This is a genomic window from Nocardioides sp. (genome assembly GCF_047602075.1).
Lineage (GTDB): Bacteria > Actinomycetota > Actinomycetes > Propionibacteriales > Nocardioidaceae > Nocardioides.
The window spans coordinates 2,155,545-2,212,575 of sequence record NZ_JASGIF010000001.1 but is presented as its reverse complement, the minus strand read 5'-3'; the positions used below and the strand labels follow the sequence as shown (position 1 = coordinate 2,212,575).

The 57,031-nt window shown below is 68.5% G+C and carries 53 protein-coding genes, 4 tRNA genes and 3 pseudogenes (1 of these 60 running past the window's edge); 49 read left to right on the top strand and 11 right to left on the bottom strand.

Annotation, left to right across the window (positions count from 1 at the left end):
- From QM714_RS11175 to QM714_RS11160, 4 genes and pseudogenes are all read left to right on the top strand, one after another.
- Window positions 1-551 carry the 3' portion of a helix-turn-helix domain-containing protein gene (locus QM714_RS11175; protein WP_415100416.1) on the top strand. The gene continues 64 nt to the left of window position 1, outside the view, so only the last 551 of its 615 coding nucleotides appear in the window; its start codon lies off the left edge, out of view; it ends in the stop codon at window positions 549-551.
- 66 nt (window positions 552-617) lie between these two features.
- A pseudogene (locus tag QM714_RS11170) lies at window positions 618-911 on the top strand (sigma factor); the annotation flags it as partial.
- A gap of 31 nt (window positions 912-942) precedes the next feature.
- Window positions 943-1,110 carry a hypothetical protein gene (locus QM714_RS11165; RefSeq protein WP_415101096.1) on the top strand — a complete coding sequence of 56 codons (168 nt, stop codon included), beginning with the start codon at window positions 943-945 and terminating at the stop codon, window positions 1,108-1,110.
- Between the two features lie 71 nt (window positions 1,111-1,181).
- Window positions 1,182-1,541: a sterol carrier family protein gene (locus tag QM714_RS11160; RefSeq protein WP_415101070.1), complete on the top strand. Its 360-nt coding sequence runs from the start codon at window positions 1,182-1,184 to the stop codon at window positions 1,539-1,541.
- A gap of 20 nt (window positions 1,542-1,561) precedes the next feature.
- Here the strand turns inward: QM714_RS11160 and rocD are convergent, their stop codons facing one another.
- A complete protein-coding gene (gene rocD / locus QM714_RS11155; protein WP_415101068.1) occupies window positions 1,562-2,800 on the bottom strand; it encodes an ornithine--oxo-acid transaminase in 1,239 nt (412 codons plus the stop codon).
- A gap of 200 nt (window positions 2,801-3,000) precedes the next feature.
- Here rocD and QM714_RS11150 point away from each other — a divergent pair, with 200 nt between their 5' ends.
- From QM714_RS11150 to QM714_RS11125, 6 genes are all read left to right on the top strand, one after another.
- Entirely contained in the window at window positions 3,001-4,344 is a 1,344-nt protein-coding gene (locus QM714_RS11150; protein ID WP_415100414.1) for a dipeptidase, read from the top strand.
- A gap of 77 nt (window positions 4,345-4,421) precedes the next feature.
- Entirely contained in the window at window positions 4,422-5,957 is a 1,536-nt protein-coding gene (gene purF, locus QM714_RS11145; RefSeq protein ID WP_415100412.1) for an amidophosphoribosyltransferase, read from the top strand.
- A gap of 37 nt (window positions 5,958-5,994) precedes the next feature.
- Window positions 5,995-7,071: a phosphoribosylformylglycinamidine cyclo-ligase gene (gene purM, locus QM714_RS11140; RefSeq protein WP_415100410.1), complete on the top strand. Its 1,077-nt coding sequence runs from the start codon at window positions 5,995-5,997 to the stop codon at window positions 7,069-7,071.
- A gap of 204 nt (window positions 7,072-7,275) precedes the next feature.
- The gene (locus tag QM714_RS11135) at window positions 7,276-7,458 is read left to right on the top strand and encodes a DUF3073 domain-containing protein (RefSeq protein ID WP_415100408.1); all 183 of its coding nucleotides are present in this window, start codon (window positions 7,276-7,278) and stop codon (window positions 7,456-7,458) included.
- A gap of 523 nt (window positions 7,459-7,981) precedes the next feature.
- Window positions 7,982-9,391, top strand: coding sequence for a pyridoxal phosphate-dependent decarboxylase family protein (locus tag QM714_RS11130; protein ID WP_415100406.1), 1,410 nt, complete (start codon window positions 7,982-7,984; stop codon window positions 9,389-9,391).
- Window positions 9,388-10,950: a xylulokinase gene (locus QM714_RS11125; protein ID WP_415100404.1), complete on the top strand. Its 1,563-nt coding sequence runs from the start codon at window positions 9,388-9,390 to the stop codon at window positions 10,948-10,950. Before QM714_RS11130 ends, QM714_RS11125 begins: the two co-directional genes overlap by 4 nt.
- A gap of 180 nt (window positions 10,951-11,130) precedes the next feature.
- Here QM714_RS11125 and QM714_RS11120 read toward each other — a convergent pair.
- Window positions 11,131-11,207 (bottom strand) — tRNA-Phe (locus tag QM714_RS11120).
- A gap of 151 nt (window positions 11,208-11,358) precedes the next feature.
- On the opposite strand from QM714_RS11120, the gene QM714_RS11115 reads away from it, so the two are divergent.
- Window positions 11,359-11,434: transfer RNA gene (locus QM714_RS11115), tRNA-Glu, on the top strand.
- Window positions 11,435-12,080: 646 nt separating this feature from the next.
- Complete coding sequence (locus QM714_RS11110; protein ID WP_415101066.1) at window positions 12,081-12,902, top strand: DNA-processing protein DprA; 822 nt, start codon at window positions 12,081-12,083, stop codon at window positions 12,900-12,902.
- Between the two features lie 74 nt (window positions 12,903-12,976).
- Here QM714_RS11110 and QM714_RS11105 read toward each other — a convergent pair whose 3' ends face one another.
- Entirely contained in the window at window positions 12,977-14,095 is a 1,119-nt protein-coding gene (locus QM714_RS11105; RefSeq protein ID WP_415098348.1) for an ISAs1 family transposase, read from the bottom strand.
- A 508-nt stretch (window positions 14,096-14,603) separates the two neighbouring features.
- Here QM714_RS11105 and QM714_RS11100 point away from each other — a divergent pair.
- The 14 genes and pseudogenes from QM714_RS11100 to QM714_RS11035 all read left to right on the top strand — a co-directional run.
- On the top strand, window positions 14,604-15,407 hold the full coding sequence (locus QM714_RS11100; RefSeq protein ID WP_415100402.1) for a hypothetical protein: 804 nt from the start codon (window positions 14,604-14,606) through the stop codon (window positions 15,405-15,407).
- A 122-nt stretch (window positions 15,408-15,529) separates the two neighbouring features.
- Complete coding sequence (locus QM714_RS11095; protein ID WP_415100400.1) at window positions 15,530-16,075, top strand: hypothetical protein; 546 nt, start codon at window positions 15,530-15,532, stop codon at window positions 16,073-16,075.
- 551 nt (window positions 16,076-16,626) lie between these two features.
- Entirely contained in the window at window positions 16,627-17,355 is a 729-nt protein-coding gene (locus QM714_RS11090; RefSeq protein WP_415100399.1) for a hypothetical protein, read from the top strand.
- A 133-nt stretch (window positions 17,356-17,488) separates the two neighbouring features.
- Window positions 17,489-18,750: pseudogene (locus tag QM714_RS11085) on the top strand (integrase core domain-containing protein).
- A gap of 45 nt (window positions 18,751-18,795) precedes the next feature.
- A complete protein-coding gene (locus QM714_RS11080; protein ID WP_415100397.1) occupies window positions 18,796-19,461 on the top strand; it encodes a hypothetical protein in 666 nt (221 codons plus the stop codon).
- Between the two features lie 248 nt (window positions 19,462-19,709).
- Window positions 19,710-20,159: a hypothetical protein gene (locus QM714_RS11075; protein WP_415100395.1), complete on the top strand. Its 450-nt coding sequence runs from the start codon at window positions 19,710-19,712 to the stop codon at window positions 20,157-20,159.
- Window positions 20,156-20,668 carry a hypothetical protein gene (locus QM714_RS11070; protein ID WP_415100393.1) on the top strand — a complete coding sequence of 171 codons (513 nt, stop codon included), beginning with the start codon at window positions 20,156-20,158 and terminating at the stop codon, window positions 20,666-20,668. Before QM714_RS11075 ends, QM714_RS11070 begins: the two co-directional genes overlap by 4 nt.
- A 692-nt stretch (window positions 20,669-21,360) precedes the next feature.
- Complete coding sequence (locus QM714_RS11065) at window positions 21,361-21,672, top strand: metal-sensitive transcriptional regulator (protein WP_415100391.1); 312 nt, start codon at window positions 21,361-21,363, stop codon at window positions 21,670-21,672.
- Between the two features lie 54 nt (window positions 21,673-21,726).
- Window positions 21,727-21,942 carry a heavy-metal-associated domain-containing protein gene (locus tag QM714_RS11060; protein WP_415100389.1) on the top strand — a complete coding sequence of 72 codons (216 nt, stop codon included), beginning with the start codon at window positions 21,727-21,729 and terminating at the stop codon, window positions 21,940-21,942.
- A complete protein-coding gene (locus QM714_RS11055) occupies window positions 21,939-22,898 on the top strand; it encodes a hypothetical protein (protein ID WP_415100387.1) in 960 nt (319 codons plus the stop codon). Before QM714_RS11060 ends, QM714_RS11055 begins: the two co-directional genes overlap by 4 nt.
- Before the next feature lie 51 nt (window positions 22,899-22,949).
- On the top strand, window positions 22,950-25,256 hold the full coding sequence (locus QM714_RS11050) for a heavy metal translocating P-type ATPase (protein WP_415100385.1): 2,307 nt from the start codon (window positions 22,950-22,952) through the stop codon (window positions 25,254-25,256).
- Window positions 25,257-25,994: 738 nt separating this feature from the next.
- On the top strand, window positions 25,995-26,264 hold the full coding sequence (locus tag QM714_RS11045; protein ID WP_415100383.1) for a hypothetical protein: 270 nt from the start codon (window positions 25,995-25,997) through the stop codon (window positions 26,262-26,264).
- Between the two features lie 83 nt (window positions 26,265-26,347).
- Window positions 26,348-26,421 (top strand) — tRNA-Asp (locus QM714_RS11040).
- A 277-nt stretch (window positions 26,422-26,698) separates the two neighbouring features.
- Window positions 26,699-26,953 (top strand): annotated as a pseudogene (locus QM714_RS11035) (hypothetical protein); the annotation flags it as partial.
- A 250-nt stretch (window positions 26,954-27,203) separates the two neighbouring features.
- Here QM714_RS11035 and QM714_RS11030 read toward each other — a convergent pair.
- Entirely contained in the window at window positions 27,204-27,536 is a 333-nt protein-coding gene (locus QM714_RS11030; protein WP_415100381.1) for a hypothetical protein, read from the bottom strand.
- An 86-nt stretch (window positions 27,537-27,622) separates the two neighbouring features.
- Between QM714_RS11030 and QM714_RS11025 the strand changes: the two genes are divergently transcribed.
- Together QM714_RS11025 and QM714_RS11020 are read left to right on the top strand one after the other, a co-directional pair.
- Entirely contained in the window at window positions 27,623-29,626 is a 2,004-nt protein-coding gene (locus QM714_RS11025) for a histidine kinase (RefSeq protein ID WP_415100379.1), read from the top strand.
- 5 nt (window positions 29,627-29,631) lie between these two features.
- Window positions 29,632-30,273 carry a response regulator transcription factor gene (locus QM714_RS11020; protein ID WP_415100377.1) on the top strand — a complete coding sequence of 214 codons (642 nt, stop codon included), beginning with the start codon at window positions 29,632-29,634 and terminating at the stop codon, window positions 30,271-30,273.
- Between the two features lie 53 nt (window positions 30,274-30,326).
- Here the strand turns inward: QM714_RS11020 and QM714_RS11015 are convergent, their stop codons facing one another.
- The gene (locus QM714_RS11015) at window positions 30,327-30,743 is read right to left on the bottom strand and encodes a hypothetical protein (RefSeq protein WP_415100375.1); all 417 of its coding nucleotides are present in this window, start codon (window positions 30,741-30,743) and stop codon (window positions 30,327-30,329) included.
- A gap of 80 nt (window positions 30,744-30,823) precedes the next feature.
- On the opposite strand from QM714_RS11015, the gene QM714_RS11010 reads away from it, so the two are divergent.
- Window positions 30,824-31,177 carry a metallopeptidase family protein gene (locus tag QM714_RS11010; protein WP_415100373.1) on the top strand — a complete coding sequence of 118 codons (354 nt, stop codon included), beginning with the start codon at window positions 30,824-30,826 and terminating at the stop codon, window positions 31,175-31,177.
- Window positions 31,178-31,200: 23 nt separating this feature from the next.
- Here QM714_RS11010 and QM714_RS11005 read toward each other — a convergent pair whose 3' ends face one another.
- Complete coding sequence (locus QM714_RS11005; protein WP_415100371.1) at window positions 31,201-32,127, bottom strand: ATP-binding protein; 927 nt, start codon at window positions 32,125-32,127, stop codon at window positions 31,201-31,203.
- A gap of 233 nt (window positions 32,128-32,360) precedes the next feature.
- Here QM714_RS11005 and QM714_RS11000 point away from each other — a divergent pair, with 233 nt between their 5' ends.
- Complete coding sequence (locus tag QM714_RS11000; RefSeq protein WP_415100369.1) at window positions 32,361-33,752, top strand: NAD(P)/FAD-dependent oxidoreductase; 1,392 nt, start codon at window positions 32,361-32,363, stop codon at window positions 33,750-33,752.
- A gap of 21 nt (window positions 33,753-33,773) precedes the next feature.
- On the opposite strand, the gene QM714_RS10995 is transcribed toward QM714_RS11000, so the two are convergent.
- Entirely contained in the window at window positions 33,774-34,823 is a 1,050-nt protein-coding gene (locus tag QM714_RS10995) for a hypothetical protein (RefSeq protein WP_415100367.1), read from the bottom strand.
- A gap of 181 nt (window positions 34,824-35,004) precedes the next feature.
- Between QM714_RS10995 and QM714_RS10990 the strand changes: the two genes are divergently transcribed.
- The 9 genes from QM714_RS10990 (at window position 35,005) to QM714_RS10950 (ending at window position 41,713) form a co-directional block, all read left to right on the top strand.
- Window positions 35,005-35,271: a GlsB/YeaQ/YmgE family stress response membrane protein gene (locus tag QM714_RS10990; protein ID WP_415100365.1), complete on the top strand. Its 267-nt coding sequence runs from the start codon at window positions 35,005-35,007 to the stop codon at window positions 35,269-35,271.
- 73 nt (window positions 35,272-35,344) lie between these two features.
- Window positions 35,345-36,988, top strand: a complete 1,644-nt coding sequence (locus QM714_RS10985; protein WP_415100363.1) for a substrate-binding domain-containing protein — start codon at window positions 35,345-35,347, stop codon at window positions 36,986-36,988.
- A gap of 25 nt (window positions 36,989-37,013) precedes the next feature.
- Window positions 37,014-38,294, top strand: coding sequence for a PKD domain-containing protein (locus tag QM714_RS10980; protein WP_415100361.1), 1,281 nt, complete (start codon window positions 37,014-37,016; stop codon window positions 38,292-38,294).
- Between the two features lie 6 nt (window positions 38,295-38,300).
- Window positions 38,301-39,062, top strand: coding sequence for a MotA/TolQ/ExbB proton channel family protein (locus tag QM714_RS10975; protein WP_415100359.1), 762 nt, complete (start codon window positions 38,301-38,303; stop codon window positions 39,060-39,062).
- Window positions 39,028-39,375 (top strand): DUF2149 domain-containing protein, encoded by a 348-nt coding sequence (locus QM714_RS10970; RefSeq protein ID WP_415100357.1) that lies wholly within the window; start codon window positions 39,028-39,030, stop codon window positions 39,373-39,375. The genes QM714_RS10975 and QM714_RS10970 overlap by 35 nt, the downstream gene beginning before the upstream one ends.
- 3 nt (window positions 39,376-39,378) lie before the next feature.
- A complete protein-coding gene (locus QM714_RS10965; RefSeq protein ID WP_415100355.1) occupies window positions 39,379-40,092 on the top strand; it encodes an ABC transporter permease in 714 nt (237 codons plus the stop codon).
- On the top strand, window positions 40,089-41,042 hold the full coding sequence (locus QM714_RS10960; RefSeq protein ID WP_415100353.1) for an ABC transporter ATP-binding protein: 954 nt from the start codon (window positions 40,089-40,091) through the stop codon (window positions 41,040-41,042). Before QM714_RS10965 ends, QM714_RS10960 begins: the two co-directional genes overlap by 4 nt.
- Window positions 41,043-41,099: 57 nt before the next feature.
- Entirely contained in the window at window positions 41,100-41,474 is a 375-nt protein-coding gene (locus QM714_RS10955) for a TOBE domain-containing protein (RefSeq protein WP_415100351.1), read from the top strand.
- A gap of 166 nt (window positions 41,475-41,640) precedes the next feature.
- A tRNA-Lys gene (locus QM714_RS10950) sits at window positions 41,641-41,713 on the top strand.
- Between the two features lie 35 nt (window positions 41,714-41,748).
- Here QM714_RS10950 and QM714_RS10945 read toward each other — a convergent pair.
- Complete coding sequence (locus QM714_RS10945) at window positions 41,749-42,999, bottom strand: low temperature requirement protein A (protein WP_415100349.1); 1,251 nt, start codon at window positions 42,997-42,999, stop codon at window positions 41,749-41,751.
- 314 nt (window positions 43,000-43,313) lie between these two features.
- Between QM714_RS10945 and QM714_RS10940 the strand changes: the two genes are divergently transcribed.
- The 7 genes from QM714_RS10940 to pstB all read left to right on the top strand — a co-directional run bounded on the left by QM714_RS10940 (window position 43,314) and on the right by pstB (window position 49,121).
- The gene (locus QM714_RS10940; protein ID WP_415100347.1) at window positions 43,314-43,517 is read left to right on the top strand and encodes a cold-shock protein; all 204 of its coding nucleotides are present in this window, start codon (window positions 43,314-43,316) and stop codon (window positions 43,515-43,517) included.
- A gap of 310 nt (window positions 43,518-43,827) precedes the next feature.
- Window positions 43,828-43,992: a hypothetical protein gene (locus tag QM714_RS10935; protein ID WP_415100345.1), complete on the top strand. Its 165-nt coding sequence runs from the start codon at window positions 43,828-43,830 to the stop codon at window positions 43,990-43,992.
- A gap of 61 nt (window positions 43,993-44,053) precedes the next feature.
- On the top strand, window positions 44,054-44,911 hold the full coding sequence (locus QM714_RS10930; protein WP_415100343.1) for an NUDIX hydrolase: 858 nt from the start codon (window positions 44,054-44,056) through the stop codon (window positions 44,909-44,911).
- 126 nt (window positions 44,912-45,037) lie between these two features.
- The gene (gene pstS, locus QM714_RS10925) at window positions 45,038-46,150 is read left to right on the top strand and encodes a phosphate ABC transporter substrate-binding protein PstS (RefSeq protein WP_415100341.1); all 1,113 of its coding nucleotides are present in this window, start codon (window positions 45,038-45,040) and stop codon (window positions 46,148-46,150) included.
- An 81-nt stretch (window positions 46,151-46,231) separates the two neighbouring features.
- Window positions 46,232-47,191: a phosphate ABC transporter permease subunit PstC gene (gene pstC / locus QM714_RS10920; RefSeq protein ID WP_415100339.1), complete on the top strand. Its 960-nt coding sequence runs from the start codon at window positions 46,232-46,234 to the stop codon at window positions 47,189-47,191.
- Window positions 47,188-48,279 carry a phosphate ABC transporter permease PstA gene (gene pstA / locus QM714_RS10915; RefSeq protein ID WP_415100337.1) on the top strand — a complete coding sequence of 364 codons (1,092 nt, stop codon included), beginning with the start codon at window positions 47,188-47,190 and terminating at the stop codon, window positions 48,277-48,279. Before pstC ends, pstA begins: the two co-directional genes overlap by 4 nt.
- A 62-nt stretch (window positions 48,280-48,341) precedes the next feature.
- Complete coding sequence (gene pstB / locus QM714_RS10910; protein WP_415100335.1) at window positions 48,342-49,121, top strand: phosphate ABC transporter ATP-binding protein PstB; 780 nt, start codon at window positions 48,342-48,344, stop codon at window positions 49,119-49,121.
- 255 nt (window positions 49,122-49,376) lie between these two features.
- Here the strand turns inward: pstB and QM714_RS10905 are convergent, their stop codons facing one another.
- Both QM714_RS10905 and QM714_RS10900 read right to left on the bottom strand, forming a co-directional pair.
- Complete coding sequence (locus QM714_RS10905; protein ID WP_415100333.1) at window positions 49,377-50,369, bottom strand: inorganic phosphate transporter; 993 nt, start codon at window positions 50,367-50,369, stop codon at window positions 49,377-49,379.
- A 4-nt stretch (window positions 50,370-50,373) separates the two neighbouring features.
- Entirely contained in the window at window positions 50,374-50,991 is a 618-nt protein-coding gene (locus QM714_RS10900; RefSeq protein WP_415100331.1) for a DUF47 domain-containing protein, read from the bottom strand.
- Window positions 50,992-51,219: 228 nt separating this feature from the next.
- Here QM714_RS10900 and QM714_RS10895 point away from each other — a divergent pair, with 228 nt between their 5' ends.
- Genes QM714_RS10895 through QM714_RS10885 form a run of 3 tightly spaced genes read left to right on the top strand, consistent with a single transcriptional unit; the run spans window position 51,220 to window position 54,524 of the window.
- Window positions 51,220-51,924, top strand: coding sequence for a hypothetical protein (locus tag QM714_RS10895; RefSeq protein WP_415100329.1), 705 nt, complete (start codon window positions 51,220-51,222; stop codon window positions 51,922-51,924).
- A 33-nt stretch (window positions 51,925-51,957) separates the two neighbouring features.
- Window positions 51,958-53,877: a sensor histidine kinase gene (locus tag QM714_RS10890; RefSeq protein ID WP_415100327.1), complete on the top strand. Its 1,920-nt coding sequence runs from the start codon at window positions 51,958-51,960 to the stop codon at window positions 53,875-53,877.
- Window positions 53,874-54,524 (top strand): response regulator, encoded by a 651-nt coding sequence (locus tag QM714_RS10885; protein WP_415100325.1) that lies wholly within the window; start codon window positions 53,874-53,876, stop codon window positions 54,522-54,524. Before QM714_RS10890 ends, QM714_RS10885 begins: the two co-directional genes overlap by 4 nt.
- Here QM714_RS10885 and QM714_RS10880 read toward each other — a convergent pair.
- Window positions 54,521-56,701: an RNA degradosome polyphosphate kinase gene (locus QM714_RS10880; RefSeq protein ID WP_415100323.1), complete on the bottom strand. Its 2,181-nt coding sequence runs from the start codon at window positions 56,699-56,701 to the stop codon at window positions 54,521-54,523. The two genes, QM714_RS10885 and QM714_RS10880, sit on opposite strands and share 4 nt — an antisense overlap.
- Window positions 56,702-57,031 lie beyond the last annotated feature (330 nt).

Below are 57,031 nucleotides of genomic sequence, written 5' to 3'. Positions count from 1 at the left end.
CGGGAGCCGACCCCCGAGTGCTCCGAGCGATCGCCCATCCGGTGCGCAACCGGATCATCGGCGAGATGGAGGCGGCCGGGCCGATGCGCGCGGCCGACGTGGCCGCTGTGATGGGGATCCCGGCGAACCAGGCCAGCTTTCACCTGCGCCAGCTCGCGAAGTACGGTCTGGTCGAGGAGGCGCCCGAGGCCGCCCGCGACGGGCGGGACCGGGTGTGGCGGTTGACCTCGGGGGACCAGCTCCGGATCGATGTCAGTCGGATCGAGGAGGCGCCGGGCGGACAGGCTGCGGTGAATGTCTGGCGCCGGCACGCCTCGGCCCGGGCACACGAGCTGGTCGATCGCGCCTACGAGCTGCGCCGCCGAGAAGGCACCAGCTCGGCGATCATCGAGGGCACCATCCGGCTGACCCGCGACGAGGCCGGCGAGTTTGCCACGGCGTTGGACCAGCTCTTCGACGAGTGGGTGGCCCGCACCCGCGGCGCCGCCGACGATGCCCCCCGCGAGACCTACCACCTGTTCGCGCTGCTCCAGCCCTACGACGCCGACTAACGTCCTCGAGGCACCGGCGTTCACGCGGATCATCCCCATCGATGGTGTCGTTGGGATGAGCTGACTATGGGCGGGACCAGCGGGGGTCCGATAGACGCCGACGTGAGCGGCGGGCGTAACGCTGCGATGGCTTCCGGCCAAGTAGGAGTTATGCGGGAGACAGAGAAGAACGAGATTCTCCGGATCGCGAACGATCCGGAGGCATTCGAAGGGTTCTACCGGGAGTACCTCCCGGTCGTCCGCCGGTTCGTTGCTCGGCGCGTGTCCGACCCACACCTCGCCGCGGATCTGATAGCCGACATCTTCTTGGCGGTGATCGACTCCGCGCATTCCTATCGGCCCGAGCGCGGCAACCCCCAGGGGTGGCTCATCGGCGCCTCCCGGAACACGGTTGCGGCGGAGTTCCGCCGACGCGCGAGGGAACAAGGGGCAGTACGTCGCATATCTGGCCGACGTCTGCGACTCCGACGAGGTTCTACAGATCTCGCTGCTCACCATCAAACAAGACAACGCAGATCGGGTCTTCGTCTCCTTCACCGATCTGCCCGACGTCTGCTGAACCAGCCTGGTCGCCGGCGGCCTCGGAACTCGGCGGCGCCCTCGACGGGGATGGGCCGCTACCGTGACCACGTGCCCGCGCCACTCCGTCCAGCCGATCCGGAGGCGGTGGCGAGTGCGCTGGCCGCGAGGGCGGCGGGGGAGGTCACGTCGGCCGAGTTGAGACTGCTCACCAAGCACTTCCTGGCCCTGTTGGCGGCGGTGGCGCCGGGGAAGTCGGTGGAGGTGCGGGTGCCGCCGTACGCCGCGGCGCAGGTCGTGCCGGGCGTGCGGCACACCAGGGGTACGCCGCCAGCGGTGGTCGAGCTCGACGCCGAGACCTGGATCGCGCTGGCCCTCGGTGACCTCACCTGGACCGCCGCCGAGGAGGCGGGGCTGGTTCAGGCCAGCGGGGAGCGGGCCGACCTGGCGCCGTACCTTCCCCTGCGCTGACGACGCCGCGCCGCGAAACCTCAGCCGACGGCGACGATGGCGCGGAAGCCGGCCAGCAGGACGTCGAGATCCTCCTCGGTGGCCACCAGCGGCGGCGCCAGCCGCACGGTCTGGCCGTGAGCCTCCTTGGCCAGCACCTGGTGGTCGACGAGCTGCTCGCAGAAGTGGCGGCCGGTGGTCAGCTCGGGGGAGATGTCGATGCCTGCCCACAGGCCGCGGCAGCGGACCGCGTCGATCCCCTGGCCGACCAGTGCCTGCAGGCCGTCGGCGAGATAGGCCCCCAACACCTCGGCGCGCTTCTGGAACTCGCCCTCGCTCAACATCGCGACGACCTCGCGACCGATGGCGGCCGCGAGCGGGTTGCCGCCGAAGGTGGAGCCGTGCGTGCCCGGCGTGATGACTTCGAGCACGTCACCGTTCGCGGCGATCGCCGACACCGGGTAGAGGCCGCCGCCGAGCGCCTTGCCGAGGATGTAGATGTCGGGCACGACGTCCGCGTGGTCGCAGGCGAACGTCCGCCCGGTCCGGGCCAGCCCGGACTGGATCTCGTCGGCGACCATCAGCACCTGCTTGCGGTTGCACAGTGCGCGGACCTCGGGCAGGAAGCCGTCGGGTGGGATGACCACGCCGGCCTCGCCCTGGATCGGCTCGAGCAGCACGGCCACGGTCGAGTCGTCGATGGCCGCCTCGAGGGCGACGAAGTCGCCGTAGGGCACCAGCCGGAAGCCGGGGGTGTACGGCGCGTAGCCGGTTGTCGCGTCGGAGTCGGTGGAGAAGCTCACGATGGTCGTGGTGCGGCCGTGGAAGTTGCCCTCCATCGCGACGATGTTGGCCTGGTTCTCCGGCACACCCTTGACCAAGTAGCCCCACTTGCGGCTGACCTTGATCGCGGTCTCGACGGCCTCCGCGCCGGAGTTCATCGGCAGGACCATCTCCTTGCCGGTGAGCTCGGCCAGATCGCGAGAGAACGGCCCCAGCTGGTCGTTGTAGAACGCGCGGCTGGTGAGCGTAAGCCGGTCCAGCTGCTCGTGCGCCCGCGCGACCAGTCGCGGGTGCCCGTGGCCGAAGTTCAGCGCCGAGTAGCCGGCCAGACAGTCGAGGTAGCGGTTGCCCTCGACGTCGGTCACCCAGGCGCCGTCGCCCTGCGCCAGCACGACCCGGAGCGGGTGGTAGTTGTGCGCCGCGTAGGTCTCGGTGAGCTCGACATGGGTGTGCGTGTCGCGGTCGGAGACGACGGCGGAGGAGAGGGTCTGGGCCATGTCGGCCATCGTCGCACCTCGGATCGGCGTACGGCAAATATTGTCGGACAATCTTTCGGACGTGTCGTGGTGCCGGCCGACGAAGCCTTCATGAGGTGTGTGACGCTTCGACCACCTACCTTGTGAAAGCGACAGCCCGCACGACCACCAGGCCCGGGCGCGACCCGACGGGGCCGGCCCCCGAGATCGAAGGAGAGCAGATGACCACTGACGACCTGCGAGCCCGCCTGGCCGAGGTGCTTCCGGGCGTACGCCGTGACCTGGACGCCCTGGTCCGGATCGAGTCGGTGAGCGCGGACCCGGAGCGAGCCGGTGAGGTGCAGCGGAGCGCGGAGGCGGTCCGGGCGCTGTTCGAGGCGGAGGGGTTCGATGCGCAGGTGCTGTCGGTCGACAACGGGGCGCCGGCGGTGGTCGCGCGCAAGCCGGCACCGCCCGGGGCCAGGACCGTTCTGCTCTACGCCCACCACGACGTCCAGCCCGAGGGCGACCACGCCGACTGGGACTCGCCGCCCTTCGAGCCGACCGAGCGCGGTGACCGGCTCTACGGTCGCGGGGCGGCCGACGACAAGGCCGGCATCGTCACCCACCTGGGTGCACTCCGAATGCTCGGCGACGAGCTCCCGGTCGGGGTCACGGTCTTCGTCGAGGGCGAGGAGGAGGTTGGCTCGGACAGCCTGCCCGCCTTCCTGCGCGAACACCGGGACCTGCTCCAGGCCGACGTCATCGTGATCGCCGACTCGGGCAACTGGGACATCGGGGTCCCGGCGCTGACCACCTCTCTGCGTGGGCTGGTGCGGGTCGACGTCGAGGTGCGCACGCTGCGCCACGCCGTCCACTCCGGAATGTGGGGCGGCCTGGTGCCCGACGCGCTGATGGCGCTCAACCGACTCCTTGCCAGCCTGCACGACGACGCGGGCAACGTCGCGGTCGAGGGCCTCGTCGCCGGACCGGCCGCTGACGTCGTCTACCCCGAGGAGCGGCTGCGCGCGGAGTCCGGCGCCCTCCCCGGCACGCACTGGATCGGCGACGGCTCCGCGGTCGAGCGACTCTGGACCAAGCCGTCGATCACCGTCACCGGGATCGACGCCCCCAAGGTCGCGGGCGCCTCCAACACGCTCACCGCCGTCGCGCGAGCCAAGATCAGCCTCCGTGTCGCGCCCGGCGACACCACCGCCAACGCGCTCGCCCGCCTCACCGCGCACCTCGAGGCGCACGTCCCCTGGGGCGCGCAGCTCACGGTCACCACCGTCGACACCGGTGAGGCGACCGAGATCGACGCCACCGGCCCGGCGTACGACGTCGCGCGCGCGGCCTTCACCGAGGCCTGGGAGGGCACTGCCCCGATCGACATGGGGGTGGGCGGCTCGATCCCGTTCATCGCGGAGTTCGTCGACACCTTCCCGGGTGCGAGCGTCCTGGTCACCGGGGTGGAGGATCCCGACACCCGCGCCCACGGAGCCAACGAGGGTCTGCACCTGCCCGAGTTCGAGCGGGTGATCCTCGCCCACGCGCTGCTGCTGCAGGGGCTCGGCCCGGACGTCTGAGCCGGCGTCCGCGCTAGGCGCGTGCCACGCTCGTGTGGATGCGGGCGCCCGGCCGCGCACGCCGTACACTCGGGCGAGTGGCGAACCCCCGCACCCCAGGCCGCCGTGGCGGCGACGGGCGGCTGACCGCAGCTCTCGACCCACTCGACCAGGGCCCGCAGGATGCTTGCGGAGTCTTCGGGGTCTGGGCGCCGGGCGAGGACGTCGCCAAGCTGACCTACTTCGGCCTCTACGCGCTCCAGCACCGCGGCCAGGAGTCCGCCGGGATCGCGGTGAGCAACGGCCGCCAGATCCTGGTCTACAAGGACATGGGCCTGGTCTCGCAGGTCTTCGACGAGACCACCCTCGAGTCGCTCAAGGGGCACCTGGCGATCGGGCATGCGCGCTACTCGACGACGGGTGCGTCGACCTGGCACAACGCCCAGCCGACCTTCCACCCGACCCTGGACGGCTCGCTGGCGCTGGCCCACAACGGCAACCTGATCAACACCACCGAGCTCGCCCAGATGGTGGAGGACCTCGGCGAGACCGAGGGCGAGCTCGACCTGCACGTCAAGCTCCCCAACGAGACCACCAACGACACCGCGGTCGTCACCTCGCTGCTCGCGCACCACATCGGCCAGACCGTCGAGGAGCGCGCGACCGAGCTGTTGCCCCAGCTCAAGGGCGCCTACTCGTTCGTCTGGATGAACGAGCACACTCTCTACGCCGCCCGCGATCCGCAAGGCATCAGGCCGCTGGTGCTCGGCCGGCTGGAGCGCGGCTGGGTCGTCGCCAGCGAGGACGCGGCGTTGGTGACGGTCGGCGCGAGCGTGGTCCGCGAGGTCGAGCCGGGCGAGCTGATCGTGATCAACGAGGACGGGCTGCGCTCGCACCGGTTCGCGGATCCCGACCCCAAGGGCTGCGTGTTCGAGTACGTCTACCTCGCCCGCCCCGATGCCACCATCGCCCGTCGCAACGTCCACGAGGCGCGCGTCGAGATGGGCCGTCGACTGGCCCGGGAGTTCCCCATCGACGCCGACCTGGTCATGCCGGTGCCGGAGTCGGGCACCCCGGCTGCCACCGGCTACGCCGAGGAGAGCGGCATCCCCTTCGGCCAGGGCTTCGTCAAGAACTCCTACGTCGGCCGCACCTTCATCCAGCCCAGCCAGACCCTGCGCCAGCTCGGCATCCGGCTCAAGCTCAACGCCCTCGAGCACATGATCCGCGGCAAGCGGCTGGTCGTGGTCGACGACTCGATCGTGCGCGGCAACACCCAGCGCGCCCAGGTGCGGATGCTCCGCGAGGCCGGCGCTGCCGAGGTGCACGTGCGGATCTCCTCGCCGCCGGTGAAGTGGCCGTGCTTCTACGGCATCGACTTCGCCACCCGCGCCGAGCTGATCGCCAACGGCCTGGACATCGAGGAGATCCGCGCCAGCATCGGCGCCGACTCCCTCGGCTACATCTCCTTGGCGGGGATGATCGAGTCGACCGGCCAGCCGGCGAGCCAGCTGTGCGACGCCTGCTTCACCGGCCGCTACCCGATCCCGCTGCCCGACGATTCCCGCCTCGGCAAGCACCTGTTGGAGCAGTCGCTGACCACCGAGGCGCTGCCCATCTTGAACAATCCCTGACCCCGCCACCGACCGGCCGAACGCCCGAGGAGTCACCGTGACCTCATCCGACAACGCGTACGCCGCTGCCGGTGTCTCCATCGAGGCCGGTGACCGCGCCGTCGAGCTGATGAAGGAGTGGGTCGAGAAGGCTCGCCGCCCCGAGATGGTCGGCGGCATCGGCGGCTTCGCCGGTCTCTTCGACGCCTCGGCACTGAAGGCCTTCGACCGGCCGCTGCTCGCGACCTCGGCCGACGGCGTCGGCACCAAGGTCGCCATCGCGCAGGCCCTCGACAAGCACGACACCATCGGCTACGACCTGGTCGGCATGCTCGTCGACGACCTCGTCGTCTGTGGCGCCGAGCCGCTCTTCCTGACCGACTACATCGCCACCGGCCGCGTCGTGCCCGAGCGGATCGCCGCGATCGTGCAGGGCATCGCCGAGGCCTGCGTGGAGGCGGGCTGCGCGCTGATCGGCGGCGAGACTGCGGAGCATCCTGGCCTGCTCGGGCCGGAGGAGTACGACGTCGCAGGGTCGACCACCGGCGTCGTCGAGGCGGACCGGCTCCTCGGCCCGGCCAGAGTGCGGCCGGGCGACGTCGTACTCGCGATGGAGGCCAGCGGCCTGCACTCCAACGGCTTCTCCCTGGTCCGGCACGTGCTGCTCTCCGAGGCGGGCGCCGGCTGGTCGCTCGACCGCGAAATCGCCGAGCTCGGCCGCACCCTCGGCGAGGAGCTGCTCACGCCGACCCGCGTCTACGCCAAGGCCTGCCTGGCGCTGGCCGACCAGACCGAGACCCACGCGATGTCCCATGTCACCGGCGGCGGCCTGGCGGCCAACCTCGAGCGGGTCCTCCCAGCCGAGGTCGCCGTCACCATCGACCGCAACACCTGGACCCCACAGCCGATCTTCGACCTGGTCCGCCAGGTGGGCTCGGTGCCCCAGCCCGACCTCGAGCAGACCCTCAACTGTGGGGTCGGCATGGTCGCGCTGGTCGCCCCCACCGACGCCGACGCCGCCGTCGACCTGCTCGCCGACCGCGGAGTCGCCTCCTGGATCGCCGGTGAGGTCACCCAGGCAACCGCCACCAACGGTGGCCGGGTGAGCCTGGTCGGTCAGCACCCCAGTTGGTAGCCGGCGAGGGACTGTCTCGGCAGGTTGAGAGCCCGTCGCCAGCCGCTCAGCGGATTTTCACGCAGATGGCGAACCCAAAATCGGGGCGCGGCGTGCGGGAACACCCACCGAGCAGGTAGCGTTGTCCCCACGAGAAACTGACCAATCAGACCGGGGACCTCGCATGGCGACGGAAACCCGGCCAAGTGCGAGGGGGTCGACCCTATGGGGCGCGGCCGTGCAAAGGCTAAGCAGACGAAGGTCGCCCGCGACCTGAAGTACCGCACTTACGAGACGGACTTCGGGGCGCTCGCGCGCGAGCTGCATGGCAACACCGACGACGGCGATCAGGCCGAGACCGACCAGCACGACGACTGGTCGGACTACGCCGAGCCTCGTCGCGACTAAGAGGTGCCACCTCTGACCTGGCGCACTGTCCGGACGGCTGAGCCGTCCGTCGGCAACGGACCTGGATCCGCACCCGAGCGGTCACCCCGCTCGGACACCCGAGCGGCTACTGCGCTCGGGTGGTTTGTGTCGCCACGCCCGGTCGTCATGACTCCCGCCCGGAGGCTTCCGCGCCGCGCGCGGAAGGCTCGCAGTTGGGACTCGGGAGACGGCTGTGACGCAGGTCGACAGTTCGTGATCGGATAGTTGTCCAGACCGGGCGTGGGACTGCTCGGATCGTGGGTTAAACGTGGCAGAGTGGTGACACCTGCTCGGCAGGTAGTCGGCTCCAGCTGACGCACTCGGGAACGTTGATTCGGGTCCGGTGCGGTATATGGGGGCCGCACCGGGACCCGATCCGCGAGAGCGGCAAGGCCGCCTCCATTCTCGACAGCCGGGCGGGCACCGCGTGTCGGCGCTGACCGGCGTACTCCCCTTCCCCGGTGGTGTGAGAGTTTGGTCGCAGAGCCCGGAGGGAGACCCTGTGACCGACTATCCGTACGCCGACCGCTATCCGGTCAACCGTGTGCTTCCCGAGCACGGCCGACCGAGGGCGGAGATCCTCGCCGAGCTGACCGCGATGGCCGAGGAGGAGGACGCCTTCTGGGAGACCGGTCGCGTCTCCGGGACGATGTACTGCGGCGACCACGAGCACTACGGCTTCCTCACCGAGGCCTTCGCGAAGTACGCTCACGTCAATGCACTGCAGCGTGACCTGTGCCCGTCCGCGACGCGGTTCGAGGGCGAGATCATCGCGATGGTGCTGGACCTGATGCATGCCGACCAGGTGAGCGACAGTGAGCCGGCGGGGATGGTCACCGCCGGCGGCACCGCCAGCATCTTGCACGCGGTCCTCGCCTACCGCGACCATGCGCGAGCGACCCGAGGGATCACCTCGCCCAATGTGGTCAAACCCGAGACGGCGCACCCGGCGTTCGACAAGGCCTGCCACCTGTTCGGCGTCGAGCTGCGGACCGTCCCGGTCGACCCGGAGACCACGACCGTGCGGCCGGAGGCGATGGCCGAGGCGATCGACGAGAACACCATCGCCCTGATCGGCTCGGCCGGCAACTATCCCTACGGGACCATCGACCCGATCGCGGAGTTGGGTGCACTGGCGCTCGAGCATGGGATCGGCCTGCACGTCGACGGGTGCCTGGGTGGCTTCATCCTGCCGTTCGGCGAGGAGCTCGGCTACGACGTACCTCCGTTCGACTTCCGGGTGCCCGGCGTGACGACCATCTCGGCCGACACCCACAAGTACGGCTACGCCTTCAAGGGCACCTCGGTGCTGGTCTTCGGTGACAAGGCACTGCGCAACGCGCAGTACTTCCACATCGTGGGTTGGTCGGGCGGCAAGTACATGTCGCCCGGGATGGAGGGGTCCCGCTCCGGCGGCCTGCTCGCCTCGACCTGGGCATCGATGGTGCAGCTGGGTCGAGCGGGCTATCGGGAGTATGCCCGAGCGATCTTCGCCACCGCCGAGGCCATGATGGCCACGGTCCGCAGCCATCCGGACCTGCGCATCATGGGCAGCCCGACGTTCTGCTTCTCCTTCACCTCCGACGCGTTCGACATCTACCACGTCGCCGACTTCATGCGCCCGCGCGGCTGGCGCTTCAATGGCCAGCAGTACCCCAACGCGATCCATATGGCGGTCACTCGACCGCAGACCCAGCCGGGTGTGGTCGACGACTTCGCGAAGGACCTCGCCGAGGCGGTCGCCTACGCCAAGGAGCGCTCGGCGGAGGGGATCACGGCCGAGTCAGCCGCGATCTACGGCGGGGTCGCCGGCGGCCTCACCAGTGATGTCGAGGAGTTCATCTGCTCCTTCATGGACGCGATGATGGACAACTTCCAAGGGCTGCCGCCGGTGTTGACGGAGGCACCGTGAACCAGGCCGTGCCGGGTGGATCCGACGCGGAGGCCACAACCGGCGGGCTCGTCCTCGCGATCGACCTGGGCAGTGGTGGCCCCAAGGTCGGCTACGTCACGGTCACCGGATCGCCGGTGTGGTGGTGGTACGAACGTGGCGACGCCGTCCACGGTGCCGCCACCCAGGACGCCAACGCGTGGTGGGACCTGGTCGTGGCTGCCGCTCGGCGCGGGGTCACCGAGGGTGGGGTTGACGGGTCGACAGTGGTGGGTGTCTCGGTCACCGGTCAGTGGGCCAGCACGGTCCCGGTCGACGAGCGCGGGCTGCCGGTCGGCGAGTGCCTGATGTGGAGCGACACCCGGGGTGGGGAGCACTCCTCGGAGCGGTTCGGCGGACCGATCGCGGGGTATGCCCCCAAGGTGCTGGCCATCTGGCTGCGCCGCTCCGGTGGCGTGCCCAACCCGGCCGGAGCCGACCCGATCGCACACATGCTCCATCTCGAGCGCGACCGACCTGAGGTGACGGCCCGCGCGCGGTGGTATCTCGAGCCCGTCGACTACCTCACCATGCGGTTCACCGGCGTGGCCGCCGCGTCCCCGATGTCGATGACCGCTGCGTGGCTGACCGACAACCGTGACCTCCGCCAGCTCGCCTACGACCCCGTGCTGGTCGGGCTGGCGGGTGTGAACGCCGACCGGCTCCCACCCCTGGTGCGCAGCGGCTCCATCGTCGGGACCGTGCTGCCCGAGGTGGCAGCCGAGATCGGCATATCACCGGACGCGCAGGTCGTGACCGGTGCTCCGGATCTGCAGAACGCCTGCGTCGCAGCGGGCGCGATCGAGCTGTTCTCCCCACATGTCTCGCTGGGGACCTCGGCCTGGGTGAGCTGCCCGGTGCCGAAGAAGAAGACCGACATCGTCCGCCAGATGGCGGCCGTCCCCGGCATCGGCGATGGTCACTATCTGGTGGCCGACAACCAGGACAACGCCGGTCGCTGCCTGGAGTGGTTCCGCGGCGCGGTCGCCCCGGAGACGTCGTACGACGACCTGGCGGCGGAGGCCGCGACCAGCACACCTGGGGCCGGCGGTGTCATCTTCACGCCGTGGCTCACCGGCGAGCGGAGCCCGATCGACGACCGGCTCGCGCGGGGCGGCTTCCAGAACCTGTCGCTGGAGGCGACCCGGGCGGACCTGACCCGAGCCGTCCTGGAGGGGGTGGCCATGAACCTCCGGTGGCTGCTCGGCGCCGCCGAGAAGTTCACCGGCCGCCGCCTCGACCCCATTCGCCTGATCGGCGGCGGCGCCCAGCTGGACCTCTGGTGTCAGATCATGGCCGATGTCTGCGACCGCACCTTCCAGCGCGTCGCCGACCCGTTGGTCGGTGGCCTGCGCGGCTGTGGCCTCTTCCTCGGCATGGCGATCGGTGAGATCGACCCCGCCGAGGTGCACGGCCTGGTGCCGATGGACGGCGTCTTCACGCCGAACTCCGCCCACCGGGACGTCTACGACCGGATGTTCGGCGAGTTCCCCAAGCTGTACTCCCACAACAAGGGAACGTTCCGCCGGCTCAACCGCTGACCCCGTCTGCCGCGGTGCCCGCGACCCATCTCCCGCGGTGCCGCGGTGCCCGCGACCCATCTCCCGCGGTGCTGTAGTGGGTTGGGACCCGGTATACGGGGCACTTTGCCACCACAAGACCGCGGCAGACGCAAGAAGACCGCAGCAGACGCTACAGCCTCGCGGGAGATGGCTCTCCGATGGTGGCCAGGGGCGGGGTCGAACCGCCGACCTTCCGATTTTCAGTCGGACGCTCGTACCAACTGAGCTACCTGGCCGGGCCGGGCTGGTCGGCCCGGGCGGAGTCACCATACCCGAGCCGACCGAGCCGTGCTGAATCGGCACAGGCGAGCATTTTGGCCGGTCGTCCGCGCCGCCCCTATGCTGGTCCGGCGCCCGCAGACGCCGTACGACGACGCTCCGGGTGAGGCCCCCATCGTCTAGCGGCCTAGGACCCCGCCCTTTCACGGCGGTAGCGCCGGTTCGAATCCGGTTGGGGGTACCAAACACCGAAGACCCCTCTGACCTGCGGAGACACAGTTCCGAGGGCGCTCAACTTCGCTGACCGGAAGAGCCTCTGGAAGGGCTTGGGCCGCATGTGGGCCGCAAGACGATCAACGTCTACTCTCGACTACGGGGTTCTCGCGGCGTTTGCGAGTTGCTTCCCGGGCCGCTTCCAGTGTCGGCGCCGACTTCGCTGGGAGTGCTGGGAGTGGGTCTGGGTGACGGCAAGTGTCGAGCGTCGCCGTGGCTGAGACTCGGGCCGGCACCTGCCTGAGCGGCCTTGACGTCAGCGTCCGCGGCAACAGCGAGACTCGCAGCGGTATCGCAGAGGTGGGAGTAGGGGCCCATCGCTGGAGTGGCGGGGGGTCTGCAATACCCCGGCTCGGTCGGATGGGGGCTTTCCTTCCTGAGCGGAGCATGGGAGAGCTGTCGGGCTGGGGGCCGAACGCTATGGCATGCTGAGGTGAACGAGCGCGGGTGTCGAGGGTGTATGTGATGCTCGAGCGTATGTGCGCAGCATCTTGGGAGGGTCGGTCCCTATGAGCGGGTGGGTCTCGACGCATCGGTCGAGTCTTGAGGAACAGGCGGCTCTAGTCACCTTGCTCAGGATGAGGCCGGGCAACCGATCTTGGACTGAGTTGACGGCGATGGTGCTTGAGCGCGGCAGCGTCGAGGAGGTGCTCGACGAACTAGATCCGACCGAGTTGTTCGTGTCTGCGAACCAGAAGGCAGCGCGTGCCGAGGGGCTGGCTCAAGCAAAGGAGTGGGTGAACGACGGGTTGAGGTTCTGCACGATCCTAGATGGCTGTTACCCGGCTTCGGTCCGTGAGATTCATCAGGCCCCGCCTTTCTTGTTTGCGGCTGGTGAGCTCCGTGATGAGGATCCGGCGGTGTCCGTCGTTGGATCCCGCAAAGCGTCTCAGCGCGGACTGGGAATGGCTCGGAACATCGCCCAGGCCCTGGTTCAGCGAAAACTCTCGGTGATCGCCGGTCTCGCGGCTGGCATCGACACAGCGGCACATACCGCGGCACTTGAGGCGCAGGGGCGGACGGTCGCGCTCATCGCGACTGGCATCCGACGGCAGTACCCGGCCGAGAACAGGGCACTGCACGACGAGATCGCCTCCAAGGGTCTTCTGCTATCGCAGTTTTGGCCGGACGCGCCACCCCAAAAACACAACTTCTTGATGCGGAACGCCACGATGTCTGGGTACGGGTTGGCCACGATTGTCGTCGAGGCCGGCGAGTACAGCGGCGCGCGCGCACAGGCGCGGATGGCGGTTGAGCACGGGCGACCGGTGATCCTCACTGATCTAGTTGTCGACTCCACAGAATGGGGGCGGTCGTTCGTTGGTCGTCCGGGTGTGACCGTTGCGTCATCAATGGATGAGGTGATGTCTGCAGTCGACGAAATCCGCGCCCAGGCGGATCGCATCGACACCATCCTGGGCGGTCTCGTCGCGGTCTGATGGTTACACGGGCGGTACTTGATGAGCTAAAGAGCTTCCTCGTCGCCTACGCAGGGCCCCGGAAAGGTCGTATCTCAGCAGGTCAGGGTGCATGTGAGGGCTCGTTCTGGGTCGCGTGAGTGATGTCTGGTCGCGGCGGCGATGTCGTCGTACCCGGTCAGGCGCAGCAGGTTGAGCGCGGTGTTGCGCAGCGTGGCCATGACGCGGGGAAGGACGCCGGTGCGGACCTGGGAGCGGTCTTCGTCGTAGGTCACGTCGCGGACCCAGTGGAGCTTGTTCTCGATGGCCCAGTGGCCTTGGACCCAGGCGGCCAGGAGAGCGGGCGCGGCATCGCGAGCGTGGGCGGAAGTGATCAGGTAGACGACCTCGACGCTCTTCTTCCCTGCCTTGGTCACGGTGCGCCGGAGTTGAGCGACTTGAGAGACGCCGGTGAACTCGGGCCAGCCTGGCAGTGTCGGTGCGTCGATGACCTTGATGGTCCGGGTCGCGCGCCGTCCGTGACCACGGTCGGTCGAGCGGGCGCCGGCCGGGACCTTGTTCCAGGGCAGCTTCTTCAACGCTGCCAGGAGCTTGGGACGGTTCGCCTTGACCGTGAAGACGTAGTCCGCGCCCGCGTCGAGGATGACCTTCGCGGTGTCGTCTTGAGTGTGCATCGCGTCAAGGGTGATCACGCATCCGCGCAGGTCAGAGGGCGTGAAGGCAGCGAGCAAGTCGCGCACGGCCGGGATCTCGTTGGACTTCGCTTCGACCTGATGTTGGCCCACCACGACACCGGTGGCATGGTCGAGCGCTGCGATCAGATGAGGCGCCGAGGTCGCTGCCGACCTCGCGCCACGCACGGTCTTGCCGTCGATCGCGATCACCCGACGACCAGTGCTGTGACGGACTCGGCACCAGGCGTAGAGCGCCAGGGCAGCATCGAGTGCGGCCGCGTCCAGGCGAGCAAAGAGCTTGCGTAACGTCGACTCCACCGGTGCCGCATCCATACCGAACCGGGCGAGTTGGCCGGTGTCGAGGTCGGCAGCGAACTCGCCGATCGCGGCGAACGACTTCGCGCCCGCGACCACCGCGCACACTGCGACGGCGAGCATCCCGGCCAGGGGGAACCTGACTCCGCGAGGGTCACGCGGGTCGGGCACACGGGCAAGAGCGGTGAGCAGATCGGCGCGTTCATCGATGTTCGCGCCGGCCATTGGGGAAGATGGCATCGACGGGTGGGGCTCTCTGGTCCGGACGGTTGTGTGAGAACTCCCATCCCAGTCCCGCCGGCCCCATCCGTCACAGCCGCCACGCCGGTCTCACCCACACGTTTCCCCAGGTCACAGCCCCGCCAGCCGACCTTTCCGGGGCCCTGGGGGTTCGGCCCTGGCGCGAGCGTGGGGGTCAGGTATTGGTGAGCGAGGTGGCGGGTCACGCGGTATGTCGTCTCGCCGAGGAGAATTCGGTGTCTCAAGCATGACCAGCGCGCCGTGCCCGTTGAGGACGGTTTGATCGGTCAGGAACCCCCGGGTCGGTGAGGGTGAAGACGAGTCGGTCCCATGTTTCGTAGGCGGCGCCGTTGTCGTAGATGTTGGCGAGCCAGTGGAGCCGGTCGGCCTGATGCTTTGTCGTCTTGGACAGGTCCGGCATTTCGGGGCCAGTCACGTGATGTGAGGCACCTGTGCTATTGCTGTCAGCCTTTCGTCGGCGTAGCGTCGATACATGCGTGCGGGTCTTTCCGTCGGTGGAAGGTGGGTCGGTGCTGAGGCGCGGCTCCGTGTGGTGGCGCTGGGCGTTGCACTCGGCATGATTGGTTGCCTTTGGGCGCAGCCTGCGGTGGGGGTACAGGTTGGCGCGGTTGCCTCCGGCGCCGACTACACATACGGGATGCGTAGCAAGGTCGGCGAACCCGGGCACTTCATCTACGGTGACCACGCCCGAGCGTATTGGCCGGGCGTTACATTCCCGGATGGAACGTTCTTTCAGGCTGGCGTGGTTGACTCGGATAATGGCTGGGGCTCAGATAAGTGTTCTACTGGCTTCGCTACATTCGAGACGGCTCTCTACGGCGGGCATAGCCTCTTCTCTGACCTTTACAACATTCGCAACTGCAACTATTCCGGGGACCACTACTTCACACTGGATCGAAGTTACAGTTCAACTGACACTCTCTGGAAGTGGAAGCTTGAGGGAAAGAAGGTTGGGCCAACCTTACACTTCTCGAACTTCACCAACACCTCGTTCCAAAAGAAGAATGCTGGCGCCATATCGGAAATCGTATATGTGGGCAACATTCCTAGTGGTCTGCCTTTCCCGACCGTTGAATACTCTCCATCGATACAGTTCAAGAACTCGAGCGGCGTATTCGAAGGAGCCACTCACGGGCGGGCTCTGATCAGCTCCGACAGAAACGGACTATGCCAATACGCCGTCAAGTCCCCTGGACACAATCAGGTCGTAACGGGTAAGAGCGGGAACATCAATCCTCCTCAATGCTACTCTAATGGAGATGACTTATGGAACTAATCAGGATGTTAGTTCCGAGAAGTGCGGTTATCGCCGCAGCTACCTTCGCAGCTGTAACCCTTAGCCTATGCGGGTGCGCCGGGAGGCAGCCTTCTGGCGATCCGCTCAGTGATACTTCGTCCGTGCCCGGCGATGCCAGTCCCACGGTGCAGGGATCGCCGCTGCCCACCTGTTTTGGCATCGATGAACAACCTGAGGTGGATGATCTTGTCCTGGGCGGACAAAGCGTTGCTCTGGTCTCCTTCGTGATTGAGGAGGCTTCGGACAACGCGGACGAGTCGCCACTCTACTTCCCGCCCGTTCGCGATGTTCAGCTTATTGCGGGTGAACTGACCAAGGGGGACGTATCTAGGCTCCGCATGCCGGCATTAGGAAAGCAAGGCTTGCTTCCCGGCAGTTACGCGGCGCTGATCGGCGATGACGGCGCTCAAGGAAGCTACTTCACCTCGCTCGGCTACTCAGGACTCTTTAGCTTCTCCGGCGATGAACTGACCCAGATCTGCGGCCCCGGAGACGACAGATTCGGCCTATCACCAGCACCCGGAGAGCCAGTGTCGGTGACTCAATTCTCTGACTGGGCGATCCCGGATTTCACAAAGGTCCAGGAACTGCTCGCGCAAGTCCCCACGAGTGATCCTGCGGAGTCTGAAACGCAGTCGACGGACTAGCCAGGCCCCCTTGAGGGGGCGCCCGTTCCGAGCTGAAAATCTGTGTGTGGTCGCTCGATCGACGACGCTCGCCCTATGGTCTGTCACGAGGCTGTGGACTAGCTTGCGCGCGGGGACCGGCACGGGCACATGGTCGGTACTTCATTCTGGTCAAGGCCCACCCGGCCGGGCCGCTGACGCGGCAGGGTTGGAGGTGGCTCGGTGCAGGTCGACGCCCTGCTGAAGGTGACCATCGACGAGATAGTCGAAGACTTCAGTCCCGACGCAAGACCTGCTGATTGTGGATCACCGCGGGCCGGTCGTCGCCAACATCTTGATCAGCGCCGTCCTTGGCCGCCGGATCAAAGCGACGATCGCCAGTCACGCCGAAGACGGGGCTTCTTCGCTCCCGAGGTCGCCTGCGCTGGTGCCCCAGCATCTACCGGGCGTATTGACCAATGTGCGGGTCGGTCGGCTCGGTCATGCCGCCGTGGACCGGAACCAGGTCGGGTGGGTGCCTGGTGGTCTAGCGACCCTTGATGCAATTTGAATCAAACGAGTAGGATATGACCATGAAGGACATTGCCGAGAGCACCGAGAGCAGGAGTCAGGCCTCAAAGAGAGCGGACTACGGAGAGAAGGTTCTCTGGTGTCTCTCGGAGATGAAGATGGGCGAGGCGGCGGATGTTCCGTTGACGGTGGTCCTGATGTCGTTCGCGCGGCCGACGGGAGCGTGGGCTAGCTCTGTGGGTCGGAGCACGTCTTCGGACCGCTTGGAGAGCCTCGTAGCAGATGATGACGCCTGCGAGGTGCTTGTCGGCCTGCAGTCTGGGGACTCTGAAGCGCGTCTAAGTGCCACCCGGGCGCTTCGCGAACTCGTGGAAATTGAACAGATCCGTGCCGCTCTGAACGCCGAACGCGATGGTCGCACCCAACGAGAGATCGGGAGGCTGCTGGGCGTCTCGCAGACAGAGGTCCATCGGATGCTCCGGCGGGCGAAGAACGCGGGCACAGACTGGGTGCGCGTCGCGCCGCGTGAGTTGATTCTCAGGTACCGGGCCGGACTTATCTCACGTGGCACGCTCCTGGGTCGCCTCAATGGCATCGAGGAAGGGCAGGTGGCTCCGCACTCAGGCGACGGGTACACCCCTGGTGCCTGGGACCAGGTGCGTGATGCCTTCATGGATGGGCTATTGACCGAGGACGAGTACGAGGAGTTGCGAAAGCAGTCCCGCAGCACGAACCAGCGCGCCGCTGCACCGGCAGGTCCACAGCGAGCCACCGAACAAGGGGGCCTTTGAGGTGCCGAGCCACGATCTCCGCGGGGAGGTGGCCGAGCAACTCGAGCGACGGTGCGCCGACGGCGGCGACCTTCACACGAAGAGTCCCCGCAGCACTTGGCAGATGTACGGAGACTCCCCTGCACGGCTGCGCATTTGGCGCACCGCGCTCGAGGAGCTTCTGTCCGAGCAGAGAGACGTCGACCTCGGTGGCATCAGCCGCAAGACCTTCTACGCGATCCGCGCCCGGGCAGAGCAGGACGGCCAAGCCGCGGCGTTGGAGCCGAAGTCGCGTCGACCGCACGCGAGTCCGACCAAGATCGCCGATGACGTCAAGGACCAGGCGTTGGGGGTGCGGGCGGCGTTGGAGTCATCGGGCCTGGACCATGGCCCGATCTCGGTGCACGACAAGATGCTCGCGTTGGGCATGAGCCCGGTGCCGTCGGTTGCGTCGCTGGCGCGGATCTTCCGCGAGAAGGGCGTCGCGCGTCTGGAGCCGAAGAAGCGGCCCCGTGCGTCGTGGCGGCGGTTCGTCTATCCCGCGCCGAACGCGTGCTGGCAGCTCGACGCCACCGAGTACGTCCTGACCGGTGGCCGCAAGTGCGTGATCTTCCAGCTCATCGACGACCACTCCCGCTACGCCGTCGCCTCCCACGTCGCATGGGGCGAGACCGCCGACGCGGCGGTCTCGGTGTTCGACAAGGCCGTCGCCGCCCATGGCGTGCCCCAGCGGCTGCTGTCCGACAACGGCGTCGCGCTCAACCCGACCCGGCGCGGGGTCCTGGGCCGACTGGTCCTGCGCGCGAAAGAGCTGGGCACCGAGCCGATCACAGGCAAGCCCTACAAGCCGACCACCCAGGGCAAGAACGAGCGGTTCCACCAGACCCTGTTCCGCTGGCTCGACAAGCAGCCGCTGGCCGACAGCCTCGCCGAGCTCCAAGCACAGGTCGACGCGTTCGACCACATCTACAACACCCAGCGCCCTCACCAGGGGCTGCCCGGGCGGGTCACGCCACTGGCCGCGTGGCGGGCGACCGCGAAGGCTGAGCCACCACGGCCCACGCCCCGGCTCTTCACACCTACGCCTCGGCCGAAGCCTGCTCCGATCCCCACTGACCTGCCAGCCGACACCCAGGTCAGACAACTGACCTGCAACGGCACCCTCACTCTGAACAAGGTCTCCTACAAAGTCGCCGGACGCCGCCGCTACGAGCACGTCCTCGTCATCACCGACGGCGACAACATCACCATCGCCGACCTGCAAGGCGAGATCCTCATCGAACACACCACAGCAGCACCAGGCGTGACCTACGTCGGCAACGGACGACTACACAACCCCGACTTCGGCGAACCCCAGCCCGCCGACCCCGAAACGTCACCGAAGTCCTGACACACAAACCGTCACCGATGTCCTGATGCAGAACTGTCACCGAAGTCCCGAGACATCACACTGCTTACTTCATGATCAGGGCACAACTCGTTGCGGATGGACGAGACCCCAGCGGCCTATATCGAGAAAGGCGCATCCCGGGGGCCGCGAAGAACGGCTCGGGCAACTACGGTCTGGCGGACATCGTCTACATCTCCCCAGACAAGAGCGTCGCCTGGGTGTGGGAGGTCAAGTCGCTCGGCCGGGCGTACAGGGCGACCGGTGAGGCGGAAGCGTACGGAGAGAAGTTGGTCGAGGCAAGGATGGCAAGAGAGGCGCTGCTCGGTTGGGCCATCGGAGGCCCTTGGGCCGTCTCGGGTATTGGCCCTCGGGCTCCGACGTCCTTCTGGGGCTATGGGAATGGTCAGGTGATCTACACCAGAGCCACCCGACCCAAGAGTGTTCCGTACGAGGTTCCGAGGGCCGTTAGGAAGCCGGTGGAGGTCCCAGACGAGGTGCCGCGCGAGGTCCCCCTCCGGGTGCCGGTGACCGCCCAGCCCCCCGGCTCGCCTCCGGTCTTCGCCCCCGCACCTCCTGGGGTCCGTGCGCAGTTCCCGACCATCAACCTTCCAGCCCCGCCGGAAGGGCTCGTGACCGCCGGCAAGTGGGTTGCGACGGGAGCCGTGATCGCGGGCGTCGGAGTGGCCGGCTTCGGGGCGTGCACCCTCTCATTCGGGATGGCGTGCCCGGCAAACTAGGCGTGCAACTATTAGCCTCTTGACGACGCGAAATGGACAACCGATGCGTCCCCGATGGCAGTCGCAGCGAGGAGTTGGTGGTGGGTCCTAATCGGTGGCGGGCCTTTGTGGTCGAGCATGGTGGACCGATTCTGGAGGCTCATGGGTTCGTCCGGGAGGGGCGGAGGACGGTGTATCGGCGGGAGTGGGGCGGCTCGCGGTCGGCATTCGTGGACTTTTTCGGCGCGAGCCGTTGGCGGGCAAGCGAGGTGTCATTCCAGATCCAGTTCGGCCTCTTGTTCCCGGAGGTCTACCGGGCGGTTCGGGGCAAGGATCCGATGATGGAGTTGGCGAGCAATTTCATCGACGGGCTCGACCACGATCGCCGTCACTTCCTCGATTCATCGGGGAACATCTGGGAGTTCGATGGCGAGGAGAAGCTCGCAGAGTTCACCGAGAGCTTCGAGGACCTGGCCCGCGGGTTGGCCGCATTGGGCGATGATCCCCGGCTGCTGGTCGAGGTGCCCAACGACATCGATCTCTTCTCCATGAACCTCTGCCTGGAGGACAGGGAGATGATCGGGGCGATGCTGGCCTCGGGGGAGCTTCTCGGTCGCCAGTCGATCCGAGACGACGGACTAGGCAGGCTGGGATGGGGTTCTTCGGTTCGATGGTGGTGTGCCGTGCGGGCCAGGACATGGCGGACCTGGCACCGATGATCGCTCGGGACATCGCGCCGGACTGGGGACACCAGACATACGGCGCGGGCTGGCAGCTGGGTGTGTTCAACGGGGAGGACCTGTTGCCCGAGCGTGACGTGCTGCTCAGCGAACTGGTCGAGGTCACCGGAGCGCCGGCACTGTGGGGGTTCGTGGTCGACAGCGACTTCGTGGACCTGGTCATGCTCGGCCAGCGGTCGGGCAGGGTGCACGTGTTCTTAGGCCCGGAGTCGGCCGAGATCTTCATGGACGAGTTCGGCCTGGTCGGCGACGAGTCCGACGAGGCGGGCCCGGACCTTGAGGAAGGGGAGTACGTCGACCTGGAGGAGCAGTTCCCCGACCAAGTCGACGCCACATCGAAGGCGCTGGCCTGGGCACACGAGGCCGGCCTGTCGGCTGATGCCGCCGCTGTCGCGGCGGTATTCACCCAGGAGGCCGACCCGTTGGCCGAGGACCTCATGCTCGATCTCCTCGACGCCCTCGGCATCCACAAGACCAACCCCACCTGAGAGGCACGACGGTCGTCCGAATCCTGTCTCGGTCGGTCGTCCGGCCGCCTAGGTTGGAGACGCTGTGGTCGCGGTCCGCTGTTGTCCGAGCAACGACCGGTGTCGAGCTGACCTCCGGCCGCGTTGCTTCGTGGTTGGCGTGCCTACATATCTGACTCGGTCGCGAAGTTGTGGCGAGAAGACGCCATCCTCATGTTGGGCCGCACTGGGGCCGCGGGACGACCGAGAACCACTCGGCTCGGCCGACAGTAGTCAACGGTCAGAACCTCCGCTGACCAGCACGTTCATCGCTCCTCAACGGGTACCCATTGCCCATCGATCGAACTTTCACGGCGGTAGCGCCGGTTCGAATCCGGTTGGGGGTACCAGACCGTAGGTCCGGCCGTCTGCTGGTGCGTAGACACCTATACCGACCGTGCACGCCGAACGCCGGTGTCCCCGTCGGACCGCTCGGCGAGCATGGGATGCCGGTGAACCGCTGCGCCCCGCGCCGATGATCAGGCCGCACGTCGAGTTGACCGGTCTCGCGCCTGCCCGACGCTCCACGATCGATCCACATCGCCGCGAGGGCGGGGTAGCAGGATTGATGAACTCCCACTTGAATACCCCTAGGGGGTAGGGGTAATATCGCGACAGATACCCCAGAGGGGTACTGCAGGATCATCCGATCTCACCCGGCGAGGAGGACAGCGATGAGCCCAACCGAGGACTCGACCCACGTGCAGCGGGGCTATTCGGAGCGCAAGGACGACTACCGCAAGCGCCTGCGTCGCATCGAGGGCCAGGTGAAGGGGATCGCGCGGATGGTCGAGGAGGATGCCTACTGCATCGACATCCTGACCCAGGTCTCCGCCGCCAACAAGGCACTCCAAGCGGTCGCGCTCGGACTGCTCGACGAGCACATGGCGCACTGCGTGCTCGACGCCGCCCGCTCCGGGGGGCCGGACGGCGAGGCCAAGCTCCGTGAGGCCAGCGACGCGATCGCCCGGCTGGTGCGCAGCTGACCGCCGTACCTCCAGTCGACCACCCAGACCAGCCAAGATCGAAGGAAGCTACTGATGAGCAGCACGACCGAGTCCGCCACCTACACCGTGACCGGCATGACCTGCGCGCACTGTGTCGCCTCGGTGACCGAGGAGGTCAGCGAGATCGAGGGCGTGCATGACGTCGCCGTCGACCTCGGCACCGGCGCACTGACCTTCCACTCCGACCAGCCCGTCTCGCGCGCGGCCGTCGATGCTGCGGTGCGTGAGGCCGGCTACCGGCTGCGATGAACGCGCCGACCCGGCTGGCGGCGTACGGCGCGGGGCTCGCGGTCGTGTTGACCGGCGGCCTGATCCTCGGCGACCGCACCGACCTCGGTGACGTCGAGGCCGCCCCGGCGGGGCACTCCACGCACTCGGACGAGCAGGAGGACACCATGTCCACCAGCAACGTAGAACTGCCAGGTGGCCTCCAGGTCTCGCAGGGTGGCTACACCCTGGCCCTGGCGGACCGCACCAGTGATCCCGGCGCCCAGCAGGTCAGCTTCCGCATCATCGGACCCGACGACCAGCCTGTCACGGAGTACGACGTCGCGCACGAGAAGCAGTTGCACCTGATCGCCGTGCGCCGCGACTTCGCCGGCTTCCAACACGTGCACCCCAGCCTCGACGTGGCCACCGGCACCTGGTCGGTGGACCTGGACCTGGCGCTCGGCAGCTGGCGGGTGTTCGCCGACTTCGTCCCGCATGGCGGTGAGGGCCTCACGCTCGGCAGCGACCTGCTCGTTGCGGGCGACCCGGGCCGGCAGGCGCCTCCCGGTCCGTCGCGGACCGCCACCGTCGACGGCTACACCGTCGCCGTGACCGGCGAGTTGGCGGCGGGCGAGCACGTGATGCTGGAGTTCGAGGTCACCAAGGACGGTGAGCCGGTGACCGACCTGCAGCCCTACCTGGGTGCCTACGGGCACCTGGTCGCACTGCGTGAGGGCGACCTCGCCTACCTCCACGTCCACCCCGGCGGCGAGCCGGGCGACGGCGTCACCGAACCCGGCCCCCTCGTCGAGTTCAGCGCGACAGCGCCTAGCGCCGGTCGCTACCACCTCTTCCTCGACTTCAAGGTCGACGGAGTCGTGCACACCGCCTCGTTCACCCTCGACGCGGGCACCGGGTCGGGTGACGTCACGGACCAGAGTGGCGGCAGCGAAGACGAGGGTGGGGACCACGGCTCCGAGGACCACGCCCACTGACGACCTACGACCACGGACCCACCACAGACTTTCAGCACCGAGGAGGAACCCATGAGCGCGACCACCGAGGGCCCAACCGCGGCCCCGGTCGACAGCGCCACCGCCACGCCGGCAGGGACCGACGTCGAGCTGTTGCTGACGGGGATGACCTGCGCCTCCTGCGCCAACCGGATCGAGCGCAAGCTGAACAAGCTCGACGGCGTCACCGCCACCGTCAACTACGCCACCGAGAAGGCCAAGGTGCACGTCGGTGACGGCGTCACCACCGGCGACCTGGTCGCGGCGGTCGAGTCTGCGGGGTACGGCGCAAGCCTGCCGGCTCCGCCGCCCGTCTCCACCGAGTCCGAGTCCACAGAAGCAGCGGCCAGCGAGGCCGATGCGACGCTGCAGAGCCTGCGCACCCGGCTGATCGTCTCCGCGCTGCTCTCCATCCCGGTGATCGCGATGGCGATGGTGCCCGCCCTGCAGTTCGCCGACTGGCAATGGCTGTCCCTGACCCTGGCCGCGCCCGTCGTGGTGTGGGGCGGATGGCCGTTTCACCAGGCCACCTGGGTCAACCTCAAGCACGGTGCCGCCACCATGGACACCTTGGTGACGCTCGGCACCACGGCCGCCTTCGGCTGGTCGGTCTATGCGCTGTTCTGGGGCGACGCCGGGATGCCGGGGATGACGCACCCGTTCCGGTTGACGCTCGAGCGGACCAGCGGCACGTCCAACATCTACTTCGAGGCCGCGGCCGGCGTCATCACCTTCATCTTGTTGGGCCGCTACCTCGAGCACCGGTCGAAGCGCAGCGCAGGCGCCGCGCTGCGTGCCCTGCTCGACCTGGGTGCCCGCGACGTCAGCGTGCTGCGTGACGGTGCCGAGCGGCGCATCCCGATCACCGAGCTGGCAGCGGGCGACCGTTTCGTCGTACGCCCCGGCGAGAAGATCGCCACCGACGGCGTCGTCGAAGAGGGCAGCTCGGCGGTCGACGAGTCCATGCTGACCGGCGAGTCCGTCCCCGTCGACGTGGGAGTCGGGGACGCCGTGGTCGGCGCCACCGTCAATGCCGGCGGCCGGCTCGTCGTGCGTGCGACACGGGTCGGGGCCGACACCCAGCTCGCCCAGATGGCGCGACTCGTGGAGGACGCGCAGACCGGGAAGGCGTCGGTCCAACGGCTCGCGGACCGGATCTCCGGGATCTTCGTGCCGGTGGTGATCGCGATCGCGGTCGGCACCTTCGGGTTCTGGTTGGGCAGCGGTGTGGGCGCTGCCGCCGCCCTCACCGCCGCGGTGGCCGTGCTCATCGTCGCTTGCCCGTGCGCCCTCGGGTTGGCGACCCCGACGGCGCTCATGGTCGGCACCGGTCGGGGTGCCCAGCTCGGGATCCTGATCAAAGGCCCCGAGGTGCTCGAGCAGACCCGCAAGGTCGACACCATCGTCGTGGACAAGACCGGGACCGTCACCACGGGTGAGATGGCCCTGACCGAGACTCACGTCGCCGAGGGCGAGGATGTGGGCGAGGTGCTCCGGCTGGCCGGAGCACTCGAGGATGCCTCCGAGCACCCCATCGCGCGCGCCATCGCCGACACTGCCCGACAGGAGGGTGAGCTCGGCCAGGTCGAGGAGTTCACCAACGTGCCGGGGCTCGGCGTGCAGGGCATCGTCGACGGCCACGCCGTCCTGGTCGGCCGACCGCAGCTGCTCGCCGAGTGGTCCCAGCACCTGCCGGCCGATCTTCAGCGGGGGCTCGACCAGGCGCAGGACCGCGGCCTGACTGCGGTCGCCGTCGGGTGGGACGGACAGGCACGCGGAGTGCTCGTGGTCGCGGATCGGGTCAAGGACACCTCGGCTGCCGCGATCGCCGAGCTCCGTGAGGTCGGGCTGCGTCCGCTCCTGCTCACCGGCGACAACAGTCGGGTCGCCCGCACCGTCGCTGCGCAGGTCGGCATCGACGCCGCCGATGTCTTCGCCGAGGTCGTGCCCGCCGAGAAGGTAGACGTCATCAAGCGCCTACAGAGCGAGGGTCGGGTCGTCGCGATGGTCGGCGACGGCATCAACGATGCCGCAGCGCTGGCACAGGCCGACCTCGGCCTCGCGATGGGGACGGGCACCGACGTGGCCATCGAGGCCAGCGACCTCACCCTGGTCCGCGGCGACCTTCGCGTTGCCGGCGACGCGATCAGGCTGTCCCGCCGTACGCTCGCGGTCATCAAGAGCAACCTGATCTGGGCGTTCGGCTACAACGTCGCAGCCATCCCGATCGCGGCCGCCGGTCTGCTGAACCCGATGCTCGCCGGCGCCGCCATGGCCTTCTCCTCGGTCTCCGTGGTCGGCAACAGCCTGCGCCTCAAGCACTTCCGCAGCTCCCTGTGAGGGTGGGGAGTCTACTGGTGTGTACGACGCACCAGGCGTGTCGTACACACCAGTAGACTCCCGCTGGCCGCAGCCGGTGACATCATCACCGCTGCTGCGAACGTACGACGAGCCGTCGGCCAGGGTGATCTGTATGCCGCCGGCCGGGGACGCAACCGTGAGCACATCTTCCCGGCCTGGCAGTTCCATGATGGCGGGCCGTTGAGTCATCTCCGTGGCGTTCTCGAGGCTCTTCCGGCGGATCTGCACCCCTCGACGTGGAGCAGTTCATGACGACGGGGCAGGAGGCGTTGGGAGAACGCAGTCCGGTGGACTGGCTCGCCGGCGGCGGCGACCCCGCCCCAGTGATCCAGCTCGCCGACGAGCTGGGCCGCGGGTGAAACCGGAGAACCCACGCACACCTCGACAGCCGCTCACTGCCACCGATGCGGACTTCCGGCTCTACAGTGACGTGCTGTTCCGCATCCATCGCATGCTCGGGCGGCATCGTGTGCGTTGGGACCAGTTGCGCACCTGGGGTCCCCTGCTGACCTCACGATGGGATCCCCCCCGATCCCGTCGGCGAGCACGAAGGCGGGCATGAGGATAGGGCGGTTCTCTATGCGGCCACGGACTGCACCACCGTCTTCGGCGAGATCTTCCAGAGCACCTGGGGCATCAGCCTCAGCCCCGCCCGCGCGCTGGTGGGGTGGGTTCCCCGTCGACCTTCACCTGCTCGACCTGACCGACACTTGGGCAGTGCGCAACGGTGCCTCGGGCTCGCTGGACTCCGCCCCCCGCAACACGTGCCGGGCCTGGGCGCGGGTCATCGGGAGCACGTGGCCCGACCTCGACGGATTGCTGACGCACTCAACGATCACCAGGCGCCCGCTGGTCACCCTGTTCGGCCCGGCCCACGACGCCTTCCCCGACGGACCCAGCTTCGCCCGACCGCTGAGTCACCCCGCGGTCGGCCCACTCGCCGTGGTCGCTGCCGACGAACTGGGCTGGCCGATCCGCCATGCTTGATGCGGCGCCGGCAAGCAACGGCTGGTCCCGCCTCGATTGGGTTCGGCGACGGCGGATGAGTTAGAGTTCCATCCGGCCACCAAGGCCCCGTAGCGCAGTTGGTTAGCGCGCCGCCCTGTCACGGCGGAGGCCGCGGGTTCGAGTCCCGTCGGGGTCGCTCACGTCAAGGCCCTCTGAACTGCGGAAGCGCAGATCAGAGGGCCTTCGTCATCTCTGCAGCAGCCAGCGCACAGCAGCCAGCGCGGGTCAGCGTGGGACGCCTCTCGGAGGGCAGGGCTCCCTCGAGCGGCGAATTGAACGCGGATCGGCTAACACAAGTGGCGGCAAAGCCCGGTTTGACCAGGACGACTGACACCGAGAAGGTGGCAGCGAGCCTGCTCAAGCTGGCGCGCATCGAGTCGGGTCTGTCCCAGCTCGCGTAGGCCGAGGCGGCCGGCGTGCCGCACTCGACCGTCGCCCGGATCGAGTCGGGCGTGATGCAGCCGACGCTGCCGTTGCTGTACCGGATCCTGGCCGCTGCGGATCTGGAGCCGCGGATCCGGCTGGAGGCGTGCGACGACCATGACGACGTCCTGGACGCGCTTGCGAAGAACTTCCCCGACAAGCAGCGGGAGTTGGAAATGGCGCGGGACGAGGCACTGGCCGCGCTGAAACTGAACCTCCGCACCTGCACGGCGACATCGACCTGACCTTCGAGCCCGATGGCACCGAGGGCTACCCGGACCTGGCGCGCACTGCCGAGTCACACACCGTCGGCGCAGTCCGGGTTCTGATCGCCACGTTGGCCGACGTGGTCCGCAGCAAGACCGCTGCAGGCCGCCAGAAGGACCTGCTCGCCCCCCTGACTTCGTCAACTGCTGCGCGACCACGACAAGGAGAAGTAGCGCCACATGGGCCAGGGCTTGGCCCGTCCCGGTCGTGCCAGTATCCGCAGCGGTGTCAGGCGACGGACACGGCCGACTTCTTCGCGGCACGGCGCGCGGCGACGTAGCCGCCCAGGACCACCAGGCCGACACCGACCAGCATGAAGACAAGATTGACGATGCCGTAGGCGGCGACGTCGGAGTCCCGGTAGCGGACCGGCAGCGTGATGGGCATGTCGGCGCCGAACGCCTCGCCGGTCTTCCCGCCAAGCATCTCGAGCAGCAGCTCGAGACTCTGGTAGGAGAAGACCCAGGCATAGCCGGCGATGAACCCGACGATCGCGACGCCCCGCTGCTTGACGAAGAACCCGAGGGTGAAGCCGAACAAGATGGTGTAGATGAGACCCATGAGGGGATCCCTTCGAGTGAGTTGGTGATGGCCTTGCGGCCCGGCTCGGCCATCGTCGCTGCGGGGAGGCCGGGCCATCGTCCGCGTTGGCGCGGGCACCGCATCCGGATCTCGCCTACGTGCAGGCACTGATGGGCGTACGGCGCGCGGACTGGGACACTGGCGGGGTGTCGCCAACGACGTCTCGTTGCCTCGTCGCCGCCGCTACGGCCGTCGTGGTGGCGGTCGCGGTCGGCACCACCTTCGCTGGCGGCGCCATGTCGGAGGTCGCAGTGGCCCTCGCGGCGTTCGGAGCGGTAGCCGGCGGCTGGGTCGTGGTGCTGCGGGAGCCGCGCTCCCCGGTCGGCCCCGCGTTGGCGTGGTGCAGTGCGTCCATCGGCGTGGTCTACGGCGTGGACATCCTGGCGGCGTCGTACTTCGACCCTGACCCGCTGCCATTGGCCTCGGTGGCCAATCGCATGGTGATCGGCGCCTGGCCGGTGAATCTGGCGGGGCTGCTCGCGTTGCTCTTGGTGTTTCCCGACGGACCGCGGCCAGGGTGGCTCTCGCGTGCGACACCCGTGGTGTTCGGTGCCGCCTCGCTGGCGATCCTGATCAACACCTGGGGACCGCACGACGTCGACGGCAACGACCTCGGTCCGGGACCTGCTCCGTGGCGGCTCGCCCTGCTCGTCGCGTCGTTGGTCGGCATCGGCGTCGCGATGGCGCTGGCCGTCGCCTCGCTGGTGATCCGCTATCGACGCGGCACCACTCGGCAGCGCCAGCAGATTCGATGGCTGATCTTCGCCGGCGCGGCGGTGGTGGTCATGCTGGCCATCGGATGGGGACTAGAAATCGCCGGCGCACCTCTCGCGGTCGCGTACACACCCTTCCTGCTCGGCATCGTGGTGCTGGTCCCGGCCGCGGTCGGGATCGCCGTGATCCGCTACGACCTGTTCGACATCGACCGGCTGTTGAGCGCGTCATCGTCGTGGGCCATCACCTTGCTCGCCTCGGCCGCGATCTTCGGGTGCGTGGTGTTCGCCGTCGGCCACGCGCTATCGGCCCGGACCGGCCTCGGGAGTGCGACGGCAGCCTTCGCGACCGCGTTGGCGCTGCTCCCGCTGCACCGCCTCGTCGCCAGTTGGGTCGGGCGAGTGGTCGACCGCGATCGCCATGTCTCGGTGGTGGCGATCGAGCGTTTCGCGGCGGATGTTCGCGCGGGCCGCAGGCAACCGGAGGAGGTCGAGAAGGTCCTTCGCGAGGTGCAGCGTGACCCGGATCTCGCCGTGCAGGTGGTCCGCCCGGACGGCCAATGGGTCAGACTCGACGGAACACCCGTGGCGAAGCCGCAGGGCTTCGCACTCGAGGCCAGTGGCGACGTGGTGGCTCGGATCTCCCTCGGCTGGGACTCGAGCCGAGCACGCCGACGCCTGGCGGATCTTGCCAAGGCTGCCTGGGTGCCGATCGAGGTGAGCCGGCTGCGACTGGTCTTGCACGATGCCCTCACCGAGGTGGAGGCATCCCGGTTGCGCTTGGTCGAGGCGGCGGCGGTCGAGCGTCGACGGCTGGAGCGTGACCTGCATGACGGGGCCCAGCAGCGAATCGTCGCCACCGGCATGCGACTGCGCGGACTGCAGCGTCGGCTCGCGAAGCGGGGGGAGGACGCCGATGCCGCCGATGTCGACGCCGCTGTCACGGAGTTGGAGGAGACCGTCACCGAGCTGCGGGAGCTGGCCCACGGTGTCCGGCCGGTGCGGCTCTCCGACGGACTGGGGCCCGCGCTCGCGTCTGTGTGCGACGCCAGCCCGGTGCCCTTGACGCTCAAGGTCGACGAGCCAGTCGACCTCGACGAAGCAAGAAGGCTCACGGCCTACCTCGTGGTGGCCGAGGCGGTGACCAACGCTCTCAAACACGCTGCGGCCAACCGCATCCTGGTCACCGTCGGCCCTCGCGAAGGCGGCGTCGAGGTCGAGGTGGTCGACGATGGCGTGGGTGGTGTCTCGGAGGGCGGGCTGACCTCGCTGCGTGATCGAGTGCTGTCCGTCGGAGGCTCGCTGCGGGTGGAGAGCCCAGCGGGAGTCGGCACCCGTGTCGAGGCCCTGCTGTGAGAGTGATGGTCGCCGAAGACTCGCTGCTGTTCCGCGAGGGCCTGGTCCGGCTTCTCACCGAGTCCGGCCACGAGGTGGTCGCCGCCGTCGGAGACGCCGACGCGCTCGAAGCAGCCGTTGCCCACTCCTCGCCCGACCTCGCCGTGGTCGACGTCCGGATGCCGCCCCTCGGAGAGGACGACGGCGCCCGGGCTGCGGCGCGCATCCGTGAGTCCCATCCGCAGGTCGGGGTGCTCCTGCTCTCCCAGCACATCGAGCTTCGTCACTGCCTGGATCTGATCGGCACCCCTGGGTTCGGCTACCTGCTGAAGGACCGAGTCCTCCGACTCGACGAGTTCGACGATGCTTGCCGGCGGATCGCGGACGGCGGTGTGGCGCTGGACCCCGAGGTCGTGCGTTCGCTGGTGCACCCCCGCACGACCCCCACGGCGCTCGACCCGCTGACGGATCGTGAGCGCGGGGTGCTTGCCCTGGTCGCCGAGGGCCACTCGAACATCACGATCGCGACCAAGTTGCTCCTCTCCGAGCGCACCGTCGAGGCTCACCTGCGCAACATCTTCACCAAGCTCGACCTGTACGACGACGGCTCCACGCATCGGCGGGTGCTCGCAGTGGTGACCTATCTGGAGTCACTGGCCACGCAGTAGCCGAGTAGCCGCCCTCGGCGCACATCGTGGCCCGCCGTACGACGACAGCTGGATCAGTCCAGCGGCACCTTCACGTCCGAGCCGCCCTCCTCGGTGAGCCGGGCGCCGACCTGGACGATCGAGGGCTCGGCGATGAAGCCGCCAGCGAAGAGCACCTCGCCCTGCAGACTCTCGACCAACTTCGTCGCGTCGCCCTGCGCGCTATCGACGACGTGCAGCAACGCGTGGTAATCCACCGGGTCCTGGACGGGATCGAGCCTCAGCGCGGCCGCCTTTGGAGGGCAGGTCGAGGTCGAGCCATCGCACGTGCAGGCCGACATCCGGGTTTCGATGAGCAGTTGTTCGAGGACGACGCCCGGGGCGTAGGTCTCGCCGGACCCGCTCTGACCGCACCAGAACGTATGTCGGTTGAACCGCCCGGCCCTCAACTGCGCCGGAGCGCTGTCGTCGCGGTCCTTCAATACGCCCACATCGAGGAGTCCTTGCGCCACAACGCCGAGCCCGATCCGTGGCGGGCCGCCCTCATCGCGCCCCGTCTAGGGTCTCTGACATGCCGGTCGAGCTGGGGATGCGGGAGTTCGAGGCCCTGGTGGAGCGGGCCTTGGACGGCATTCCCGACGAGCTGGCCCAGCTGGTGAGCAACGTGGCTGTCCTGGTCGACGACGATGCGCCGCCCGACGATCCGGACCTGTTGGGGCTGTACGACGGGGTGTCGCTGCCCGAGCAGAGCGCCGACTTCGGCGGCTTCCTGCCCGCGCGGATCCTGATCTTCCGTCGCCCGCTGCTCGAGATGTGCGACTCCATGGCCGAGCTGGAGGACGAGGTGCGGATCACCGTGGTCCACGAGGTCGCCCACCACTTCGGTATCGACGACGCCCGGCTGCACGAGCTGGGCTACGGCTGACGGCCCCCGGGTCGTGAGCTGGCCTACTTGCCGGCGCGGACAGGAGTGCGACGAGCCGACCAGGCGACCGGACTCTCGCCGCGGGCCTGGCGGATGAACTCGCCGAGATACCACCGCTGGAAGGTCAACTGCTCGGCGGTGCGGGCGAGCGAGAGCAAGCGCTGCGCGCGGCAGAACTCGTCGGCAAGATCCAGCAGGCGGAGCATCTGCTCGAAGACCCCGGCATGGTGGCCGTCGACGAGGACATCGACATCGACCACCTCGGCCCCCCGGGCTGCCGCCGCCTCGAGTTGGACGTGCACTTCGCGGGGGAAGACTTGGTCGAACCGATGGAACACCGAGCTGAGCTGACGCGCGAGCGGATAGTCCTCCTCGTGGGCCAACGCCAGCAGCCGCACCTCACGACGCAGGTCGTGGTAGTGCTGGCGCAGCCCGAGCGCCGTATGCACCGGGACGCTCGTCAGCAGCACGCGAGCCGGGAACTGCGGCTCCAGCCGCGCCTGAGGTAGGTCGTGCAGATCGAAGAGAGCTCCGGCCGGGACGTCGTCTTGGTGGGGAGCGGGAGCGGGCTCGAACCAGACCACCTTGCCGTCCGGCTCGATCGAGGCACCCCACGACACCGCGCACCGGGCGACGATGTTCATCCCGCGGCCGAAGGTGCTGAGCAGATCGTCGGGGTCCTCGAGATCGACCGGGTTGAGCACCGGCGGCTCCGGTGAGGAGTCGGTCACCTCCACCCGCGGGTGGATGACGGTGCCGCGCAGTCGCACCGTGATGGGGCCGCGGGAATGCAGCAAGGCGTTGGTGACCAGCTCGGAGATGCCCAACTCGGCGCACTCGACCAACTCGTGCCGGTCCAGCTCGTCACAGGCAGCCACCACCCACTGACGTGCTTGATGCACGGCGCGCGGGTCGGTGCCCAGTCGCAGCGGTGGCTTGTCGAGGGGCACGGGCGGTCCAGGTTGGCTGAGGGGGAAAGTCCTGTCACAGCCCTTTCTACCCCCATCTGACCCTCTTCAAACACGGCTAGACCACTCTCCGTCCGGTCCGTCACCACACGATGGCCCGAACGGGTCATGTCCGGGAATGCGGACGGGGGAGATCGGTTAACCCTATGAGGGCCTTTCAGGCGAGACAGGAAGGCAATCGGGGAAGGTTGTCTAGAAAACTGGGGAGCACTCACATGACCGGCACCGAGACGGCCACCCGCAGCCGGGTGGTGGTGATCGGCTCTGGGTTCGGCGGCCTCTTCGGCACTCGCGCCCTCAAACGTGCCGACGTCGAGGTCACCCTGATCGCGGAGACCGCTCACCATCTGTTCCAGCCGCTGCTCTACCAGATGGCGACCGGCATCCTCTCCTCCGGCGAGATCGCCCCGCCCACGCGAGAGCTGTTGAGCCGACAGCGCAACGCCACAGTCCTGCTCGGTGAGGTGACCGCGATCGACCTGACCGCACGGACGGTGACCTCCGAGGTGCTCGGCCGCGCCACCGTGACGCCGTACGACTTCCTCCTCGTGGCGGCCGGCTCCACGCAGTCCTACTTCGGGCGTGACGAGTTCGCCGACTTCGCGCCCGGCATGAAGACCGTCGACGACGCGCTCGAGCTGCGGGGCCGGATCTTCGGTGCCTTCGAGCTGGCCGAGCTGGCCGCCCTGCGTGGCGAGGACGTCGACGACCTGCTCACCTTCGTGGTCGTGGGTGCCGGGCCGACCGGGGTGGAGATGGCCGGGCAGATCGCCGAGCTCGCCCAGCACACGCTCCAGCGTGACTTCCGGGCGATCAACACCCGCACGGCCAAGATCATCGTGGTGGACGCCGCCGACCAGGTGCTGCCGCCCTTCGGCCCCGAGCTGGGCGCCAAGACCGCCACGGCGTTGACGAAGCTCGGCATCGACGTCCGCCTCGGTGCCCGGGTTGTCGACCTCGACGCGCGCAGCATCACCGTCGAATACTCCGACGGTCGCCGTGACCGGGTCCCTGCGGTCACGAAGGTCTGGGCGGCCGGCGTACAGGCGTCGCCGCTGACGAAGACCCTCGCCGAGCAGAGCGGCGCCACGCTGGATCGCAGCGGCCGCATCGCCGTACAGCCCGACCTCACCCTGCCTGGCCACCCCGAGGTCTTCGTCGTCGGGGACATGATCGATCTCGACCACCTCCCCGGCGTGGCCCAGGTGGCGATCCAAGGAGGCCGCTACGCAGCCGACCAGATCAGGCGGCGGGTCCGCGGCCGCGAGCCGCAGAGGCGGTTCGAATATCACGACAAGGGCTCGATGGCGACCATCTCCCGCTTCCGCGCGGTGGCGGTGATCGGCAAGCTCCGGCTCACCGGCTTCGTCGCCTGGCTGCTGTGGCTCTTCGTGCACCTGCTCTACATCGCGGGTTTCAAGAGTCGAGTGACCACGCTGCTGCGATGGTTCATCACCTTCCTCAGTCGCGGCCGTTCGGAGCGTACGACGACCGAGCAGCAGGTCTTCGGGCGGATGGCCATGGAGCGTCTCGCCGGCGGGGTCGCCGAGCTGGTCTCCACCGAGGACTCCGACCATCCCCCTGCTGCCGAGGACGGGTCAGTCTGATCCGGAGCGGGCTTCGTCGACTCAGACCGTGAACCGGGCGCTGACCAAGAAGGTGCCCAGGGCGGTGAGGCCGGCAGTCGGTCGGAGGGCCCAGTCGGAGCCCTTGAAGAGGAAGTAGCCGGCCGCGCCAGCACCCAGCACCGCGACGATCGCGAGCACGTTGAGGATCAGCCTCAGGTTCAAGCCTTTGCGGGCGTCGTCGTCGGACTCCTCGGTCGACTCGGCCGCGTTGGTGTCGCGCTTGCGAGCTTTCTGCTTGCTCGCAGCGTCCTCGGTCGATCCCCAGCCGGTGGACCGCAGCTCGTCGGACTCGACCAGGGGCGGGGTCGTGCCCTCCTTCGGGACGGTCTCGGTCTGGGCGAGCGCGGCCAGCGTCTCGGCCCAGGACCGCTCGGGCGGGGTGGCGACGCTGGGGGCCGCTTCGGCGACCGGCTCCACCGTCGTCGGAGTCTCGACAGGCTCGATCACCGCGGCGGCGGGTGTGCTCGTCTCCGCGGCTGCCTTGGCCGCGACCAGAGGGGCGGCATCGGGCTCGACCTGACGGCGCCGGCGCCCCTCGCTGGGGGCGGCGATGACTGGGGCGGAGTCGGTGGCGACGGCAGCTCGTCGCTTGCCACCCGAAGGTGCCGCCGGCACGGAAGGTGCGGCGTCCTCCGAGGGGACCGCAGCAGCGTGCGGTGGTCGATAGGCGGGGAGCTCGAACGGCGGCATCTCGGCGCCGACCCCCCACGCCTGCTCGGCAGCAGCGGCCTGCGCGGCCGGTTGGACGACGAGCGCATCGACCGCCGGGGACTCGATGGTGGGCTCGGGGGACGCGCTGTCGACCGGGGTCAGCACGGGGGCGGCCGACTCGGTGGTCGGCGTGGATTCGAGGTCTTCCTGCTCCAGGCGGGCGGCTTCGAGGCGCGCGCGGGCCGCCTCGCGGCTGGCCTTGGTGTCGGCGATGACGATGTCGTCGAGTGCGGCCGGGGTCGCCTCGGGGGCCTTGGCGGGGGCCTCCCGGTTGGTCATCCACCGGTCGAAGAGGTCGAACGCCGTGCTCGACGGGTCACCCTGTTGCGGAGCGCTCATACCGGAAAAGTACGTCCCGCGCCACTGTCTCCGCAGACGATTGGGCAAAGACGTCTGGACAACCCCACTCGGGGCTGCCTCCGTCGTCGACGTCCCGGGAACGCCGCAGGTGGCGGCCCAGAGGTCGGCCAGCGGCCGACCGGACGTCACGACAGTGGTCGCCGCGCTCTATCCTCGTCCAATGCTCATCCTCGGCATCATCTTGTTCGGCATGGTCATCGGCGCGGGCGCCCAGCTCCTGTTGGGGCGGTCCACCAAGGGCATCGACTGGCCGATGGCCTTCGGCTCCGGCCTGCTCGGCTCCTTCGTCGGCGGGCTGCTGATCAGTCTGCTGTCGGGGGACGGCGTCGCGTTGCGACCCAGTGGGATCATCGGCTCCCTCGCCGGCGCGGTCATCGTGACCTTGATCTGGCAGTGGCTGCGACGGCGCTCCGACGCCGCAGCCTGAGGGTCGACGGTCCGAGCGTCAGTGGCTCGACTTCAACCTAGGCATTACCTAGGTAATAGTGTATGACTCTCCTATGCCGATTCGCCGTACCTGGCTGGCCCGCGCGGCCGCCGCACTCTGCGCCCTTTCCTTCCTCTCCCTCGTGCCCGCCGGCTCGCCGGCCCGAGCCGCGGATCCCAAGCCGTTCGTCGTCGTAGGCACCAGCGACGTCTACGACTCCAACCTGGTCCAGACCGTGATCGAGCCGGGTTTCGAGGCGGCCTATCCGGAGTATGACCTGCAGTACGTCAGCAAGGGCACCGGCGCCGCCATCGCCTACGCCCAGGCCGGCACTGCCGCTGCGCTGCTGGTGCACGCGGCTGCGCTGGAGAACCAGTTCGTCGGCGACGGCTACTCGCTGGAGAAGTACGGCCGGGCGATCTTCTGGGGCGACTACGTCCTGCTCGGCCCCAACGACGATCCGGCCGACGTGATGAGCACCGGCGACCACGACATCGTCACCGCCTTCGAGAAGATCGCGGCTGCCGGAGCAGCGGGCGACGCCAACTTCGTCTCCCGTGGTGGTACGCCGGGCACCACCGTTGCCGAGCACATCATCTGGTCGCACACCACCGGTGTGACCACCTGCCAGATGAGCGACGCCAACGGCGGCGGCACCTCGCCAAGCGTGGACACCGGTGACTGCCCGGCCTCGATCAACTACCCGGACTGGTACCACGCCACCGGCCTCACCCAGGGCCCGAACATCGACAATGCCGATGTCTGCAACTACCCGAGCGACGAGGGCAACTGCTACGTGCTGACCGACCGGGGCACGTTCCAGTATCTCAAGTCGGTCGACCGAGCCCAGCACCTCAAGATCGTCACCCGCGACAACGACGACACCTCGCGAGGCGGCCAGTCCCTGCTGGTGAACTCCTTCCACGCCTACGGCATCAACCCGGCAGCGTTCCCCGACCCGTCCGCGACCAACACCGACGCGGTGGCCGCGAAGCGGTTCTTGAACTGGATCACCTCCGCCGAAACTCAAGAGGAGGTCGGCAAGTTCCTCGACCCGAGCGACCCGCCCTTCATCCCGTCCGCTGCTCCGGTGCTGACCGGCTCCGGGCTGCCCAAGGCCGTGAAGGCGGGTAGCAAGGTGACGGTGACCGGCACGCTCTCCAACGTGGTCCCCGGCATGCCGGCCCTGAACGGCGAGAAGGTGAGCCTGATGCGCGTGCCGACCGCCTTCCCTGGCAGCGCGCCGACCAAGATCACCACCGCGAAGACCAACAAGAAGGGCAAGTTCTCGCTGACCTTCAAGCCGGCCATGAACGCGACCTACTCGCTCTCGGTGGGCAAGATCGTCAAGATCGAGGACTCGCACCTCGACCCGGTCTTCGGTGACATCCTGCACGCCACCTCCACGCCGCTGAGTGCGGTCAAGGTGAAGGGCGCAGTGACGGTCAAGAAGGCCAGCGTGAAGAACGGCAAGCTCAAGGTCTCCGGCGCACTGGCGCCGAAGGTCACCGGCAAGAACGCCACCGTGGTGCTCTACGCCGCCCACCCGGGCAAGAAACTGAAGCCGGTCGGCGAAACCAAGCTGAAGAATGGCGCCAAGAGCTACTCTGCGTCCTTCAAGCTGGGCAGCGGCAGCTGGCGCTACCAGGTCCACTACGTCAACGCTGGCCTGATCAAGCCGGGCGTGAGCAGCGTGGGAACGGTGACCGTTCCCTGACCGTGGATCCAAGCTGAGGAGCAGCGTGAGGTGGCACTGTCGCCGCGGTGCCGCGGCGCTGGCTGGTGCGTTGGCACTGGCCGGCGCCGCGGTCCTGCCTGTCCAGCCAGCGGCGGCCGCGACCTCCTGTCCCAGCGGGCAGGCCTGCGTGATCGTGACGATCAACGGTGACTCGCCACGGGTGATCACCTACGCAGCGCTGGATGGTGCTCGGGACCCGGGCCCGAGTCCGGTGCCCTACCAGGTCCGGGCCAGGCCCGGCGGCCCCACGCAGTCCGAGCCCCAGCCGAACTACGTCACCTCGGTGCGCACCGTGCTGCAGACCCTGGTCGGAGTCGACCCCGACCAGGTCGGCTCGGTTGCCGTGCAGGCTGACGGGTTGCCCAACACGACGGTGCTCGCCGGCGACGACCTGAGCGCACCCGGGTCGGCTCGCTTCCCCTTTGCCGATGGCCTGATGCCGGCCTTCTTCGGCAACGGCAGCGGCAACCCGCACACCGTCTCCTTCATCCGCCCGTTGCGACCCGGTTCCTCCGACGTGAACGTCAAGGACTCCTTCCAGTCGCTGAACAACGGTGCGATTCAGATGCGGGTGCACACCTCGGGGGAGGTGCTCCACCCAGTGATCGCGGCATCGGCGACCAAGACCGAGGTGGACAAGCCGGTGTCCTTCTCCGCGACCCTGACCCAGCCCGCCGACAGCCCGCTGCACTACACCTGGGACTTCGGTGACGGTGCCACCTCCACCGACCCGGCGCCGTCACATGCCTGGCAGCAGGGCGGGTCGACGTACCAAGTCACCCTCACCGTGACCGCGGACAGCGGTGCCGCAGGCACGGCGACGACGGCGATCCAGGTAGGGAAGAAGCCTGGTCCGGGCGACGAGCCGGGACCTGGCTCTGGACACTACGACAATCCGGATGCCCAGCAGTACGGCCCCAGCGACAGCTCGGGCACCCACGACGGCGAAGCCGGCGACCACGATGCCGCTCCGCAGGAGGGCACCCCTGACGGGACCGGGGGCCACAAGCCCAAGCCGCACCAGCGAAAGCACGACCGGCAGCAGCCGGCCTCGGGGACCGAGGTTCAGGGGATCCTGCTGGACGACGCCGTCACGGTGACGCCCACCAGCAGTCAGGTCGAGCGGAAGGCGACCGCTCAACCCGCGCACTCCGTGCCGCCGGTCGAGCATCGGATGCTGGTGCTCGGGGCCGGCTCGTTGGTCGCACTGCTCGGTCTCGGCGCGCTCGGCCAGACCCGCGGAGTACGGCGTCGTCTGCCCGTGCCCATCTGGCGGCGGTGGTGAGCACTGATGAGTGAGGACATCTATCAGCGGATCTTCCAGGTCGCCGAGAGGCTGGAGCTCCCGGTCGTCATCTTGGCGCTGCTCAGCCTGCTCGTGCTGATCGTCGACCTGGGTGCCTTCGCGGTCGAGATCTTCCAGCATCTGCGCCGTCGCTTCCCCCGCATCGAGGCCGCTGCCGACGAAGCGCGGTCGATGCTCGCCGAGGGCAATGCCTCCGGGGCGGGCAGGCTGCTGCGGGGGCAGGGCTGGACCCCCGCCACCAGTCGGGCGCTGGGCCGGATGGGGGACCAGGCGCTGAGTCCGGACGCCGACGCGAAGCTCAGCAAGGTGCTGGCCGACTTCGAGTTCGCCTCGCAACGTAGGCTCGGCCGCACCCGGCTGCTGGTGCGCAGCGGCCCCGCCCTCGGCCTGATGGGGACACTGATTCCGCTCTCGCCGGCGCTGGCCGGGTTGGCTCAGGGTGACGTGACCGCGTTGACCGACAACCTGCAGCTCGCCTTCAGCATCACCGTGCTGGGACTGCTGATCGGCATGGTCGCCTTCGGGCTGACCCTGAGCCGCGACCGGCTCTACGGCCAGGACTTCTCCGACCTGGAGTACGTCGCCGCGATCCTCACCAGCCAGCCGCTCGCGACGAGGCAATCCGCGCTCGAAGGCCCCGATGACAAGGCCCACATGGAGAGGGGCCGAGTCGACCAGGTCACCGAGCAGCCCTCGGCAGGAAGGAGCAGTCATGATCCGGGTGTCTCGTCGACCGTCACGCCGTGAGGACCGTGCCGGCGACCCCCTCGACGGCCTGGTCAACCTGTTCGACCTCGGCATCGTGCTATCCCTGGGCTTCCTGCTGGCGGCACTGTCGTCGCTCAAGCTGGCCGACTCGATCACCGAGCACGGCCTGCAACAGCCGGCGAACGTGATCCGGGTGCGTCCCGACCAGGAGGTCCGGCAGGTGCCCGAGGACGGCAGCAAGGTGGTCGGTCGCGGCAGCCAGATCGGCAAGGTCTACCGGCTCGACGACGGACGACTGGTCTATGTCGTAGAGAAGGCCGACCAGGGGGCCGGCGACGGCTCGGGCGAGTGAGCCGTGGACTTCTTCCTCCAGGGGCTGCGTGATGCCTGGGATCTCGTCACCGGGGGTGACCCGGCGCTGTGGCAGATCACCTGGGTGACCCTGAAGGTCGCCGGCTTCTCTACCCTCGCCGGGCTCGTCCTCGGCCTGCCGGCCGGCGTGGCGCTGGGGCTCGGCCGATTCCCGGGCCGCCGGGCCGCCCTGGTCGTCGCGAACGCCGGTCTCGGCCTGCCGCCGGTGGTGGTCGGTCTGGTGCTCGCCCTGCTGATGTTTCCCCAGGCGCCGCTCGGCCGCTTCCATCTGCTGTTCACCCTGCGCGGGGTCTACATCGCCCAGACGGTGCTGGTCCTGCCGATCATCATCGCGCTGACGGCCGCCGCGGTCCGCTCGTTGCCGGTGGGCCTGCTCGATCAGGCGCGCGCCTTCGGCGCCGGACGAGCCCGCCTCTCGATCCTCGCGCTCCGGGAGGCACGGGTCGGCATCCTGGTTGCCACCATCGCCGCAGTCGGCTCGGGGCTGTCCGAGGTCGGCGCCGTGGTGCTGGTCGGCGGCAACATCGAGGGCGTCGACCAGACCCTGGCCAGCGCCGCGCTTGCCCGCGTCGATGCCGGCCAGTTCGCTCCGGGCCTGGCGATCGGAATCATCCTGCTCGCCCTGATCCTGCTCATCACCGCGGTGCTGACCTGGATCCAGCAGGGTGAGGCGGGTCACCCGAGGGCGCCCTCGTGAACTCGCGTCCAGTCCGTGCCGAGGAAGGCGCCGACGAAGGCATGGTCGTCGTCGGCAGCGGGCTCTCGCTGCGCCGCGGTCGTCGCACCGTCCTGCACGAGGTCGACCTGAGCCTGCGCGAGGGCGAGGTGGTCGCGCTGCTCGGCCCCAACGGCGCGGGCAAGAGCAGTCTTGTCGGCCTGATCGGCGGCCTCCTCGAGCCGACGACCGGCTCACTGAAGCGGCAGGGTCGATGTGCGACGGTGCTGCAGAGCCCGGGCCTCGCCCGGCGCTCGGTGCTCGGCAACGTCGAGCTCGCGCTGACCTGGTGGGGTGTCCCGCGATCGGAGCGGCGAGAGCGGGCGATGACGGCCCTGGCGCTGATGCGTGCCGAGCACCTCGCCCGCCGGCCCGCACTGCGGCTCTCCGGTGGTGAACAGCGCCGGGTGCACGTGGCGCGCGGGCTCGCCTTGCAGCCCGATCTGCTGATCCTGGACGAGCCGTTCGCCGGGCTCGATCCGGATGCGATGGCGACGTTTCGAGACGACACCGCCGATGCCTTGCGCCAGCACGCGGGCGCTGCCTTGGTCGTGTTGCAGGACCGCGCCGACGCCTGGGCGCTCGCCGACCGGATGCTGGTGTTGCTCGACGGTCGGATCGCCGCCGACGGCCCCCCGGACGAGGTCCTGCAATCGCCGCCGACCGAGGAGGTCGCGCGGTTCCTCGGCTATCGCGGTCGACTCAGCAACGACGACGGCGTGCTGCTCACCCGTGCCAGCCAGGTCCGGCTCGACCCCCACGGCTCTCTGGTCGGCACGGCAGTCCGGGTGCGGCGCACCGAGGATGGTGCTCTGGTCGAGGTCGATCTGCCGACCGGTCGGGTCCAGGCGTACGCCGATGCGCGGCCGCCGCAGGCCGGGGACACCGTCCGGGTCGAGCTGCTCGGTGGAGTGCGTTTCCCCACGCGCTGAGGTCGACTCGGGTTGGCATCCGGTCGCCCAGGGCCCACGCCTCTATGCTTGGCCGGCGTGAGCGAGTTTCTGCGCATCGGGGAGGTCGCCCAGGCGGTCGGCGTCAGCGTCGACACCCTGCGCCGCTGGGAGCAACAGGGGCGGATCACCTTCCAACGCAGAGGCTCTCAGCGGGTCCTGCCGGTCGCGGAGCTGCCCAGGATCCTGGCCGGGCTCTCCGGGTCGAGCTCGCGGTCTAGTGCGCGCAACCGGATGCCCGGGATCGTCGTCGGGGTGGAGCAGGACGGTGTGATGGCCAAGGTGGAGCTGGCCTGCGGTGACTTCCGGATCGTGTCCTTGATGAGTCGCGAGGCGGCCGAGGACCTGGGCCTCGAGGTCGGCAAGCCGGCCGTCGCCGTGGTCAAGGCGACGACGGTGATTGTGGAGGCGTAGCCGGCGGGTCGAGGGTGGTCTCGTCAGGCTCGGCCGACTCGGCCATCTCGATCGGGGCGAGCAGGTCGCGCGCGGGTGGGCTGTCGGCGCCGCGGACGTCGTGCCTCCTGGTCGCCCCGAGCGACCGGAGAGTACGACGTCTCGCGGGGTAAGGCAGACTTGGCCCGGGCCGTTAGCTCAGTTGGTAGAGCACTGGACTTTTAATCCATTGGTCGTCGGTTCGAGCCCGACACGGCCTACTCACCAACGGCCGCCGCATGCCCCGGGCGGGGCCTCAGGTGTGGAGGCGGTCGGCGATCTCGTGGCCGAGGACGGGGACGAACGACCCGAGCATGGCCACGATCAGGCCGATCGGCATCGAGCGGGCGCCCACCAGGACGGCCAGGGCGAGGACGGCCAGCGTGCCGAGGATGATCCAGACGGAGCCCACCGGCGAGCCGAGCCCCTTCACCAACAGCACCAGAGCGACGTAGAAGACGGCGAGCGCGGCGGCGACCATGACCACCACGCCCAGCGGGGTGACCGCGAGGTGGTGCTCGCCGTGTTCGCCGGCGGCGGACGACTCGAGGTAGAGGCCGGCCACGTGCAGCCCGGCACCGGTGGCGGCGATCGCGGCGAAGACCGGGAGATGGCCGTAGCCGAACACGTAGCCGCGGCCGGGCCGCGAGTGGAGCAGGTCACCGAAGGGCAGCAAGAAGTAGGTCCACCACATGCTGAACGTCATCCCTACGCCGGCTACCAGCACCAACACAGCGGCGGCGCTCCAGTCGTCGCCGGTGACGCCGCCGAGCGCACCCCGCGAAGACGCAACCGTGCCCACCACGCCCTCGCCGAGCGCGATGATCGCGAACAGGCTGTAGCGCTCGGCGATGTGGTGCGGGTGCCAGGGCGTGCCGCTGGCGCGGCCCTGGGCGAAGACAGGCACGGCGAACTCGACCAGTCCGAGCACCACGATCCAGGTGAACGTCCCGACGAGGTCCAGGTCGAGCACGGCCAGGGCGACCCAGCCCAGTTGGCAGATCGAGATCCACCAGATGTTGCGGAGCGCCACGGTGTGGAACTGCGGCGACTGTCGCGCGACTCGGGCCCATTGGGCGACCAGGGCGATCCGCATGACGACGTACCCCGCGACCATCAAGGTGATGTCGACGTGATGTCCCTCCTCGATGCTGTGGAACATCGGGGCGATGCCGAGGCTGAACACGACGACGCCAACCATCTGCACCATCGTCAGCAGGCGGTAGAGCCAGTCGTCGGTGTCGAAGGCAGAGGCGAACCAGGAGAAGTTGATCCAGGCGAGCAGGATCGCGAACATCGCGAACCCGAACCCGACGAACCCTCGGCCCGGGTGACCCGCCGCCACCATCTCGGCGAGCTGCTCGGAGGCGACACCGATCGCGACCACGAAAGTGAGGTCGTAGAGGAGCTCGAGCGGACTGGCGACCCGGCCCCGCTCGTGCGGGTCGCGGCCCAGCATGGGGATCAGCCGACGTGCGTATCCAGACTGCTCGGTAGAGCTGTTCATGGACGGTCCTCTCTGCAGGCTGTGGGCAGCACACATGGTGCCTTGGCAACGGCCGGGTGACCAGTCGATGAAATCCGACGTCCGGGATGGTTCGCCGACGAGCCGATCTTGGTAGGGTCAGGTCTAGTGTCAGGTGCAGAAGTTCCAGCAGGTGTGACGCCAGCGGAGTTTGTGAGCCAACGGCGTGTCTAGCTTGTGTAGCGAGGCCCCAGCCAGGGGCGTGGAGTGAAAGCAAGTCGGAGCGACGTGTCACCGCACCTGACGCGGGTCGCCGAGGTGGCGGCTCTCGCCCCGATGAAGGAGTAACGAGCGCAATGGCTCAGGGCACCGTGAAGTGGTTCAACGCCGAGAAGGGCTTCGGCTTCATCGCACAGGAGGACGGCGGCGACGACGTCTTCGTGCACTATTCGGCTATCGAGATGCAGGGCTACAAGAGCCTTGAGGAGAACCAGCGGGTCGAGTTCGAGGTCACTCAGGGCCCCAAGGGTCCGCAGGCGGAGAACGTCCGCGCCGTCTGATCGGCTGACCTCGACCGGCTCACGCCGACGAGGCGAGTAGGCCCCGCCCGACTGGGCGGGGCCTACTGCATTTTCCATTCGATCGTGTGATCTTCGTCCCCAGACCCGTCGCGCATCTGTGACGAAACGATGTTGCTGTGACTTCTGGGAAGTGCGAGACATCCTGGTGGAAGTTCTTTACCATAGGAGGACTAGTCCGGGTTCTCGGCGGCTGGACCTCCGACCCAGGAGGATGTTTGATGGGGAGTCGGAAGTGGACGACACTTCCTTCTCGGAGCCAGCCAGACCGGTCGCAGAAGGAGGTGGCAGCGTGTACGACCAGTTCGATGTCACGCTCGAAGATGGTGACCTCCTACGCGAGGTGGAGCTGACCACGAACCTGATCATCGCTGCCAGCGAGGCCGAGGAGCCTCTCTCCACCGAGGAGATCGACCGGATCCTGGGCGTCGTCCCTCATCCGCGTGTCGGCGACTGAATCTCGGCTGGCCCAGGAGCCAGTTCTGCGGTGACCGGGCCGTGGATGCTTGACTAACGCCATGGCCAAGCGACCCGACGTGCGGGCAGCGGGTGCGGTGGTGACCCGCAAGGGTGGCGACGTGCTCCTGGTGCACCGGCCACGGTACGACGACTGGTCCTTCCCCAAGGGCAAGCTCGACCGTGGTGAAGCCGTGCCGGTGGCCGCAGTCCGCGAGGTCCTCGAGGAGACCGGGCTGCCGATCCGTCTCGGCCCACGGTTGAGCAGCCAGCGCTATCCGCTCGGCCGCACCCGGATGAAGGTCGTGCACTACTGGATCGGCCGTGTCGACGGTGACGACGACGTGAGCGGCTATGCGCCCAACAAGGAGATCGACGACGTCCGCTGGGTGTCGCGGGCCGAGGCACACACACTGCTCAGCTATGACCACGACCGGGACACCCTCGTCGAGTCGGAGGGCCAGCGCAAGGCCACCCAGGCGTTGATCGTGCTCCGCCACGGCAAGGCACGCTCGCGCAAGGCCTGGCGACAAGACGACCGGCTGCGGCCGTTGCTCGTGGCAGGGATGACCCAATCCCGGCGGCTGGCGCCGCTCCTAGGGGCGTACGGCGTCAGCACGATCCTCTCTTCCAGCAGCGCACGGTGCGTGCAGACCGTGGCGCCGTACTCCGAAGCCTCCGGCTGGCCGCTCGACACCACCGACCGGCTCAGCGAGGAGGACGCCACCGCCAAGCGGGTCGTCAAGGTGGTCGACGAGCTGGTGGACAGCGGCGAGAGCGTCGTGATCTGCACGCATCGGCCGATCCTGCCCACCATCTTCGACGCTCTGCAGATCCCCGACCCGAAGCTCGATCCGGGCGCCATGCTCGTCGTGCACCACCGCCGCGCCCGCGTCGTCGCCACCGAGCAGTGGCCCTGATCACTCCTCACGTTGCCGACTCGGCGGCCTGTGTTCACCCGCCGTTCACCGACGCCGCCGTATCCGGTCACTTCGTCTCCCTAGCGTCCCTGATGTCAGAACACGATGAACATCAGGAGAGACGAAGTGAAGAGCACTTCCATCCGCCGGGTGCTGGTGCCCGGCGTCGCCGCCCTCGCCTTGGCGCTGACCGCTTGCAGTGCCTCCAACGAGGACCCGGCCGGCGACAGCACCGGAGACACCGGTAGCACCAGCCTGTCCGGCACCTTGAACGCCGGCGGCGCCAGCTCCCAGGAGAGCGCGCAAGCCGCGTGGCGGGCTGGCTTCCAGACCGACAACTCCGGCGTGACCATCAACTACGACCCGGTTGGCTCCGGCACCGGTGTCGAGAACTTCAACAACGGTGGCTACTCGTTCGCCGGCTCCGACTCCTACCTCAACGACGACGAGGGCGCGCTGACCGCGGCCAAGGAGCGCTGCGGTGGCGAGGACCCGATCGAGGTGCCGGCCTACGTCAGCCCGATCGCCGTGGTGTTCAACCTCTCCGGGGTCGACAGCCTCAATCTGTCGGCAGAGGTGATCGCCCAGATCTTCGACGGCAAGATCACCGCCTGGAACGACTCGGCCATCGCCAAGCTCAACCCCGACGCCAAGCTGCCGAGCACCAAGATCACTCCGGTGCACCGCTCCGACGAGTCGGGCACCACCAAGAACTTCACCGACTACCTCGCCAAGGCCGGCAACGGCGCCTGGGGCTACGACGCCGACAGCGTCTGGCCGATCAAGGGCGGCGAGTCCGGTGAGGGCACCTCCGGCCTGATCAATGCGGTCAGCGGTGGCGACGGAACGATCGGCTACGCCGACGAGAGCCAGGCCGGCTCCCTCGGCCAGGTCGCGATCCAGGTCGGCGACGCCTTCAACGCCCCGTCCGCCGAGGGCGCCGCCAAGGTGCTGGCAGTCTCGAAGCGCGCCGAGGGTCGCTCCGACGTGGACATGGCGATCGACATCGACCGTACGACGACCGAGGCGGGCGCCTACCCGCTGCTGCTGGCGTCGTACCTGATCGCCTGCCAGCACTACGACGACGCGAACGAGGCCGCCATGGTCAGCGGCTTCTTGTCCTACATCGTCTCCGACGCCGGCCAGCAGGCCGCCGCGGAGCAGGCCGGCTCCGCCCCGCTCGACTCCGAGCTGGCGAGCGAGGCCCAGGGCATCGTCGGGGCCATCTCCGGCAAGTAGTCCCTTCGCTGGCCCGGCGTCCGGGGGACGTCGGGCCAGCGACGACCAGCAGATCGAGAAGCATTCGAGCCAAGGAGCAACGTGTCCGCCCCGACCCTCACCGAACCACCCGAGGCCGAGGTCCGCACCGGCAAGCAGACGACCCGGATCGGTGACAGGATCTTCGCCGGGCTGTCACGAGGATCCAGCCTGCTGATCATGGTGACGCTGGCCAGCGTCTTCGTGTTCTTGGCCATCGAAGGCATCCCGGGGTTGCGACAGCCGGCGGAGATCTACCGCCCGGCGACCACCTTCATCGGCTACACCGCGCCACTGGTCTTCGGCACCGTCCTCGCCGCTGTCCTCGCCCTGCTCATCGCGGTGCCGTTCGCGTTCGGGATCGCTCTGTTCATCTCCCACTACGCACCGGCGAGGATCGCGGTCCCGTTCGCCTACTTGATCGACCTGCTGGCTGCGGTGCCCTCGGTCGTCTTCGGTCTGTGGGGCGCGATGGCCTTGTCCGCGGCGTCTCAGCCGGTGCAGGCCTGGCTCGAGGAGCACGCGGGCTTCCTGCCATTCTTCGCCGGCCCGGTCTCGGCCACCGGCCGCACCATGCTGACCGCTGGCATCGTGCTGGCGATCATGATCCTGCCCATCATCACCGCGCTGTCGCGTGAGGTGTTCGCCCGGACCCCACGGCTGCACGAGGAGGCGGCACTGGCCCTGGGTGCCACCCGCTGGGAGATGATCCGGATGGCGGTCTTTCCCTACGGTCGGTCCGGCATGGTCTCGGCTGTGATGCTCGGCCTCGGTCGCGCCCTCGGGGAGACGATGGCCGTCGCGATGGTGCTGTCCGCGTCACCGGTCGTCACCCTCAACCTGATCTCCTCGACCAACCCCGCCACCGTCGCGTCCAACATCGCCGCCTCCTACAAGGAGGGCACGCCGGGCAAGATCCACGTCCTGATCGCCACCGGTCTGGTGCTCTTCGTGCTCACCTTCGCGGTGAACTTCGCAGCCCGGTGGATCACCTCGCGCAACGAACGGCGGATGGCCCGATGACCTCGCTCGACTCCCCGCCCGCCGAGGTCGACACGCTGCCGATCTCGCACCCGCGGCTGCCCAGCTGGGCCGGCCTCGTGGTGGCCGTGATCGCAGTGTCCCTCGCCGGTCTGATCACCCTGCTGCTCGACTGGGGGGTGGTGGCCCTCGCCGTCGTGGCGCTGCTGCTGTTCACCGTCGGGCTGCCGATCTGGTCGCTGATCTTGGAGAACCGTCGCTCGGCTGTGGATCGACTGATGACGAACCTGGTCTGGGCGGCGTCACTGGTCGCGGTGCTGCCCCTGGTCTGGCTGGTCTGGATGGTCGTCGCCAAGGGCGGTGGCGCCGTGAACGGCGAGTTCTTGATGAGTTCGATGCGCAACGTCGTCGGCGCCGGCGGCGGCATCCATCACGCCATCTTCGGCACCCTCCTGGTGACACTGGTGGCTGCGCTGATCTCGGTGCCGATCGGACTGTTCACCGCGATCTACCTGGTGGAGTACGGCAAGGGCAGCCGACTCGCCCGGTGGACGACCTTCCTGGTCGACGTGATGACGGGCATCCCGTCGATCGTCGCCGGCCTGTTTGCCCTCGCGCTGTTCGTGCTGATCTTCGGACCGGAGATCCGCAACGGCTTCATGGGCTCGGTGGCGCTCTCCTTGCTGATGATCCCCATCGTGGTGCGGTCGTCGGAGGAGATGCTCCGGCTGGTGCCCGACGACCTCCGCGAGGCGTCGTACGCCTTGGGCGTCCCGAAGTGGCGGACCATCGTCAAGGTCGTCATCCCGACCGCCCTGGGCGGCATCATCACCGGCGTCACGCTGGCGGTGGCCCGCGTCATCGGCGAGACGGCGCCGCTGCTGCTCACTGCTGGGCTGACCGACTCCGACAACTTCAATCCGTTCTCCGAGCGGATGACCACGCTGCCCGTCTACATCTTCTCGCAGTTCTCCTCGCCCGGCGTGCGGCTGCCCGACGGGTCGGACCCGCCCGGGTTCGCGCGCGCCTGGGGCGCTGCTCTCGTCCTCATCGTCATCGTGATGGCGCTCAACATCATCGCGCGCATCATCGGCAAGATCTTCGCCCCTGCCAGCTCCAGGCGGAGCTGACCGTGGAGCCGACTGCAGAGCTGGCCCCGGAGTCGACCCCGGCGGGGCATCGAAAGGAAACCATGGCTAAGAGCATCGAAGTGTCCGACCTGGACATCTACTACGGCGACTTCCTCGCCGTGCAGGGTGTCAACCTGTCCGTCCGGTCCCGCTCGGTGACCGCGTTCATCGGCCCGTCCGGCTGCGGCAAGTCCACCGTGTTGCGATCGCTAAACCGGATGCACGAGGTCATCCCTGGTGCGCGGGTGGAGGGCAAGGTGATGGTCGACGGCCAGTCGCTCTACGACTCCTCGGTCGACCCGGTCGCCGTACGCCGTCAGATCGGGATGGTCTTCCAACGCCCCAACCCCTTCCCGACCATGTCGATCTACGACAACGTGCTCGCCGGCAACCGGCTCAACTCTGCGAAGATGAGCCGCTCGGAGTCCGACCAGGTCGTCGAGCGGTCACTGCGCGGCGCCAACCTGTGGGACGAGGTGAAGGACCGCCTCAACAAGCCCGGCATGGGCCTCTCCGGTGGTCAGCAGCAGCGGCTCTGCATCGCCCGCGCGATCGCGGTCTCGCCGCAGGTGCTGCTGATGGACGAGCCCTGCTCCGCGCTCGACCCGATCTCGACGTCCGCGATCGAGGACCTGATCCACGAGCTCAAGAGCGACTACACGATCGTCATCGTCACCCACAACATGCAGCAGGCCGCCCGGGTCTCCGACGAGACGGCGTTCTTCAACCTCAAGGCCACCGGTCAGCCCGGCCGTCTGGTGGAGTTCAACGCCACCGCGAAGATGTTCGCCAACCCCGACGAGCCCGCCACCGAGGCCTACATCTCCGGCCGCTTCGGCTGAGCCTGGGTCCGTGGGATGCTCGCTGGTAGGGCAGCTACCGGGGCGGCAGCCCGTGGTGCTGGCTGTTGGCCGGGCCGAAGCTGCATGCCGCCCCGTCTGCCGCGGTGCTGTGGTGGGTGAGTGCCCGGTATACGAGGCACTTTGCCACCATAGGACCGCGGGAGACGCAAGAAGACCGCGGCAGATGCCCGCCGGCGTCGATCGCTACCACAGATCACCAGTGACCCGGCCAGCGAGCAGGGACGACGGAGGCGCTCAGGGCAAGAACACCTGCAGGACGGCGTACGCCGCGGCAGCGGCGAGCCCGGCCATGGGGAAGGTCAGCACCCAGGCGGTGGCGATGGAGCGGGCCACCCCCCAGCGCACGGCGGTGATCCGCTTGGTGGCGCCGACGCCCATCACGGCGGAGGTGATGGTGTGGGTGGTGGAGATCGGTGCCTGGAAGTGTGCGGCGCCGTACAGCACGGCTGCTGACACTGCCTCGGCGGCGAAGCCACGCGGAGGGTCGAGGTCGATGATCCGGCGGCCGAGGGTGCGCATGATGCGCCAGCCGCCAGACCAGGTGCCGGCGGAGATGGCTGCGGCGGCGGCCGCGATGACCCAGATCGGGAGCGGGTCGCCCGGCGCGACGTGACCGCCGACGAGGAGGGCCAGGAAGATCACGCCCATCGTCTTCTGGGCGTCCTGCAGCCCATGACCCAGTGCCATCGCGGCGGCGGAGATCGTCTGTGCCATCTTGAAGCCGCGGTTCGTCGGCGAGGGGTGCGCCCGCCGGAACAGCCACATGATCGCCAGCATCGCGGCACCCGCGAGCACGAACGCCACGATCGGCGAGACCACCATCGGGACGAGCACCTTCTTCACGACGGTGTGCCAGTTGACGACCGTGCCGGCGGCGAGAGCCGCGCCGGCGAGGCCGCCGATCATCGCGTGCGAGGAGGACGACGGCAGTCCGAGCCACCAGGTGACCAGGTTCCACGCGATCGCGCCGCACAGCCCGGCCAGCACGATGACCAGGCCGTGGTTGCCCGACGGCGGCGAGATCACCTCGCTCACCGTGTGGGCGACCTGCTGGCCGAGGAAGGCGCCGACGAAGTTCAATACCGCCGCCATCGTCAGGGCTACCCGCGGCGTCAGCGCTCGCGTCGAGATGGAGGTGGCGATGGCGTTGGCGGCGTCGTGGAAGCCGTTGGTGTAGTCGAACGCGAGGGCGACGACCACCACCGCGACGATGATCGCGAGGTCCATCGGGTCAGGACTCCTTGACCGCGATCTGCTCCACCGTGTTCGCGACACGCTCCATGCCGTCGATGGCCTTCTCCAGGCACTCCACGATGTCCTTGAGCTTGAGCACCTGCATCGCCTTGTACTCACCGCTGAAGAGCCGAGCCAGGATCCGCCGGTAGTTCTTGTCGCCGGTGCGCTCCAGTCGATTGACCTCCGCGATGTAGTCGTCCAGGTCCTTCATCGTGCTCAGCTTGGGCATCGCCTCTGCGGTCAGGTCGGCACACCGCTGGATGACGCTGGCCTGCTTCTGGATCTCGCGCGGGATCTCGCGGACCTCGTAGATGTGGATCATGTCGACGGCCTCGTCGATCAGGTCCATCACGTCGTCCATCAGGTTGGCCAGGGTGTGGATGTCCTCCCGGTCGAACGGCGTTACGAAGGTGCGGTTGACCCGATCGACGATCGCACGGGTGGTGACGTCGGCCTCCCGCTCGGCCTCCCGCATCCGCGCGACGACCTGGCCGCGGTCGGTCTCGTCGTTGAACATCTCGGCGAGCAGCTTCGCTCCCGTGACGAGGTGGCCCGCCTGCTCGGTGAACAGGTCGTAGAACGTGCCGTCGACCGGCCGGAACCTGAACGCCACTCAGCCCTCCTGGTGAGCTGGATATGAACGTTCACACCCTAGGGGTTGAAGGTGAACAGAACGCCACGGCGTACGACGGTGGGCGACCGGGTGCGCACCAGGTGCCCAGCAAGTCGGGACGCCGCGCCCTGCCGGCTGGGACACCGGGCCCGGCAATGTGCTGCCGCGTCAGTCAATCCACCAACCAACGTCGCCTGACCGAGCGGGTCGGGCGAAGAGGAGGTCATCATGGCCATTGCGGCAACTCAACCAGCTTCATCGCGATCAGGCGCGGGGCAGCGACCGGGCTCCGCCCGCAGCCGAGCGTGGGCACTCGCAGGAGTCCTCGCCGGGGTGTGCGGTCTCGGCTCGATCGTCGCTTCGACCTCGATCGATGCGGTGTACAACGAGGAGGTCGCCGGCGACGCGAACGCCATCATGGAGCGGCTGAGCGATCAGGTGCCCCAGCTGATGGTCTTCGGCGCGTTGGCGGTCCTCACGGCAACGTTGCTCGTGCCGTTCGCCGCCGGGTTGCGCCGTCGACTGCACGACCAGGCGCCGGCAGGGAGCATCCTGCCCGACGTCGCCTTCGCCGGCCTGCTGCTGACCAGCGTCGCCGGTCTGCTGGGCAGCGGCCTGAATACGGAGTTCACGGTCGGGTTGGCGACCGGCGATGCGACGTACGTGCCTGAGGTGGTCGTCATGTTCGGTCACTGGATCGGCACCATCCCGTGGCTCTGGCTCGGCGCCGGCATCACTGGCGTCGCGGTCGCAGTGGCCGCGCTGCGCGCCGCGGCCGCACCGCGGTGGATCGGCTGGGTGAGCGTGATCCTCGGCGGGCTGACCCTGATCGGCGGTCTCTCGCCGCTGCAGTACAGCGCGGGCTTCGTGGGCCCGGTGTACGTCTTGGTGATGGCCCTCGGTTTCAGCCTCGGGGACCGCGCGGCCGCCTGACGGCCCAGCCCGGTGACCACTAGATTCCCCTGCATGCAAAGCTCCGCGAGGTCCTGGGCGGCCACGGCAGTAGCCGTGCTCGCCTGGGGTCTGGCCGGGCTGGCGGTCGTGCTCTTGGTGATGGGCCGTCCGCCGATCGACGCCAACCTGTGGTTCTTCGTGGTCGACGTCACCGTGGCATGCGTCTACGGCACGATCGCCGCCGTCACCCTGCGCCGCCGCCGGCATCCGGTGCCGATCTTGCTCGCGGTGGCGGCGGTCGGAGGCGGGCTCGCGGCATTCGGCTACGCCTTCGCGGTCTACGCCATGCAGGCAGGATTCCAGCCGGCCGAGATGATCGTCAGGCTGCAGAGCACCGCGTGGGTGCCGGGGACTCTCGCGTTGTATCTGGTGGTGCCGTGGCTGGTCCGCGACCACCCTCTGGGTTGGGCCTGGCTGGGTCTGATCGTGGGCAGCGCGGTCACGATCGTCTTCACCGCGACGAACTTCGGATGGCTCGGCCTCGCGGCGGAGCCGATCGTCTGGGCGTCGGTGGTGGTCGGCCTGGTGACGGCAGCCGAGACGGAGTGGCGCCACCTGCGCGGGCCGGTCGAGGAACGCAACGGCCTCGGCTGGCTCGCGTTGGGTACGGCGATCCTGGCGGTCTCCTTCGTCCCACTCGTGGTCGACCTCGGTGTCCCCTTCTGGGCGACGCCGATCCTGCACCTGCTGTCGCAGGCGGTGTTCCCTGCGGCCGTCCTGGTCGCGGTGTTGCGCAACCGAATGTGGGGCCTCGGGCTCGCGGTGAGCCGGACGACTCTCGTCGCGGTGCTCTCCGCGGGGCTGATCGGCGTCTATCTGGTGATCTTCTGGCTGCTGCAGCGGCTCCTGCCCGAGGGTGGCGCCGCGCTGGTGGCGGCGGCCGGGGTCGCGGTCGCCGTACAGCCACTGCGGCTCTACCTGACTCGGAGGGTGCATACCTTGGTGTACGGCGCCGCGGCGGACCCGAGCGGAGTGGTGCAACGCCTCGGGTCCCACCTCGGCGCGGCGGGCTCGGCCGAAGAGCTCCTCGCCGGCCTGGCCGAGGACATCGGCCGATCCATGCGGCTGGAGTCGGTGCGGATCTCGGTTCCGGACACGGCCGATCTGAGCTGGGGGCGACCGACCAGCCTGCCCGAGTCGATCCCACTCGTTCATCGTGGTGAGGGCGTCGGCAACCTCGAGGTGACGGCGCCGCCCGGCGAGGCGCTGGACGCGCGTGCCCAGGAGACGCTGCGCGACCTGGCGGCCGTGGTCGCGACGGCCGTGGCGGTCGCCCGGGCCGCCGCGTCGGTGGAGGACATGCGCGAGCGGGTCGCTCGGGCCCGCCTCGAGGAGCGTCGGATGATCCGACGCGAGATCCACGACGGGCTCGGCCCGTCGCTTGCCGGCCTGCGGCTCGGACTGCAGGGCGCGCGGAACCTACTCGACCGAGACCCGACGGCGGCCCAGCAGCTGCTGGCCACCTTGCAGACTGAGCTCGATCAGCGTGTCGACGCCGTCCGGTCGCTGTCCCACCATCTGCTGCCCCCGGTGCTCGACGAGCTCGGCCTCGGGGCGGCCCTGGCCGAGCTGGCCGCCCGCACCGGCGAGGCCGGACTGTCCGTCGAGCTCGAGACTCACAACCTCGACGCGGTGCCCACGCCAGTCGCAGCCGCGGCGTACGGCATCACCACCGAGGCGCTGGCGAACGTCAACCGCCATGCCGGCGCGACCCGGGCCTGGGTGACCGCTCGGATCGACGACCATGCCCTGACCGTCTCGATCGCCGACGACGGCCGCGGCATCGCGCCGGATGCGCGGCCCGGCGTCGGCAGCAGGTCGATGCGTGAACGCGCGGAGGAGCAGGGCGGCAGCCTCCACCTCCAGGCCGCCACCTCGGCCGGGCGCGGCACTGTCGTGACTGCCCGCCTTCCGATCGGAGCCCGCCCATGATCCGCGTCGTGATCGTCGACGACCATCCGGTGTTTCGCCTCGGCATGGCCGGGTTGCTGGCCAGTCTCGACGACATCGCCGTGGTGGGGCAGGCGACCTCCGCAGGCGAGGCACGGGAGTTGATCGGCGGCGACGAGGCACCCGAGGTCGACGTCGTGTTGATGGACCTGCACCTCGGTGACGGCTCCGGCGTCGAGGTCACCCGCGACCTGGTGAGCCGCCACCCGGACCTCAAGGTGCTGGTCATCACGATGCTCGAGGACGACGAGTCGGTGGTCGCTGCGGTGCGGGCTGGGGCGCGCGGCTACGTGCTCAAGGGAGCGACGCCCGACGTGGTCGAGCGGGCGATCCGGGCGGTAGCGAACGGAGAGATGATCCTCGGCCCGCAGGTGGCGGCTCGCGCGATGTCGACGGTGGTGAGCGGTCGCACCGCCGTGCGCCTCCCGTTCCCCGAACTGTCCGACCGTGAGCGCGAGGTGCTCGACCTGGTCGCCCGCGGCTTCGACAACGCCCAGATCGCCCGAAGGCTGGTGCTGAGCCCGAAGACGGTGCGCAATCACGTCTCCAGCGTGCTCACCAAGCTCGCCCTGCCGGACCGGTCTGCTGCCATCATCGCTGCCCGCGATGCCGGCCTGGGTGTCGACTAGCCCCGACGTCGCCGCTGACGGGCGATCAGCGTCTCCTGCAGGTGTTGGGTCCCGGCGTTGCGCAGCCAGGTGCCGTCGTTGCAGAGCTCCCACGCCATCGTGTCGGGGGAGAAGGCGAGATCCAAGAGGTCGCTGATCGCGGTCATGTTCCCCTGCGGCAGCCGAACCAGCACCTCGACCCGGCGGTCCAGGTTGCGGTGCATCATGTCCGCCGATCCGATCCAGGCGACAGGTTCGCCGCCGTTCTCGAACCAGAAGACGCGGCTGTGCTCGAGGAAGCGGCCGAGCACCGAGCGCACCTTGATCGTCTCCGACAGGCCGGGCACGCCGGGCCGTAGCGCGCAGATGCCACGGATCAGCAGCTCTACCGGCACGCCTTCTTGGGAGGCGATGTAGAGGGCGTCGATGATCGCCTCGTCGACGATCGAGTTGGCCTTGATCCGGATGCCGGCGGGCAGGCCGGCCCGGTGGTGGCCGATCTCGGCGTGGATCTGGTCGATCAGTCCGGTCCGGACGGAGTGCGGAGCCACCAGCAGGTCGGCGTACTCCGGTGAGCGGGAGAAGCCGCTGATGTTGTTGAACAGGTTGGCGACGTCCTCGCCGATCGCGTCGTTGCAGGTGAGCAGGCCGAGGTCTTCGTAGAGGCGGGCGGTCTTGGGGTTGTAGTTGCCGGTGCCGATGTGAAGGTAGCGGCGGATGCCGTCCGGCTCGTCGCGCACCACCATCGCCACCTTGCAGTGCGTCTTGAGACCAACCAGGCCGTAGACGACGTGGCAGCCGGCGTGCTCGAGCTTGCGCGCCCAGCGGATGTTGGCCTCCTCGTCGAAGCGCGCCTTGATCTCGACGATGACCAGGACCTGTTTGCCGGCCTCCGCCGCGTCGACGAGCGCATCGATGATGGGTGAGTCGCCGGAGGTGCGATAGAGGGTCTGCTTGATCGCCAGCACGTGCGGGTCCGCGGCGGCCTGCTCGATGAACCGTTGCACCGAGGTGGCGAAGGAGTCGTAGGGGTGGTGCAGCAACACGTCGTGACGTCGTACGGCGTCGAAGATGTCCACCGGCTTAGCCGACTCCACCTCGGCCAGCAGCGGATGGGTGCTCGGGACGAAGGCGGGATACTTCAGCTCCTCGCGAGCCAGGTCGGCGATCCCGTGCAGTCCGGTCAGGTCCAGCGGCCCGGGCAGCTTGAAGACCTCCTCTTCGGCGACGCCAAGCTCGGAGATGAGCAGCTCGAGCACCTTGGGGTCGATCGACTCCTCGACCTCCAGCCGGACCGGCGGGCCGAAGCGGCGGCGCAGGAGTTCCTTCTCAAGTGCCTTGAGGAGGTTCTCGGTGTCGTCCTCCTCCACCTCGAGGTCCTCGTTGCGGGTGACCCGGAACGTGTGCACCTGGAGGATCTCCATGCCCGGGAAGAGGCGCTTGAGGTGCTCTCGGATCACGTCTTCGAGGGGCACGAAGCGCTGGTTGCCGAGCTTGACGAAGCGGTCGAAGATCGGCGGCACCTTGACCCGCGCGAAGTGCTCGGTGCCGGTCGACGGGTTGCGAACCAGCACCGCGAGGTTGAGAGAGAGCCCGGAGATGTAGGGGAACGGGTGCGCAGGGTCCACTGCGAGCGGAGTGAGCACCGGGAAGACCCGCTCCTTGAACATCCGCTTGGCGAACCGCTGCTCGTTGCGGTCCAGCTCATCCCAGCGGACCAGCTCGATCGCCTCTTCGCGCAGGGCTGGGACGAGGCTGTCGCTGAACACGCGGGCGTGCCGCTCCATCAGCTCCCGGGTCCGTGCCCAGATCGCTTCGAGGATGTCGCGCGGCATCATCCCCGATGCTGCCCGGACGGCGACCCCGGCCGCGATCCGCCTCTTCAGGCCGGCCACCCGGACCATGAAGAACTCGTCGAGGTTGCTGGCGAAGATGGCCAGGAACCTCACTCTGTCGAGCAACGGCAGGCTCTCGTCCTCCGCCAGCTCCAGCACCCGCTGGTTGAACCTGAGCCAGGACAGCTCGCGATCGACGAACCTGTCCTCGAAGGTCGCCACCGCTGCCAGCGCCTCCTCCGAGGGGGAGTACGGCGGGGCCACGTGGAAGGTGTCGGTCGGGTGCGCGAACGGGTCCGTTGCCTCCGGCCCCTCGTCGAGGGACGTGGTCGCATGGGACGGCAGCAGGCTCTCCGTGGACATGGGCCCAGTCTCTCACTGCCTGACCAGGTAGCTCGGACCGTTTTGGGGGCCTCAGGTCCAGTGGAGGCCCCGAATTGGTCCGAATCGGCGTGCTTGTGGAGGGGCGGCGTCGCGCATCGTCCATCGCAGCCAGCATGGCGGGGTGGATCCTTGGCTAGCTGACGAGCTCGACCCGTGGCCGAGCGCGATACCGGCGGTGCAGCTGCCGCCGGAGGTGCTTCGAGACCTCCGCCGGCTCCGGCCGCCGCCACGGATCGCCCCTGGGCGGGTCGTGACGCCGGTGCGCGCCGACCCGAACGGCGTCACCGGACCGACCCGAGACCGAGCACG

Coding starts and splice junctions, on each gene's coding strand:
- rocD (WP_415101068.1), bottom strand. CDS start 2,800: ATGGCCCAGACCCTCTCCTCCGCCGTCGTCTCCGACCGCGACACGCAC.
- QM714_RS11150 (WP_415100414.1), top strand. CDS start 3,001: ATGACCACTGACGACCTGCGAGCCCGCCTGGCCGAGGTGCTTCCGGGC.
- QM714_RS11135 (WP_415100408.1), top strand. CDS start 7,276: ATGGGGCGCGGCCGTGCAAAGGCTAAGCAGACGAAGGTCGCCCGCGAC.
- QM714_RS11110 (WP_415101066.1), top strand. CDS start 12,081: ATGGTGCTTGAGCGCGGCAGCGTCGAGGAGGTGCTCGACGAACTAGAT.
- QM714_RS11105 (WP_415098348.1), bottom strand. CDS start 14,095: ATGGCCGGCGCGAACATCGATGAACGCGCCGATCTGCTCACCGCTCTT.
- QM714_RS11100 (WP_415100402.1), top strand. CDS start 14,604: ATGCGTGCGGGTCTTTCCGTCGGTGGAAGGTGGGTCGGTGCTGAGGCG.
- QM714_RS11090 (WP_415100399.1), top strand. CDS start 16,627: ATGAAGGACATTGCCGAGAGCACCGAGAGCAGGAGTCAGGCCTCAAAG.
- QM714_RS11080 (WP_415100397.1), top strand. CDS start 18,796: ATGATCAGGGCACAACTCGTTGCGGATGGACGAGACCCCAGCGGCCTA.
- QM714_RS11070 (WP_415100393.1), top strand. CDS start 20,156: ATGATCGCTCGGGACATCGCGCCGGACTGGGGACACCAGACATACGGC.
- QM714_RS11065 (WP_415100391.1), top strand. CDS start 21,361: ATGAGCCCAACCGAGGACTCGACCCACGTGCAGCGGGGCTATTCGGAG.
- QM714_RS11060 (WP_415100389.1), top strand. CDS start 21,727: ATGAGCAGCACGACCGAGTCCGCCACCTACACCGTGACCGGCATGACC.
- QM714_RS11055 (WP_415100387.1), top strand. CDS start 21,939: ATGAACGCGCCGACCCGGCTGGCGGCGTACGGCGCGGGGCTCGCGGTC.
- QM714_RS11050 (WP_415100385.1), top strand. CDS start 22,950: ATGAGCGCGACCACCGAGGGCCCAACCGCGGCCCCGGTCGACAGCGCC.
- QM714_RS11030 (WP_415100381.1), bottom strand. CDS start 27,536: ATGGGTCTCATCTACACCATCTTGTTCGGCTTCACCCTCGGGTTCTTC.
- QM714_RS11020 (WP_415100377.1), top strand. CDS start 29,632: ATGGTCGCCGAAGACTCGCTGCTGTTCCGCGAGGGCCTGGTCCGGCTT.
- QM714_RS11010 (WP_415100373.1), top strand. CDS start 30,824: ATGCCGGTCGAGCTGGGGATGCGGGAGTTCGAGGCCCTGGTGGAGCGG.
- QM714_RS11000 (WP_415100369.1), top strand. CDS start 32,361: ATGACCGGCACCGAGACGGCCACCCGCAGCCGGGTGGTGGTGATCGGC.
- QM714_RS10995 (WP_415100367.1), bottom strand. CDS start 34,823: ATGAGCGCTCCGCAACAGGGTGACCCGTCGAGCACGGCGTTCGACCTC.
- QM714_RS10990 (WP_415100365.1), top strand. CDS start 35,005: ATGCTCATCCTCGGCATCATCTTGTTCGGCATGGTCATCGGCGCGGGC.
- QM714_RS10985 (WP_415100363.1), top strand. CDS start 35,345: ATGCCGATTCGCCGTACCTGGCTGGCCCGCGCGGCCGCCGCACTCTGC.
- QM714_RS10975 (WP_415100359.1), top strand. CDS start 38,301: ATGAGTGAGGACATCTATCAGCGGATCTTCCAGGTCGCCGAGAGGCTG.
- QM714_RS10970 (WP_415100357.1), top strand. CDS start 39,028: ATGATCCGGGTGTCTCGTCGACCGTCACGCCGTGAGGACCGTGCCGGC.
- QM714_RS10945 (WP_415100349.1), bottom strand. CDS start 42,999: ATGAACAGCTCTACCGAGCAGTCTGGATACGCACGTCGGCTGATCCCC.
- QM714_RS10940 (WP_415100347.1), top strand. CDS start 43,314: ATGGCTCAGGGCACCGTGAAGTGGTTCAACGCCGAGAAGGGCTTCGGC.
- QM714_RS10930 (WP_415100343.1), top strand. CDS start 44,054: ATGGCCAAGCGACCCGACGTGCGGGCAGCGGGTGCGGTGGTGACCCGC.
- pstA (WP_415100337.1), top strand. CDS start 47,188: ATGACCTCGCTCGACTCCCCGCCCGCCGAGGTCGACACGCTGCCGATC.
- pstB (WP_415100335.1), top strand. CDS start 48,342: ATGGCTAAGAGCATCGAAGTGTCCGACCTGGACATCTACTACGGCGAC.
- QM714_RS10905 (WP_415100333.1), bottom strand. CDS start 50,369: ATGGACCTCGCGATCATCGTCGCGGTGGTGGTCGTCGCCCTCGCGTTC.
- QM714_RS10895 (WP_415100329.1), top strand. CDS start 51,220: ATGGCCATTGCGGCAACTCAACCAGCTTCATCGCGATCAGGCGCGGGG.
- QM714_RS10890 (WP_415100327.1), top strand. CDS start 51,958: ATGCAAAGCTCCGCGAGGTCCTGGGCGGCCACGGCAGTAGCCGTGCTC.
- QM714_RS10885 (WP_415100325.1), top strand. CDS start 53,874: ATGATCCGCGTCGTGATCGTCGACGACCATCCGGTGTTTCGCCTCGGC.
- QM714_RS10880 (WP_415100323.1), bottom strand. CDS start 56,701: ATGTCCACGGAGAGCCTGCTGCCGTCCCATGCGACCACGTCCCTCGAC.